A 50,439-nucleotide genomic window follows, 5' to 3' on the forward strand; every position below is an offset into this window, starting at 1 on the left:
GGTCGCCCAGGTGCTCAGCGAAGGCGGCGACTTCAACCATGGCTTCACCTACTCCGGGCACCCAGTGGCGGCTGCGGTGGGCCTGGAGAACCTGCGCATCCTGCGCGACGAGAAGATCATCGAGCAGGTCCATGCGAAGACCGCGCCGTACCTGCAGCAGCGTCTGCAGGAGCTGGCCGACCATCCGCTGGTGGGCCAGGTGCGCGGCCTGGGCATGCTGGGTGCGATCGAACTGGTGAAGGACAAGGCCACTCGCGCTCGCCATGAAGGCAAGGGAGTAGGCATGATCTGTCGCCAACACTGCTTCGACAACGGGCTGATCATGCGCGCCGTGGGCGACACCATGATCATCGCACCGCCGCTGGTGATCAGCACCGAGGAGATCGATGAATTGGTGGCCAAGGCGCGCAAGTGCCTGGACCTGACCTACGCGGCTGTCAGCTGAGGGCAGGGATCGCTAAGCCCGCTACCTACTCTGTGGGAGCGGGCTTGCCCCGCGAACACGGACGCAGCCCGTGCCAGGCCAGCCTCGCATCAGGCATTTTCCTTTGCGAAATGAATCCTGTACTTTTCAGGGCTCCAAATCCTCGTCCGATAGCCCCTCGATTCAACCATGAACCCGCACGAAGAAATCGAAGCCCTGGCAGTACTGATCCGCGACCTGCGCAAATTCAAGGGCCTGACCCTGGGCGAACTGGCCCAGCGCATCGGCCGTTCGGTGGGTTTTCTTTCCCAGGTCGAACGCGGCGTCTCGCGCCCGACCGTGGCCGACCTCACGGCCATCAGCGAGGAACTTGGCGTTTCCACCGCCTACTTCTACAAGCTCGACAAGCCCCGCGAACTCGACTGGGTCACCCGCCCGCATGAGCGCCGCACGCTGCACCTGGCCGGTGGCATCACCGATGTGCTGGCGTCGCCCGCCATCACCGGTGCGTTCTCCATGCTCGACAGCCACCTGGAACCTGGCGCCAGCAGTGGCGAGGAGTACCTGGACGACAGCTCGGAGCAGGGCTGCTTCGTGCTCGAAGGCGAGCTGACCGTCTGGCTGGGCGACGGTGAGCCGGTCACGCTGCGTGCCAGCGACAGCTTCCAACTGCAACCCCACGCCCGGTTTCGTTACGCCAACCTGACCGACAAGCCCACCCGCGTGCTCTGGGTGTTCAGCTGAGGGCGGGCGAAGGCTCGCCAGATGTGCTTTACTGCCCCGCCGCGTCATTTAAGGAAGAGTGATAGTGATCATTGGTATCGACCTGGGCACCACCAACAGCCTCGTGGCTGTCTGGGAAGGGGACAATGCCCGCATACTCCCCAACGCCTTGGGCGAGCTGCTTACCCCTAGCGTCGTCGGCCTCGACGACCAGGGTCAACTGGTGGTCGGGGATATCGCCCGTGAGCGCTTGCATACTCACCCGCACCTCACCGCCTCGCTGTTCAAACGCTACATGGGCAGCGCCCGCGAAACCCAGCTCGGCAACCGCGCTTACCGCGCCGAGGAGCTGTCGGCGATGCTGCTGCGCAGCCTCAAGGCCGACGCCGAGCGGGCCCTGGGCGAGCCGGTGCACGAAGCGGTGATCAGCGTGCCGGCATACTTCAGTGATGCCCAGCGCAAGGCGACGCGCATCGCTGGTGAACTGGCCGGGTTGAAGGTCGAGAAACTGGTCAACGAACCCACCGCTGCCGCCCTGGCCTATGGCTTGCAACAGCGCAACGAAGCGAACTTTCTGGTGTTCGACCTCGGCGGGGGCACGTTCGACGTGTCCATCCTCGAGCTGTTCGAAGGCGTCATGGAAATCCGCGCCAGCGCTGGCGACAACTTCCTCGGCGGTGAAGACTTCGACGACCTGCTCGTCGCCCATTTCATCGCCAAGGTCGGTGCCGCCGACCTGCCGGACACCACCCAGCCGAGCATCGCCCAGCGCCTGCGTCGCGAGGCACAGCGGGTACGGCATGCCCTGGGCCAGGCGCCGGTAGAGCGTTTCGTGCTGCGCGAGCAGACCCGAGAGTGGAGCGTCGAGCTGACCCAGGGCGAACTGGCCGACATCGTCCGCCCCTTGCTCGACCGCCTGCGCGCGCCGATCGAACGCGCCATGCGCGATGCCCGGATCAAGGTCGCCGACCTCGACGAAATCCTCCTGGTCGGCGGCACCACGCGCATGCCGCTGGTGCGCAAGCTGGTGGCGTCGCTGTTCGGGCGCATTCCGTCGATGCAGCTCAACCCCGACCAGGTGGTTGCCCAGGGCGCGGCCATCCAGGCGGCGCTGCAGGCCCGCCATGCCTCGCTCGAAGAAGTGGTGCTCACCGATGTCTGCCCGTACACCTTGGGCATCGAGACCAGCGTGCAGCAGGGTAATGGCTTCCAGAGCGGGCACTACTTGCCGATCATCGAGCGCAACACGGTGGTGCCGGTCAGCCGGTCGCGTACCGTTTCAACGCTCCACGACAACCAGAAGCTGGTGAAGCTGGAGATCTACCAGGGCGAAAGCCGCCTGGTGAGCAACAACATCTTCCTCGGCGAGCTGGAGATCCCGGTGCCGCCGCTCAAGGCCGGCGAGGTGTCCCTGGATGTGCGCTTCACCTACGACAACAACGGCCTGCTCGAAGCCCAGGTGCACCTGCCGGTCAATGGCGAAACCCGCCGGTTGGTGATCGAGAACAACCCGGGTGTGCTGCAACCAGAAGAAATCGCCCAACGCCTGGCCGCCCTCGAAGCGCTGAAAGTGCACCCCCGCGACCAGCAGGTCAACACGCTGCTGCTGGCCCGGCTGGACCGTTTGTACCAGGAAAGCCTCGGCGACGGCCGCGACCATGTCGCAGCGCTGGCCAACTACTTCCAGCAGATGCTCGACACCCAGGACGAACACCAGATCCGCAAGGCCCGCAGCGATATCAACGAGCGCCTGGCGCAGTTCGAAGGCGAGGTCTGAGCCCTCATGAGTCATTGGCAACTGCTCGAACTCGACCCGGACGCTGACGAACGCAGCATCAAGCGCGCCTATGCGCGGCTGCTGAAGCACCATCGTCCCGACGAAGACCCCGATGCCTTCCAGCGCCTGCGCGAAGCCTACGAGGCCTCGCTGGAGGAAGCGCGCTGGCGTGCGCAGCTGGATGAGGACGATGATGAGGCGTGTATCGATCCGCCGCTGGGCTCGAGCGAACCGCCTCCGGAGTACGCCCCACAGGCCACCCACGCGGAGCCTGTCGACATCGCGCCTGCTGTTCGACCGCCAGAGCCGTCCCTGGAGCAGATGCAGGATTGGCTCGCCGAGGGCAAGGAGCGTCAGGTGGTGGATGCGTTGCGCGATTGGCTGGCCAGCGACTGGCTGTTGCCCTTCGAGCGCCGCGAGCAGTTCGAGCAAAACCTGCTCGACCTGCTCGACGTGGCGCCGCACTGGTCGCCGGCATTCTTCGAGGGCGTCTGCCAAGCCATGGGCTGGGACGAAGCCCAGGCCAATCTGCCGTGCGAGTACTGGCGCTGGGACCGCTTCATCCGTCGCTGTGAACTGCAGGCCATGGAAGACGCCGTGCGCAACGATCTGGTCAGGAACGACGACGACAAGGCCCTCGGCCAGCCCGCCGCCTTGCTGCTCAAGCCCTTGAGCGACCGCCGGCGGCGGGCCATGGCCGACGGCTTCAGCGGCCATGACTGGCAACGCTTTACCCAGATCGCCGAGACCATCGAGTACCACCACCCGGACATGCCGGAGCGGTTGGGGCTTACCCCACTCGACAACTGGCGCGACTGGCTGCCGGCCGCGAGCTTTCGACCGTTGTTGGTGTTCCTGTGGCTGGCATTGTCGGTGGTGATCCTGCCGTCGGTTATCAGCTACTCGAAATCCAAGGGCGATCCGGCCTTCGTGCTGGTGATCCCACTGTACGTGGCGGGCGTGATCTTCATTGGGTTGAAGGCCTACCGGTTGTGGTCGAAGCTGGCGGTGCCGCTGGGGGGGCTGGATGCGTCGCTGAGCCGCTGGCTGCTACCCCGGCGCCTGTATCGGCAAGGTGCCGGGCTGCTGATGCTACGGCACATCGTTCCAGCGTTGGCGCCTGCCGCATTGGCGCATGCATGGGCCGGCAATTCGCCGTGGCTGCGCTGGGTCGGCCCGCTAGTGGTGTTCCTTGGCACGTTGTATTTCACCAACGGAGTGATCCGTGGCGGCAAGATCGCGACCTGGGATCGCGCCATACGGGCGGTCAAGGCCAGGTTCGAGCGCCTGCCGTGGCACTGGATGCGGCGCGAGGGCGTGCTGATCGGGTTGGCGGTGATTGCGATGGGGGTCTGGGTGTATACGCGGCGGTGACCCAGCTCATCTTGCCGGGGCAATTCAACCCGTGGCCTGTCGGCACCTCCCTCTACCATCAGAACCGCATCTACAACAAAGGCAGCACCTACATCATCGAGCAGGATGGCTACACCCTGGTCGACTTCATGCTCGATTTCAAGCCAACCGAGCACATCGACGCCTGCCTGAACCTTGATAGCCATTTTTCCTGGGCGGTACGGTAGGGCTCAGCGGTTTCAAGGCGTGCGTTGCGCGCCTGACGCTGGCGCCCACATCCGCGTCCAGACCCGCCCAAGGGTTTATCAGTTTGCACTTCAATGTTTTTTTATCTATAAAAAAACATTTACATTCCAGCTGAACGCTGTGAAGATGTCTGCGCAATCCAAAAAAAACAAGATCGCTTCCGGCGCTGATCCCAGTCAGGCCCTAACAAGAACGATACGATCAGAACCTCGAGACCGGGCCTGCCTCTACCGGTCCTTCAGCGAAGGAGAACCTCTCCCGTGCATCGCTTCCGTAATCCCCCCATGAGCCGCACCTTGCAGGCGCTTGGCCTTGCGACCCTTGCCACCCTCGCGCCCTACGCGCTGGCCGACACCACGCTGCGCGTCGGCCTGGGGGCCGACATCCGCAGTACCGAGCCGGGCGTCAACCGCGACGAAAACACCGATACCGTGATCCTCCATGTGGTCGAAGGGCTGGTGGCCCATCGCGAAGATGCTTCGGTCGGGCCGCTGCTGGCGCAAGCGGTGAAGGTTTCCGACGACGGGCTCACCTACACCTTCACCTTGCGTGACGGTGTGCATTTCCATAACGGTGCAACCCTCGGTTCGGCCGACGTCAAATGGACCTGGCAACGCTACCTCGACCCGAAGACCCAGTGGCGCTGCCTGCCGGAGTTCGACGGCCGGGGCGGGGCGAAAATCGTCGATATCGCCACGCCCGACGCGCGCACCGTGGTCTTCACCCTCGACCAGCCCAACGGCTTGTTCCTGGCGTCCATGGCGCGCCCCGATTGTGGCGGTGCCGGTATCCTGCATCCGGACTCCCTGGCCGCCGATGGCAGTTGGAAAGCCCCGGTGGGCACCGGGCCGTTTACCTTCAGCGAGTGGAAACCGGGCCAGTACGTGCTGCTCAAGCGTTTCCAGGACTACAGTGCGCGCAACGAGGCCGGCCCCGATGGCTTCACCGGCAACAAGCAGGCGCTGGTCGACAGCGTTCGCTTCATGATCATCCCCGACCCGTCGTCGGCCAAGGCCGCGCTGCTGTCGCGCAACGTCGACCTGCTGCCCGACGTCACCGCCAGTGACGCCCAGGAGCTCAAGGCACTGCCGGGCATAGAGGTATCGGCCAGCCCGATCATGGCCATCTGCGGCTTGCTGTTCCAGACCAACGACCCGTTGCTCAAGGACCGGCGTATCCGCCAGGCCATCGCCCATTCTCTGGACTACCCGCAAATCGTCAATGCCTTGTCCAACGGCCTCTCGCAACCCAACAACTCGGCGATCCCGAGCTCCAGCGCGTTCCACGACAAGGCCGCCGAGCTGGGCTACCGCTACGACCCTGCCGAGGCCCAGCGCCTGCTCAAGGAAGCCGGCTACAAAGGCCAGCCGATCACGATGCTGGTAAACAAACGCTACCAGCAGATGTTCGACATGGGCGTGCTGGCCCAGGCCATGGCCCAGGCCAGCGGGCTGAACATCCAGATGGAAACCCTGGAGTGGGGCACCCAGCTGGAGCGCTACCAGAGCGGCAACTACCAGATGATGTCGTTCTCCTATTCGTCGCGGCTGGACCCGGCGCTGGGCTTCGACTCGCTGATGGGCGACAAGGCCAAGGAGCCACGCAAGGTCTGGGACAACCCGCAAGCCCAGGTGCTGTTGCGCCAGGCCACGCGTGAAAGCGACACGGCCAAGCGCCAGGCGTTGTTCGACCAGCTGCACGGGATGATGATCCACGACACGCCGATGGTGATCATCTACAACGGCACGGTGACCGGTGCATTGCGCGACAGCGTGCGCGGCTACCACTCCTGGCCGGTGGCCAAGCCACGCTTGTGGGGCGTCAGCCTCGCGGCGAAGTAGGGTAGGGGTCTGAACGATGTTGCGCTTTATCCTGCAAAAGCTCGGCATGGCCGTGCCAACCCTGCTGCTCATCTCGCTGATGGTGTTCGCGCTGATCCGCCTGATTCCCGGCGACCCGGCACTGCTGATGCTCGGCGACATGGCCGACCCGCAAAGCCTGGCCGACATGCGCCAGGCCCTAGGGCTCGATCACTCGCTGGTGACGCAGTTCCTGATCTGGTTCAAGGCGGTGCTCAGTGGTGACCTGGGCTTCTCCATCAGCACCCGCGAGGCGGTGTTGCCGCTGATTTTCGAGCGCTTTGCGGTCAGTGCCAGCATCGTTCTGGTCGCCGTGCTGCTGGCTACCTTGATCGCCGTGCCCCTGGGCCTGCTGGCTGCCTGGAAGCAGAACAGCGCGCTGGACCTGGGGCTGGTGATGAGCGCCACGCTGCTGCTGTCGATCCCCAGCTTCTGGCTCGGCCTGCTGTTGCTCTATGCCTTCGGCATCAAGCTCGGCTGGTTGCCGGTGGTGGGCTATGTCAGCTTCGGCCAGGCGCCTTGGCAGGCACTCACCTACCTGGTGCTGCCGATCGTCACCCTGACCCTGGTGGAGGTCGGCGCCATCGCCCGCATGGCCCGGGCCAGCACCATCGAGGTGCTGCGCCTGGAGTACATCGCCCATGCCCGGGCCAAGGGTCTGTCGGAGCGTGCCGTGCTGTGGCGCCATGCCCTGCGCAATGCCTTCGCGCCGACCTGGACGCTGGTCGGGCTGATCCTCGGCAACCTGCTCGGCGGCATCGCCGTGCTCGAAACCGTGTTCACCCTGCCGGGCATCGGGCGGCTGATGGTCGAGGCGATCTTTGCCCGCGACTACCCGGTGCTGCAGGGCTGCCTGCTGCTGATCACCTTCGTCTACGTGCTGGTCAACCTGTTCGTCGATCTGCTCTACCCACTGTTCGATCCAAGGGTGAAGTTATGAGTTCGAAACCCTCCTGCGCGCCACTGGCAACGCTGGACTTGCCCGTGCGCAAGGCGCCGCGGGCCTGGCCGTCGGCCAACGCCCTGATTGGCGCATCGCTGTTGCTGACGTTGCTGCTGCTGGCCCTGCTCGGCGTGCTGTGGACACCCTACGACCCGCTGCGCATCGACCTGCTGGCGCGCTTCCAGGCGCCATCGGCCGCGCACTGGCTGGGTACCGACGAGTTCGGCCGCGATGTGTTCAGCCGCTTGCTGATCGGCGCTCGCACCAGCCTGTGGATCAGCCTGTTGTCGGTCAGCTTCGCGGTCGTCGCCGGCACCCTGATCGGCATGTTGGCGGGCTACCTGCGGGGCTGGACCGACCGCGTGCTGATGATGTTCAACGACGCGTTGCTGGCGTTCCCGGGCATTCTCATGGCCCTTGGCATCATGGCGATCATCGGCGCCAGCCAGTACGGCATCGTCCTCGCCCTGGGTATCGCCTACACGCCGTCGGTGGTTCGCGTGGTGCGCGGCAGCGTGCTGTCGCTGCGCGAGCTGGAGTTCATCGAGGCATCGCGGGTGATCGGTAATTCCGAGCTGTACACCATGCTGCGGCACATCGCGCCCAACTGCCTGGCCCCGCTGTGCGTGCTGGCCACCAGCATGTTCGGCTGGGCGTTGCTGTCGGAAAGCGCCCTGAGCTTCCTTGGCCTGGGCGTTCCGCCGCCGGCGGCCACCTGGGGCAACATGCTCGCCAGCAGCCGCCCGTACATCGCTTCGGCGAGCTGGCTCGGCATCTTCCCAGGCTTGTTCATCTGCCTGGCGCTGCTGGCCATCAACCTGTTCGGCGACGCCCTGCGCGATCGCCTCGACCCGCGGATGAGGAAGTGATCATGTCCCAGTCAAATTCGCTACTGCGGGTACGTGACCTGCAGATCCGCGTGGGCGAGCACGGCGCGCTGGCGGTCGATGGCCTGAGCTTCGACATGGCACCGGGCGAGATCGTCGCCCTGGTAGGCGAGTCGGGCAGCGGCAAGACCATGGCCGCGCGTGCCGCCATCGGCTTGCTGCCCCTGCCGATGCAGGTGTGTGGCGGCAGCCTGGAGTTTCGTGGCAGCGACCTCACGCAGCTGGGCACCCAGGCCCTGCGCGCCATCCGCGGCGCGCAGATCGGCATGGTGTTCCAGGAGCCGATGGTCTCGCTCAACCCGGCCCTGAGCATCGGCCGGCAGATGGCCGAGGCGTTGCAATTGCACACCGACCTGGGCCCCCAGCAGATCCACGCGCGCTGCGTGCAGATGCTCCAACGCATCGGCATCGGCGATGCCGAACGTTGCCTGAAGGCCTATCCGCATCAGTTCTCCGGCGGCATGCGCCAACGCATCATGCTCGCCTCGGTGATGCTGCTGCGGCCCAAGCTGCTGATTGCCGACGAGCCGACCACGGCGCTGGACTGCCTGGCGCAGTTGGATGTGATCGAGCTGATGCTCGAGCTCACCCGCGAGCAAGGCACTGCCGTGCTGTTCATCAGCCACGACCTGTCGCTGGTGGCGCGCTATGCCCACAAGGTCGTGGTGATGCGCCACGGCAAGGCGGTGGAGCAGGGGGCGATTGCCGATATCCTCCTGGCGCCAAAGGCCGAGTACACCCGCCAGTTGCTGGAGGCATTGCCGCGTCGCGGTGAGCTGCCAGCCCTGCCGGTGAGCGATGGGCCATTGGTGCAGGTCGATCAGGTATGCATCGAGCATCCCGGGCCTGCGAACTTCTGGGGCAAGCGTCACTACAAGCGGGTGGTGCATTCCGCCAGCTTGAGCATCGCGCCTGGCGAGACCCTGGCGCTGGTGGGTGGCAGTGGCTCGGGCAAGACCACCCTTGGGCGCTCGCTGGTCGGGCTGGTCAAGCCGTGCGCGGGCACCATCCGCTTCAAGGGCGTGGATATCCTCAAGGCCGCCAACCGCACCCACCGGCTGCAATGCCAGATGATCTTCCAGGACCCGTTTTCGTCACTCAACCCGCGCATGCGTATCGGCGAGATCCTCATCGAGCCGCTGCGTCATGAGCCGGGCCTGAATGCCGGCGAGCGGCGTGAGCGGGTGCTGCAGACCATGCGCGACATCGGCCTGCCAGAGGCATTCGCCGAGCGCTTCCCGCACCAGCTGTCCGGTGGCCAGCGCCAGCGCGTGGCGATCGGCCGGGCGCTGGTCCGGCACCCGCAATTGGTCATCGCCGACGAGCCGATCTCGGCCCTGGACATGACCATCCAGAAGCAGATCCTCGAACTGTTCGAGCGTCTGCAGGCGCAATACGGCTTCGCCTGCCTGTTCATCTCCCATGACCTGGCGGCGGTAGAGCGCATCGCTCACCGGGTGGCGGTGATGCACCAGGGGGAGGTGGTGGAGGTGGGCAGCCGCGAACAGGTCTTCGACCACCCGCAACACCCGTACACAAGGCAGCTGCTGGCCGCGGCCAGCCCGCTGGAAAAACTCGACGACGGTAGTTACCGAATACGTCGCACCGGTTGACCTGACCCCTTGACTGACGCCCACACGCCGGCTGCAAAACCGGCGTGACGGGGGAAGTCATGTCCGAAAACAACAAGAACAACATTCTCAAAACGACTGCCGGGAGCCAGAAACATGAAACACACCCACCTGAACGTGCTGTTGACTGGCGTTGGCCTGTTGAGCGCACAGGCCCATGCCGACTTCATCAAGGACAGCAAGGGAACGCTGGAACTGAAGAATTACTACTTCAACCGCGACTACCGGGAAGGCGCCGGGCAATCCAAGCGCGAGGAGTGGGCCCAGGGCTTCACTCTGAACCTGCAATCGGGCTTTACCGAAGGCGTGGTCGGTTTTGGCGTCGACGCGATCGGCATGCTGGGCTTGAAGCTCGACTCCAGCCCGGACCGCTCGGGCTCCGGCCTGCTGGCTCGGGACAACGAGGCCGAACCGGGTAAGCCAAGCTACGCCAAGCGGGCCCAGGACGAGTATGCCAAGCTCGGTGTCACCGGCAAGATGCGCTTTGCCAAGAGCGAACTGCGCAGCGGCCACCTGCTGCCGGACCTGCCGACGTTGCAGCCGAACACCAGCCGGATATTCCCGCAGACCTTCCGTGGCACGCAGGTCAGCTCTGGCGATATCCATGGCCTGGCGCTGATCGGCGGGCAGATCGACCGGGTCCGCCAGCGCGAGTCGACCGACTACGAGGAAATGGGCCTGACCAGCCAGAGTGGCGCCTACCGCAGCACGGCGAAAAGCGATCGCTTCCGTTTCATCGGGGGGGACTACAAGCTGACGCCGAGCCTGCAGCTGACCTACCACTACGCCCAGCTGGAAGACATCTACCAACAGCACTACGTGGGCCTGAAACACAGTTTCGCGCTGGGCGGCGGTGCGCTGAAAACCGACATCCGCTACTTCGACGCGGACAAGTCCGGCGCAGGGCTGGCGGGCCAGGTCGACAACCGCGCGCTCAGTACCCGCCTGGCCTACAGCCATGGCGGCCACACCTTCGGCGGCGGTTACCAGGAGCAGTTCGGCAGTACCCCGTTCACCTATGTAGACGGCACCAACACCTTCCTGTTCTCCGAATACCAGTTGAGCAACTTCTCCCAGACCAAAGAGCGCACCTGGCACGCGCGCTACGACTACAACTTTGCGGCGCTGGGCCTGCCGGGCCTGAGCTTCTCGACGCGCTGGGCCAAAGGTGACCAGGCACAGGTCAGGGGCTTCGATGGCGAAGCCCGCGAGTGGGAGCGCGATATCGACCTGGGCTATGTCGTCCAGGGCGGGCCGCTGAAGGGGGTGTCGCTGCGTTGGCGCAATGCGCTGACCAAGGCCAACTACCTGCGCGACATGAATGAAAACCGCGTGATCATCGGCTACACCGTGGCGCTCTGGTAATGGACCTACGCCTTGCTCCGCGCCACGCCCATTTTGCTCGCGACCTCCAGGTGGCGGTGGAGCAGGGTGGAAGCCCATTCGTTGTCGCCTTGCTCCAGCGCATCGAGGATCGCCAGGTGTTCACGGCACGACGCCTTGACCCGCTCGACGTTGTTCACCGAATGGAACTCGGTCAGCCGGCGCAGGCGGTTCTGCTGCTGCACCGCTTGCAGGATGTAGGCGTTGCCCGAAGCTGCGGCCAGCAACTCGTGGAACTGGGCGTTGCTCTCGAAGAAGTTCTTGCTGTCGGCGATGCCGTCGAGCAGGTCCAGCTGTTGCCTGCGGCAGCGCTGCAGCTGTTCCTGGTTGAGGCGGAAGGTCGGCTCCAGCAGGCCGGCCGGTTCGAGCAGCATGCGGAAGCGATAGCTCTCGAAGCGTGTCTGCTTGTCGCTGAGAGTCGGCGCGAATTGCCAGCCATGGCCGTGCTTGCGCTGCATCACACCTTCGTCGGACAGGCGCAGCAGGCAACGGCGCAACACGCTCTTGCCGACGTCGTAGCGGCGCAGCAGGTCGCTCTCGGAAATCTGGTCTGGCAGCGACTGGTTGAGGCGGTCGTCGATCAGGCGCGCGTACAGCGCGTCCTCCTCGTTCTGCAGTTCGCCTGCGTTCGTTGCCACCGGCTCCAGTGGCACGCGGAAGCCGTGGTTGGCCATCGGCTCGATCAGTTGCTGGTCGGCCAGGTACGCCAGCGCTCCGCGCACCGGCGAGCGCGACACACCAAGGCGTTCGGCCAGCTCCACTTCCTTCAGATGGTTGCCGGGCGCCAGCTCGCCGCTCTGGATGGCCGCAAGGATCTGGCCGGCAACCTTGGTCTGCAGCGAAGTGAGTTGAACCATGGACGACGTCGTTCCTGTGACAGGGGAGAAAAGCCTGCCTGGCAGGGAGCACAGGCAGCTCGAAGTACAGCGTTGCAACAATCTATTTACTCATCTTTGTTTTATCTTGCATATAAAAACATAGATGGTCGCCCGCGTTATTTTAAGGAACACCCGTGATGAGTTACAGCCCACTTCCCCGCGCTTTGCCCCAGGACAAAGGTGTCGATCCGCAGGCCATCGTCGATTTCATCGAGGCGGTCCAGGCCGAGGGCCTCGAACTGCACAGCTTCATGTTGTACCGCGACGGCGCCGTGGTCAGCGAGGCGTTCTGGCGGCCTTATGCGGCGCGGCGTGCGCATGTCCAGCACTCGGCGACCAAGAGCTGGACGGCCACCGCCATCGGCCTGTTGATCGACGACGGGCGCCTGGCACTGGACGACAAGGTGGTGGGTTTTTTCCCGCAGTTGTGCCCGCCGAGCATCAGCGACAACCTGGCGGCGATGACCGTCGAGGACCTGCTGACCATGCGCACCGGCCATCGCCGTGGCATTTCTGGTGGCGATTGGCGCAACGTTTCCACCAGCTGGGTGGCGGCGTTTCTCAACGAGCCGGTCGACGAGGCCCCGGGCAAGGCGTTCATCTACAGCAGTGCCAGCAGCTTCATGCTCTCGGCCATCGTCACCCAGGTCACCGGCAAGACCTTGCACCAGTTGCTCGACGAGCGCGTGCTGCGCCACATGGGCATGGATCCGTTGCATTGGGATCTGGCGCCAGGCGGCTATAACAGCGGTGGCAACGGCTTGAGCTGCACCAGCGAGGACTCGCTGAAGTTCGGCGTGCTGCACCTGCAGCGGGGGCAATGGCAAGGGCAGCAGCTATTGTCGGGCGAATGGGTCGATGCCGCTACCTGCAACCAGGTCGAGGATGTGTGGATGGGCGAGTTCGACGGCAAGCAGTACCTGCCGCGCGACGCCGCCAATGCCGCGAGCAATCGCCGCGAAGGCTACGGCTACCAGTGGTGGATGCTGCGCAATGGCGGCTATTACGCCTCTGGCGTGTTCGGCCAGCAGTGCATCGTGCTGCCGGCGCAGAACACCGTGATGGTGTTCACCAGCGGCCTGCGCCTGGGTGAAAAGCGCCTCCACGCGGCGCTCTGGGAGCACCTGTTCCCAGGCCTTGGGCGCACCGCGCAAGCGCCCGGCGCGGCCCAGGCCAAGCTCGATGCGTTGCTCGATGGGCTGCGCCTACCCGTGCTCGAAGGCGCCAGCGCGTCTGCGGCGGCTGCCGGGTTGGCCGGGCATTACCGCATGGAGCCGAACGAGGACCAGGTGCGCGAAATCGCCCTGGCCTTCGACGCCGAGGGCTGCGATTTCACCCTCGTCGATCACCGCGGTCGCCATCACGTTCGGGTCGGCTTGTACCAGCCGATCGAATCGCAGACCAGCATCACCGGCAACTACCTGCATCACCAGTATCAGCCCGAGCAGACGCCCGTGGTAGCCCATGGGCGTTGGGATGACGCGGGCGGCCTACACATGCTCTGGCGTTTCGTCGAGACCGCCTTCTCTGATCACGTCGACTGCCGCCTGGAGCAGGGCATGCTGGTGTTCGACCGCGGCGTGAACACCAACGCCGGCAGCCTGCAGCGCCCGACCCTGCGCGGTCACCGTATCTGAATGCTTTCTGGAAGGAACGACGCCATGACTCAGCCTTTGCACACCGGCCTGTGGGCCCCCTTCACCCCAATGCGCGATTTCGCCCGCCAGCCGATGCTGTTCGAGCGCGCCGAGGGCATGTACTACTTCACCCCCGAGGGGCGCCCAGTGTTGGACGCCATGGCCGGCCTCTGGTGTGTCAATGCCGGCCACGGCCAGCCGCGTATCGTCGAGGCGATTCGTGAAGCGGCGGGGCGCCTGGACTTTGTCTCGTCGTTCAAGATGAGCCACCCCGATGCCTTGCGCATGGCCGATGCGCTGGTCGAGCTGGCCCCGGATGGCCTGGACAAGGTGTTTTTCACCAACTCCGGCTCCGAGGCTGTGGACACCGCGTTGAAGATCGCCCGGGCCTACCACCAGGCCCGCGGTGACTGTCGTCGGACCAAGCTGGTTGGCCGCGCCAAGGGCTACCACGGCATGGGCTTCGGCGGGTTGTCGGTGTCGGGTATCGGGCGCCAGAAGCGCGATTTCGGCCCGCTGCTGGGCGACGTCGCGCACCTGCCATTGCCCTACGACGCCAGCATGCGCTTCAGTGCCGGGCAGCCGCAGCAGGGGGCCGACTACGCCGAGGCCTTGCTGCAACTGTTCGAAGTGCACGACCCGGCCACGGTCGCGGCGGTAATCGTCGAGCCGGTGACCGGCTCCGGTGGTGTGTACGCACCGCCCCTGGGCTACCTGCAACGGCTGCGCGAACTCTGCGACCGACATGGCGTGCTGCTGATCTTCGACGAAGTGATCACCGGCTTCGGGCGCTTGGGCGAGCCATTCGCTGCCCAGGCGTTCGGCGTGCTGCCAGACCTGCTGACCACCGCCAAGGGGCTGACCAATGGGGCAGTGCCCATGGGTGGCGTGCTGGTCAGTGGTGCGGTGTACGAGGCGTTCATGCATGGCCCAGCGGCGGCCATCGAGCTGATGCATGGCTACACCTATTCGGCCCACCCGTTGGCCTGTGCAGCCGGCCTTGCGACCTTGGCGGTTCACCAGGAACTGGCGATCAACGCCCATGTCCAGGCAGTGGCGCCGGCCTGGCAGGCTGCGGCGCTGGCTTTACGCGGTCACCCGCTGGTCCAGGACGTGCGGGCGATCGGCTTGCTATGCGCGGTGGAATTGCGCGGGGCTCCGGCTGCAGAAGTGGCGCGCCTGTGTTTCGAGGACGGCGTGCTGGTGCGCGCCTCCGGTGACAACATCGTGCTGTCGCCGCCCCTGATCGTCTCCAGCGAACAGATTGGCCTGATCTTCGACACCTTGCGCCGTGCGCTGGAGCGCGCGGCATGAACCCACTGGATTTCTACATCGATGGCCGCTGGGAAACGCCGCTTGGGCGGCCGACCCTGGCGTTGTTAGACCCCCACGACGAGCAGCCCTTCAGCCGCATCAGCCTGGGTAACAGTGGTGATGTCGACCGTGCCGTGGCGGCTGCCCAGCGCGCCTTTGTCCAGTATTCGCAATGGACCCGTGAGCAACGCCTGGCATTGCTGGCGGCGATCATCGAGGGCTATCGCCAACGCAGCGAGGAGCTGGCCCAGGTGGTGCACCAGGAGATGGGCGCGCCGCTGTCGCTGGCCCGCAGCGCCCATGTCCCTGCCGGGCTCGGCCATCTGCAGCGTGCCTATGAGGTGCTGCGCGACTACAGCTTCGACCGCCTGCACGGCACGACCTTGATCACCCGCGAACCGATCGGCGTCTGCGGGTTGATCACACCGTGGAACTGGCCGCTCAACCAGCTCACCTGCAAGGTCGCCCCGGCGTTGGCCGCCGGTTGCACCGTGGTGCTCAAGCCCAGTGAGCGGGCGCCGCTTTCGGCCATGCTATTGGCCGATATCCTCCATCAGGCTGGCGTTCCGGCCGGCGTGTTCAACCTGGTCAATGGCGATGGCATCACAGTGGGTGACCGGATTGCCCGGCATCCAGGGATCGACATGGTCTCGTTCACGGGGTCCAACGTGGCGGGTGTCGCGGTATCCAAGGCGGCGGCCGATACGGTGAAGCGGGTCTCGCTGGAACTGGGCGGCAAGTCGGCCAACCTGATCCTGGAAGATGCCGACTTCGAGGCGGCGGTGCGCCATGGCGTCAGTGCCTGCATGCGCAACAGCGGCCAGTCGTGCAATGCGCCAACGCGGTTGCTGGTGCCGCGTGAGCGTCAGCAACAGGCCATCGGGATCGCCCGCGAGGTTGCCGCCCAGGTATGTTTCGACGACAGCGATGCTGCCACCAGCATGGGGCCGCTGGCCAACGCTGCGCAGTACCTGCGGGTCCAGGGCATGATCGGGGCGGCCATCGAGCAGGGTGCCCGCCTGGTCTGTGGCGGCGTTGGCCGCCCGGGGAGTGCCGAGGTCGGCTACTTCGTCCAACCTACGGTGTTTGCGGATATCACTTCAAACATGACCATCGCCCGTGAGGAAGTGTTCGGCCCGGTGCTGGCGATCATGCCGTATGACACCGAAGAGCAAGCCATTGCGCTGGCCAATGACAGCACCTATGGGCTGTCTGGCTACGTGACCGCGGGCGACCCGCAACGAGCCCGCGTGGTGGCCCGCCGTTTGCGGACCGGCATGGTTCATCTCAACGGCAGCAAGGCCGACAACGGTGCGCCGTTTGGCGGGTACAAGCAGTCCGGCAATGGGCGGGAGTGGGGGGTGCATGGGTTCGAAGAGTATTTGGAGACGAAGTCGATCTTTGGTTATGGGGTGGGCTGAGGGCGCGCGTCAGCTTTGTCATAGCGACCACAGCGGGTCGTTGGCCATGCGCGTCGTCACCCAGTCGGTGAAGGCCCTGACCCTTGCCGAAAGGTGACGCGTGTAGGGGAACACGACGGACAGCGGCATGCTCGCCATCTGCCAGTCCGACAACACCTGAACCAGGGCGCCGCTGGTGAAGTGCGGCTTGGCTGCAGCTGCGGGCAGGAAGGCGACGCCAAGCCCGGCGACCGCCGCTGCGGCTGTGGCGCTGCCATTGTTGAAGTACATGCTTGGCGGCTGGTCGAGGGTGAAACGTTGCTCGCCCCGCGTCAGCACAGGGACGAAACGCCTGTCGGTGGCCGGAAACTTGAAGCCGAAGTGCTTGTGCCTGTGCAGATCCGCAGGCGACTGCAGGGGGCCAGCGCTCGCCAGGTAGGCAGGTGAGGCGCAGAAGCAAAAGCGCATCTGGCCGATGGGGCGGCACACCAGGTCCTGGTCGGCAATCACCCCACCCCGAATGGCGCAGTCGACCCCTTCCTGGACCAGGTCGACGACCCGCTCGCTGCAGCCGATGTCGAGGTGAATCTCGGGAAAGCGCGCCGTGAAATCACCCAGCGCCGGCACCACGAACCAGATCCCGACGGGCGAGGGCATCTCGATGCGTACGCGACCCCGCACCACATTGCGGCTCTGCGCAACCGAGGCCTCCAGCTCGTCGACGTCATCGATGACCGCGCGCGCCCGCTGGTAGTACGCGGCGCCTTCGGTGGTCGGCGAGACCTTGCGCGTGCTGCGATGCAGCAGCTTGATACCCAGTAGCGTTTCCAAAGCCTGCACCTGCCCGGAAATCGTGGTCTTGGCCACCCCCAGCGACTCGGCTGCCGCGCTGAAGCTGCCGACTTCGACGATCCGGCAGAAGGCGCGCATGGCTTCCAATCGATCCAATGCCATTGTGCGAGTTCTCGTACTGATAAACCGATTTGAACCAGTTTATCCGAGTTCCCGCTTCCCCTACAGTCGCCTCCAGCTCACAACCTTGTGGCACCACTGACGGAGAATTTCCCATGCGTAACACCCGTATCAACTACTACGACGCCGCCCCACAGGCGATGAAGGCGATGCTGGGCCTGGAAAAAGCCACCTCGCAATCGGTGCTTCCCGCACCGCTGCGCGAACTCGTGCGCATCCGCGCTTCACAGATCAACGGCTGCGCATACTGCATCGACCTGCACACGGCCGATGCACTGAAGGCGGGTGAGACGCCCCGGCGCCTGATGGCGTTGAGTGCCTGGAAGGAGACACCATTCTTCGATGCCCGTGAACGCGCGGCGTTGCTGTGGACCGAGACGCTGACCCTGGTGGCGCAGAAGCACGCGCCGGACGAAATCTACGAAGATGTCGCGGTGCACTTCAATGAGCAGGAGCTGTCCGAGCTGACCTTCGTCATCGCCGCGATCAACGCCTGGAACCGCTTCGGCGTCGGGTTTGCCATGCAGCCGAAGTGAAACGCAGTGTGCAAGGCGAAGCGATCTGAATGGCCGTGACCCTCGCACAGTTGACCGAACGGCCCAGTGCCGTACAATCGCGCCCCCAAAAATCAGCATGCATCGCGAGAAGGAGCCTCTCATGCAACGGGTGATGATCGTTGGCCAGCCAGGGTCCGGGAAGAGCACATTGGCGCGCAGGCTTGGCGAACGCACGGGCCTGCCGGTCGTGCATATCGACACGATTCACTGGCAGCCGGGGTGGGTCGAGCGCAGCCGGGATGAAAAGACACGCCTGTGCCACGAGGTCGAGGCCGGTGAGCGCTGGATATTCGAGGGTGGCCACTCCGCCACCTGGAACAACCGCATCGCTCGCGCGGATCTGCTGATCTGGATCGATCGCTCGACGCCGCTGCGGTTCTGGCGAGTGTTGCTCAGGACCCTGACGCAGCACGGCAGCACCCGACCAGACCTGCCTGAGAACTGCCCTGAGCGGCTGGACCACTTGCCGGAGTTCTTCCGCTTCATGTGGCGCACCAGAACGTCGTCTCGCGCTGCGATGCAACGCCTGGTCGCCAATGCGCCATCGGCCTGCCAGGTGGTCCAGCTGCGCTCCAATCGGCAAGCTCGGGCGTTTCTCGCGAGCATCGATGCGTCGTCCGACCTCAGGTCGTGAGGTCCGGCGATCTTTTCACAATCCGCTGTTGCCAGGGTTGTCACGGCCAAACAATAATAAGAGCAATTCCCATTTGAGATAAGCGCCATGTCGGCCGACTCGTCTGCCTCTACCTCCGTCGGCACGTTGTACGTCGAACACAGCCCGTGGTTGCTCGGCTGGTTGCGCAAGCGCATGGGCAACCACTGCGATGCCGCGGATCTGGTGCAGGACACCTTCGTCAAGGTGCTCAGGGCGCGTACGGCCGAGGAGATCCGTCAGCCGCGGCACTACCTGTCCAAGGTCGCCAAGGGCCTGATGATCGACCTGTTCCGCCGTCGCTCGCTGGAGCAGGCCTACCTTGAGGCCCTGGCCAGCCTGCCGCCGGAGCACGTGCCCAGTTGCGAAGCCCAGGCGATGATGTTCGAGACCCTGGTCGAACTCGACCGCATGCTCACCGGCCTTGGCGCCAAGGTGCGCGAGGTGTTCGTGCTGGCGCAGCTCGAAGGCCTGGCCTACGCGCGGATCGCCGAACGTCTGGGTATTTCGCTACGCACGGTGAACAACCACATGGCCAAGGCCATGGAGCATGTGTGCCTGATGCAGTGGGAGTCGCACGCGTGAGCCATGCGCCGAGCGCGCTGCAGCGCCAGGCCGTTCGCGAGGCGGCACGCTGGTATGCGCGATTGTCGATGCAGGCGGCCAGCGCCGAAGAACAGGCGCGCTGGCAGTGCTGGTACGACAGTGACCCGCTGCACCGTGAGGCCTGGCAGCGTATGCAGGCGGTCAGCGAGCGCTTTGCGGGCCTGCCCGGGCGCCTTGCCGCTTCGACCCTGCTCGGCGCCGGACAGACCCGCCGGCAGGTGTTGTATGGCTTGGCCGTGCTGCTGGGCGGTGGTGTGCTCGGCGGCCTTGGCTGGCGCAGCGATACCCGCCAGGCCTGGACTGCCGACTACCGCACGGGCGTCGGTGAACAGCGCGCCGTGCGGCTGGCCGATGGCAGCCAGATGCTGATGGACACGGACACTGCCGTGGATCAACGCTTCGATGGCCAGCAGCGGCGCCTGCTGCTGCGCCGTGGCCAGGTGTTGATCAGCACTGCCGGCGATGTCAGCGCACGGCCGTTCAGGGTGGAGACGCGCGATGGTCGCGTGCTCGCGCTGGGGACTCGCTTTCTGGTCAGTGTCAACGACCACGGCAGTGAGGTGGCGGTGCTGGAGAAGGCTGTCGAGGTCTCTGCCGGTGACATGCGCGCCGTGCGCCTGGAAGCAGGCCAGCGCGCCGCATTCGGGCCGCAAGGAGTCGGCCCGCTACGGGCCAACGACGCCAGCGTGGCGGCTTGGGCGCAAGGCAGCCTCGTGGCCATCGATACACCACTTGCCCAACTGCTGGAGCAACTGGCGCGATATCGTCCGGGGCTGCTGGGTTGCGACCCTGCAGTGGCGCGGATGAAGATCTCCGGCGCGTTCCCCATCACCGACACCGACCTGGCGCTGACCGCCTTGGAAAGTGCGTTCCCGCTCAAGGTGCAACGGCGCACGCGATACTGGGTGACGGTGGTGCCGAACCGCTGACCGCCACCTGCAGATGAAAAAAATCTTCGGCTCGTTGCACTTTGCTGGCGGCTCGTTCGGCTTTTCCTCCCAGATGTTCACTTGAATGTTCCTGGGGAGGGAAACATGAGCAGCACGCGACACTCGCATCCAGCATTGGCAATGGCGGTACACCTGGCCTTGGCCGCGATGTGCATGGGGGCAGGCAATGCCGTGGCCGCGCAGGCGCCATACGAGCAGACCCGCAGCTACGACATCGCGCCAGGTTCGTTGACCGAGAACCTCGGCCAGTTCGCCAGCGCTGCCGGCGTAGTGCTGTCGTTCGACGGCGCCAGCACCGAAGGGCGGCGATCCGCCGGGCTCAAGGGCAGCTACAGCGTCGACACTGGCTTTGCCACGCTGCTCGCCGGCAGCGACCTGCAGGCGGTGCGCCAGGCCAACGGCGTGTACCTGCTGGTTGCGGGCGGGCAGAGCGAGGGGGCGGTGGTGCTCGGGGCTACCAGCATTACCGGGCAGGTGCTGGGCGCCACCACCGAAGGGACGGGGTCATACACCACTGGCGCGGTGACCATCGGCAAGGGCGAGCACAAGCTCAAGGACATCCCGCAAAGTGTCACGGTCATGACCCGCAAGCGGCTGGACGACCAGAACATCAAGGACCTGCCCGACCTGTTCGCCAACGCCACCGGCATGACCTTCGCCAAGAGCCCCGGCACGGGTGGCTTCATCACCTCGCGCGGCTTCGAGATCGAAACCCTGCAGTACGACGGCGTGCCGATGACCCGTGGCATCTATGCCCTGGGCAGCTACCTCACCGAATCAACGGCGTTCTATGATCGTGTGGAGTTGCTGCGCGGCGGTGCCGCGTTGTTGCAGGGCGCCAACAGCCCGGGCGGCGCGGTCAACCTGGTGCGCAAGCGTGGCCAGGCCAGGCCCATCGTGACCCTGACCGCCCAGGCCGGCTCCTGGGATCATTACGCTACCCAGGCCGACATCGGTGGCCCGTTGAACGACGCCGGTACCGTGCGTGGCCGCTTCGTGGCCGACTACGATACGCGCAACTCGTTCATCGACCAGGTCGGCAGCTGGGAGCAGAAGGTGTATGGCGCGCTGGACTTCGACCTCTCGGACGACACCACCCTGGGTGTCGGCATCAGCGACCGCAAGACCCGCTTCACGCCCATGGTCGCCGGCCTGCCACGCTACAGTGATGGCCGCGACATCGGCCTGTCCCGCTCGACCTACACGGGTTCCGACTGGAACCGCGGCATGACCGAGCAGTTGGCCGTGTACGTGGACCTCGAGCACCGCATCAACGACCACTGGAAGTTCAAGACCGCCGCTGTGGGTATCAACGAGCGCAACGAGATGACCTACGCCTACATCGTCGCACCGACCGGCGTGGCGGACGACGGCAGCGGGGTGGCCAACTGGCGCTATGCAACCGACTTCAATTCGCACAGCCGCGGCCTCGACCTGTTCGTCGACGGTGATTTCAGCGGTTTCGGCTTCGACCAGGAAGTGGTGCTCGGGGCCAACTATTCGCGCTACACCAGCGACAACACCATGGCGGTGGTGCGCAGCAGCGGGGCGAACATATTCGACCTGGACAACCACCTGGCGTACGAGAACTACGACAGCATCGCGGCGCGCGGCACGCGTACCGACAGCCAGTACAAGATTGAGCAGAAGGGCATCTACGGTACCTGGCGCATCAAGCTGACCGATCCGCTCACGCTGATCCTCGGCGGGCGCACCAGCTGGTATCAGTACGACTACGAGGCCCAGGTCTACCAGAGCAACGTCTTCAGCTACGACTCCAGCAGCCCCAAGGCCAACAACGGCGTGGTCACGCCTTACGCCGGCCTGGTCTATGCGCTCACGCCGCAGTGGTCGGCCTACGCCAGCTATGCCGATGTGTTCATTCCGCAGAGCGCGATTGGCGTCGGCGGCTCGACCATCGAACCGATCACCGGCAGCAACTACGAAGTCGGGTTGAAGGGCGAGCTGAATGAGGGGCGCCTGAACACGTCGCTGGCGTTGTTCCGTTACGATCAGGAAAACCGTGCAGTACCGATCCTCAACACCGAATCGCTGTGCGGTGGTTCGAACTGCTCAGAGGCATCCGGCAAGGTCCGCAGCCAGGGCCTGGAGGCAGAGATCAGCGGTGAAGTGCTGCCGGGGCTGCAAGCGTCCGCGAGCTACGTCTACAACACCACCAAATTCCTCGAGGACAACACCTACGAAGGCAAGGTCTTCTCCACCTGGACGCCCAAGCACGCGGTGCGCGTGTGGACCGACTACACCCTGCCGGGTGACTTCAGCCGGGTCAGCGTGGGCGGTGGCTTCAACAGCCAGAGCAGCACCGTGGCCTACGACCGCAAGTTCGACACCCCAGGGTTCACCATCTGGAATGCGCGCATCGGCTACAAGCTCAACGAGGAAGTCGGCCTGGCGGTGAACTTCAACAACATCTTCGACAAGGTCTACTACGTGCCGTCCTATGCGGCGGTGAGCGCGAACAACTACTACGGCGATCCGCGCAACGTCATGTTCAGCGTGAGGTATACACCGCAGTTCTGAGCGGTATGAACAAACCCAGCAAGGCGTCGGCGCAGCCCCCGGCGGATTGGGATCCGCCACCTGGCAGCGACGATGGCCAGCCCGATGAGTGGGGCCGCTGGCTTTAGTCCATCCAGCGCCACATCGGCTCGTCCAGCAAGCCGACGCCGCGCAGTTGCGTTTGCCCCTGGTTTTTTTCCAGCTCCAGGACATTGCACTCACCACAGGCCGACAGCGCCTCGATCAAGTGCCTGCTGTGGGAAACCACCCAGACCTGGCTGCGTTGCGAGGCGCGGATGATCAACCGTGCCAGCGCCGGGAGCAGGTCGGCATGCAAGCTGGTTTCCGGTTCGTTGAGCACCATCAGCGATGGTGGTCGGGGTGTGAGTAAAGCGGCCATCAACAGCAGGTAACGCAAAGTGCCATCCGATAATTCGGCACCCCCCAGGGGCCGCAGTAGCCCCTGCTGGTGGAGACGCACGCTGAACATGCCGCCGGGCGGCGCATCGATGTCCAGCCGGCTGCCGGGGAAGGCGTCTTCGAGGGCTTCGGTGAGGTCTTCGACATCGCCGATCTCGATGATGGTCTGCAACGCCGAGGCGAGGTTGCGACCGTCGTGATGCAGCACCGGTGAACGGGTGCCCAGTTGCGGCTGGCGGCAGGGCGCCTCGCGGTCGATGCGGAAATGGTCGTAGAACCGCCAGCTGCCGATGTACGCGCGCAGTTCGCCGATCTCCGGGGCCTGGCGTGGGCGGCCGACGATGTTGAAGAAGCTCTCGCCGCTGTCGGCGTGTTGTTCGAGGATCGTCCAGCCTTGGTCATCCCTGGCACGCACCAGTGGCCCTTTGCGTTCCACCAGCAAAGAAGAAGGGCGATAGGCCCCCGCTCCCCAAATGGCTTCGCGTTTGATCTCGGGGTCGAGCATGAACGCGGTCGGGTAGGGTAACGGCAGCGGCAGGCCGAGAGAAATGGCGAAACCGAAATCCTCGGTGGCAAAGCCCAGGCGCAGGCGTTTGGCCTCGCTGGAGTGCTGCCCTTGGATCGGCACTTCACCGCGGCGCATGCGCTGGCTGGCCTCCGGGCCAGCCCACCAGGTCGAGTCCAGCCCACCTTCACGGGCCAGCGCCTCCACCACACCACCCTGCGCCGTTTCGGCGAGCAGGCGCAGGGCCTTGTACAAATTGGACTTACCGCTACCGTTGGCGCCGGTTACCAGGTTGAGTTGGCCAAGCGGCAGCACCAGGTGATTGATCGAGCGGTAGTTGCCGATGGCGAGTGTGGTGAGCATGCAAAACCCTTTCGGCGTGTGGAGGCGAGTGATTGTGGCCCAACGCGAAAAGCCTTGCCATTGCCCGCTTGTAAGGCTGTTCCGATGAGGATGTAGTCACAACTGAATCAGCCCGAAATCAGGCGCATGTATGACTTCGGGGCGCTGGAGGGCGCATTTGTCGGAGCACAATCGGGCTGGCTGCAGCCCCCCGCTATGGGTCAAGATACTTTGACTGCCTGCAAGGCACGCTCCTCGGTCAGCGGCTTGAGAATCTCGATCGAATCGCCGGTGCGCATGTACAGGAAGTAATGACCCCGATCATCGCGCAAGATGCGATAGACCTCGGCAGTGATGTCCGTGCTTGGCACGGTGACCTTGTCGACCAGCAATACATGGCTACCAATCTGTAGACCATCCAGGGCTTTCTGGAAGCGCTGTTCCATGCCGGCGCGCCAGCGGCTGCGGTAGTAGCGCATGGCATAGAACAACAACAGCAAGGGTGCGAGCGACAAAACAAACATGAAAGCGGATTTCACTGACAACTCCCTTTGATGAGCGAGCCACGATCATATCAAACCGCAAGCATGGACATCTGCCGCCAGGGATTCGACACTAGGTCCTTTTCGGCAACTGGACCAAGGTAGGTCATGAACCATCCAAAGCGCGCAAGATCCCTCCTGCTGTTGCTGGCCGTCGCCTCGCTCAGCGCCTGCATTCCCTGGAAGCGTGAACGGTCTGCCTATGCCGACCTGTGTGAAACCGAGCATGCCTTCACGGTGCCGGGGCCGAACGGCGAGCGCACGATCAACCTGGAAACCTATCTCTATGACTACGACTCACGCTGGAGCGACGAGCCGTTCCAGCAGGTTCTGCATGTCCAGTACCCGGGGGAGGAGTACCCCAGGCCGGAGTTCTACGTGCAACTGGTCGCCTACAACGAAGGCCGGCAGCGGCCGGCGTCCGGCTCGCGACGAGGCGAGGCGCCGGTGCCGATCCTGTATGACAGCCGTCAGGCCTACATCACCTTCGAGGATGGCTCGCGGTTGCAAGCCAGGCCCGAGCTGTACCTGGGGGGGCCGACATATGACTACCCGAACTTCAGACCCCAGTTCGCCCGGACCTCGCCCTACGATATCAATAGCGACGAGGTGCATCGGATCATTCCGAAGATCACCAACAACAAGCGCTACGGGTCGACGTATGTGATTTTCCAGACCGACAAGTTCGATGCGGACTCCAAGTGGACCATCAATCTGGGCGCGCTGGAGGTGGAGGGGCACAAGGTGCAGATTCCACCGTTGAAGCTCTGTTATCACCCGGTGAAGAAATGGATTGGCATCGAGCCCTTGATGAAGCCGTGACTGGGGCCGCATTCAGGCCATCTGGCTGAGGGTCCGGCGGAAGCGGCGCAGCGACACCACGAACAGCACCGTGCCGATCACCAGCAATGCCAGGAACGGCTGCCACACCGTCTCCAACCCCGCGCCGCGGAACAGGATCGCCTGCCCCAGGCTGACGAAGTGGGTGGTGGGCGCCGCCAGCATCAGGTTCTGCACCAGCTCCGGCATGTTCTCGCGCGGCGTCTGCCCACCCGAGAGCATGTTCATCGGCATCAGCGTGAGCATCAGCAACAAGCCGAACTGCGGCATGCTGCGCGCCAGCGTGGCCATGTAGATGCCCATCGAGGTCATCGCGAACAGGCATAGCGCCACCCCGCACAGGAACAACCCGATGGAGCCCTGAATCGGCACATGCAGTAGGCCGCGCACCACGATGTTCAGCGACAGCGCGGTGGCCACCAGCACCACCAGCCCCATCGCCAGCACCTTCGAGGCCATGATCTCCCCCGGCGTCACTGGCATCACCAGGATGTGCTCGATCGTGCCGTGCTCGCGCTCGCGAATCAGCGCCGCCCCGGTGAGGATGATCGACAGCATCGCTACCGAATTGATGATCTCGGCGATGCTGCCGAACCAGGCTTTTTCCAGCGTCGGGTTGAACCGCGCGCGCAGCGCCAGCTCCACCGGCAGCACGCTGTTGGCCCGATAGCGGCTGGCGAATTCGTTGACCTCGCCCATCACCACCTGCTGGATGTAGCCATTGCCGGTGAACGCCTGGCTCATGCGCGTGGCGTCGATGTTCAGCTGGATCTGCGGGTCGCGGCCGGCCAGCAGGTCGCGCTGGAAGTTGGGCGGGATGTTCAGCACGAAGGTGAACTGGCCGTTGTTCATGCCGGGGTCCACCTCATCGAGGCTGATCATCCGCGGCACGGTGAACTCCGGCGGGTAGAACGCCGAGACGATCCGCGCGGACAACGGCGAGTGGTCTTCGTCGACGATGGCGATAGGGGCGTTGTGCAGGGTTTCTGGTACGGCGGTGGCAGAGGTGTAGATCGACACGCTGAACACGTACACCACCAGAATCAGCATCACCGGGTCGCGCCACAGGCTCCACAGCTCCTTGCGGCTCAGGCGCAGTATGTTCTTCAGCTTGCGCATGTCATCGCTCCTGCTTCTTCAGCAAGGCCACCGCGGCCCCGAGGATCACCGGTACCGCCAGCAGCAGGTTGCCGATCGCGCCGCGCAGGTCGTCGAAGCCCAGGGCCTTGCTGAACACGCCGCGGCTGATGTTGAACATGTGCGTGGCCGGGTAGGCTTCACCCACCAAACGGCCCAAGCCTTCCATCGACGACACCGGGTTGAGCAGGCCGGCCAGCTGGGTAGCCGGCAGCATGGTGCCGATCATGGCGAAGAACATCGCCGCGATCTGGCTGTTGGTGACGGTGGAGGCGAGCAGGCCCATGCCGGTGGAGATGATGCAGAAGATGAACATCGCCAGCATCAGCGTCGGGTAGCTGCCGCTGACCGGCACGCCGAACACCGTGACCGCCAGCAGGCTCATGCAGAAGAAATTGACCATCGCCAGGAGGATGTAGGGCAACTGCTTGCCGATCAGGAACTCCGCGCGGGTGATGGGCGTGACGTAGAGGTTGAGGATCGAGCCCAGTTCCTTCTCGCGCACCACCGACAGCGCCGTGAGCATGGCCGGCAGCATCAGCAACAGCAGCGGGATGACCGCTGGCACCATGGCTGGCAGGCTGGCGATGTCGGGGTTGTAGCGGTAGCGGCTCTGGATGCTGGCCAGCTCCGAGGCGCCAGCGCCGCGCAGGTGGCGGGTCTGTTCCTGCAGCCAGTGCTGGTGGATGCCCTGTACGTAGCCCTGCACGGTTTCGGCGCGTTGCGGCATCGAGCCGTCGATCCAGGCGCCGATTTGTATGTTGCGCCCGGCCACCAGGTCGCGGCCGAAACCGGACGGGATCTCGATGGCCAGGGCGATCTCGCCACGGCGCATGCGTCGGTCGAGGTCGTCGTAGCTGGTCAGTGGTGGGCGTTCGACGAAGTAGCGCGAGCCCTCCAGGCTCAAGGTGTAGCTGTGGCTGAAGGTGGTCTGGTCGTGGTCGAGCACGGCGTAGGTGAGGTTCTCGACATCCATGTTGATGCCGAAGCCGATCACGAACATCAACAACAGCGAGCCGGCCAGGGCGAGGGTGGCGCGGATCGGGTCGCGCTTGAGCTCCAGGGTTTCCCGCCAGCTGTAGCTGAGCAGGCGCTGCAGGCTGAACCAACTGTGCTTGGCGGCCTGGGGCGTTGGCTCGGCGGGCACCTCGTCGGTGCCTGCTTCGGCGGGCGCGGCGGCCTCGCCGCTGGCCTCGATCAGATAACCGATGAAGGCCTCCTCGAGGCTGCTGGCGCCGCGTTTTTCCACCAGCCTGGCCGGCGCGTCGCTGTCGAGTACCTTGCCGGCGTGCATCATCGACATGCGGTCGCAGCGCTCGGCTTCGTTCATGAAGTGGGTGGAGATGAAGATGGTCACCTTGTCGCGCCGCGACAGCTCCACCAGCAAGGTCCAGAAATTGTCGCGGGCGACCGGGTCGACGCCGGAGGTCGGCTCGTCGAGGATCAGCAGTTCGGGCTTGTGCACCATCGCCACGGCCAGCGACAGGCGCTGGCGCATGCCCAGGGGAATGGCGTCCGGCAGGCGGTCGAGCACCTGGGCGAGGCCGAAGCGCTCGACCATTTCCTCCACCCGCTCCGCAACCTCTGCGTCCGCAACGTGGAACAGTTGGGCGTGCAGCACCAGGTTCTGGCGCACGGTCAGTTCGCCGTAGAGGGAGAACGCCTGGGACATGTAGCCGACCCGGCTGCGGGTGTCGATGTCCTTGGGGTCGATTTCCTTGCCGAACAACCAGGCCTGGCCTTCGCTCGCCGGCAGCAGGCCGGTGAGCATCTTCATGGTGGTGGATTTGCCGCAGCCATTGGAACCGAGGAAGCCGAAGATCTCGCCACGGCGAATGCGAAACGACACATGGTCGACGGCGGTGAAGTCGCCAAAGCGCATGGTCAGGCCCTGGGCCTCGATGGCGATGTCGTCTTCATCGGCTTGTAGCGGCGGAATCACCACCGGTTTGTGGCCGCGTTTCTTGTCCTCGGGCAGCAGTTGGATGAAAGCTTCTTCCAGCGACGGGCAGGCGGTGCGGGCGAGCAGTTCGCCGGGCGTGCCGGTGGCCAGGATACGGCCGTCGTCCATCGCCACCAGCCAGTCGAAGCGCTGGGCTTCGTCCATGTAGGCGGTGGCGACGATCACGCTCATGCCGGGGCGTTCGCCGCGGATGCGATCGATCAGTTCCCAGAATTGCGCACGGGCCAGGGGATCGACGCCGGTGGTGGGTTCGTCGAGCAGCAGGAAGTCGGGGTCGTGGATCAGCGCGCAGCACAGGCCGAGCTTCTGCTTCATTCCGCCCGAGAGCTTGCCGGCGGGGCGGGCGAGAAAGGCCTGCAGGCCGGTGCTGCGGGTCAGGTCGTCGATGCGCCTGCGGCGTTCGGCGGCGCCATGGCCGAACAGGCGGGCGAAGAACTGCAGGTTCTCCTCGACCGAGAGCGTGGGGTAGAGGTTCTTGCCCAGGCCCTGGGGCATGTAGGCGATGCGCGGGCATACGGCGTCGCGGTGGCGCTTGCTGGCCATGTCGCCTTGCAGCACCTCGATGTGGCCTTTCTGGATCACCCGGGCGCCGGCCAGCAGCGACAGCAGGCTGGACTTGCCGACGCCGTCCGGGCCGATCAGGCCGACCATGCGCCCGCTGGGCAGCTCCAGGCTCAGGTCATCCAGCGCCAGGGTGGCGCCGTAGCGCAGTTCGACATGCTCGACCCGCGCCACGTAGCGGGGGGGCGATGCGCTCATGGCTTACTCCGTAAGCGTCGAGGACAGCGACGCGGGCCACTCGGCGTCGGGGTCGAGCTTGACCCAGGCGACGCCCGGCAGGCCGGTCTTGACGTATTCCAGGTAGCGTTGCAGCAACGCCGGCGGGATCTGCGCCTTGACCCGGAACATCAGTTTCTGGCGCTCGGAGGCGGTTTCCACGGTCTTGGGCGTGAACTGCGCGGCGCTGGCGACGAACGACACGGTGGCGGGCACCGGAGTATTCGGCGCGGCGTCGAGGACGATGCGGACCTCGCTGCCGAGGGCGACCTGCCCGGCGACTTCGTTGGGCAGGAAGAAGGTCATGTACACATCGGACAGGTCGATCACGTTCAGCACCCGGCCACCGGCGCCTAGCACCTCCCCAGGCTGGGCCACGCGGAACTGCACGCGGCCGCTGCGAGGCGTCTTGAGCTGGCTATCGCGTATGTCGGCATCGATGCGCTGGACCGAGGCCTGGGCCGCGCCGACTGCCGATTCGGCGCCGATGCGCTGGGCTTCGGCAGCGTTTATCGCCGCCTTGGCGGCCCTGGCCTGGGCGCGGGCGGCGGCTACGGCAGCCTGAGCGCCGCGCACTGTGGCGCGGTCGTCATCCAGTTGCTGCTGCGAGGTGGCGCCTTCCTTGGCCAGCATTTGCGTACGGCCGAAGCGGCGCTGGGCGGCGTCCAGTTCAGCTTCGCGCTGGACCACCACGGCCTCGGCGGCAGCGGCATCGCTTTCACGCAGGGCCACCTGGGCTTGGGCGGCGGCGACGGCATGCTCGGCCTGGCGCAAGGAGGCTTCGGCCTCGTCACGCTGGGCCTGCAAGGTGTCGAGTTGCATGGTGGCCAGCACCTGGCCGGCCTTCACGAAATCGCCTTCGTTGACCAGGATGTCCTGGATACGCCCGGCCAGCTTGGTCGCGACGTCGATCTCGGTGGCCTCGATGCGCCCGTTGCCGCTGACGAGGCCGTCGCCGGGGCCGCTCACGGCCAACCGCTGCCAGCCCCACCAGGCCAGCGCTGCGGCGCCGACGGCGATGGCGGCGAGGAGGAGTTTGTTCCTGGGCAAAGCGGATAGCAGGGTCATGGGCGGCTCGACGCATGTGCGGGGTTGGGTGGAACGGGCGAGAGGAGCCAGGGGAGGGCGTAGGCGCAGAGGCCGGCAGCTGGGTGCGACGCTGGGGTGACCATGGCGAACCTCTCTTCCTTGAGTGTTGCTGGGGCGGATGGAGCCCGTCGGGGGCTGCATCAAAGGTAGCCCTGTATCTGGCAGAGTGACACTTTGCGCGGAGGGTATTTTTGATTTGGGGCAAGGCGTCGGTGGAATGGCCGATCCCGCAGATGCACCACAGCCTTGAATGCCTGTAGGAGCGGGCTTGCCCCGCGATCACGGGCACAGCCCGTGCCAGGCACCGAGGAGGGGTCTTCGCGGGCAAGCCCGCTCCCACAGATGACTACTCAGCCTTGAATCCAGGTTACGGAACGGAATACGCGTCTGCCATGCAGGCCGATCTTCATCGCTTGATGCCTGCTTCATCCTGCATGGCGATTTCGACAATCTTCTCAGGGGGCATATCTCTGTCATAGTCGTTATGGCCGAAATACTCGCCTGGCCAATAGATCAGATTGCTCACACGAGGCGAGAGGTTAGACTTTAGTTGCATCAACCAGAAATGGCACGATGCCTCGTCGCCATCGACCTCCATGACCCGTCTGGTTAGCTCTACCAGTTCATCATGAGTGATGTCTGGAATCCGACGTACATATGGGGCGGATAGCACCGCACGGATCCATGTTTCGTGGTCCTGGCCACCGTAAATTCCCTGAAATTCGATGAACTCGATAGCCGTTGAGGCACGTCGATTGAATTCGGCCAACTGCTCGACCGTTTGTTTTGGATCGCCACCGTCAAGAGCTTCGGCCAACTCGGTCAAGCGCGCGAGTAAGTGTTCATCGAACGTAGGCGGGATAAGCTCAGGGCGGAGATGCATTTTGGGAGTAGTATGGTCCATTTATCTAGGATCCTTGGAAGGCTGAGATAGGTGGAAAATAATGGGTGGGAGCTAAGTTTGCATTAGGTGGGGGAAATTTGCTTGTAGGAGACTTCCGGGGCTGTGGTAGTCGGCTGGTAATCTGTGTTGTGAGTAAGAGTCGATTGGTCTTTGGGGTTTTGGGACGCGGGGCTAGCCTCTAACTTGACGCATCAGGTTGAGTACGAGGTGAGTAGAACCCTGAAACTTCTTTTCAGGGCTCTAACGTTTTGCAGGTTAGGAGCTATTCAAGTTTGAAGCCAGGCTTGCCATGGGCTGCGCGCCAAGCTTTGACTTCCTCGATGATAGCCTGTGGCCCCTCCTTCCCAGGGGCTGGGAAGGAGAATAAGTCGGATCCTTTCGGGTGCTCGCTGATCCGCTCAAATTCAAATATTGCGTTGAGGTGCCCTCTGTCTGAACGATAGTCGACTGTGTAAATTTTTATCACAAACTCAAGGAACTCATTCTCAGTGAAATCGGTTATATTTTTGTTCATCGCTGTTTGATTTCCTTATGGACCTCGATAGGTTGTCGCGGCGTGGCGATGACAAGGCTGTCAGCAACGAAGGTTTACTTACTCGGATTTGAATCCGGGCTTGCCATTCGCTGCGCGCCAAGCTTTGACTTCATCTACGATCGCTCGCGGACCTTCCTTTCCAGGGTCGGGATAGCAGAGCAAATCGGATCTTTTAGGGTGTTCGGCGATGCGTACGAACTCAAAGATCGCGTTAAGGTGAGCTCTGTCCGATGGGTAGTCGACCTCATCGATCTTGATAACGAATTCAAGGAATTCCGTCTCGGTGAAATCAGCGATCGTCCTCTTCACTGTGGTTTTACTCTCTTGTGAATACTGATGTGTCGTTTCGGAGTGACAATAACGGGGGTGTCTGGATTGTAAACGTCCTCGTCATTTGAAATCGGTGTCTGATGATGAATTTGGTGGCAGATGCCTGAGAAGCAGGGAACTATTGCACGCTAAGTGCGAGGGGCGTGTATATTCTATGATCGTGGATTTGATTAATTAGGGCGCCGCTTTCGCCGCGGGCCGGCGCCCCGATAGATCCGCTCCTGAAGGGTCAGCGTTTAGCCTGTGGGAGTGGGCTCTCGCGAATGGGCCGGTTCAGTCAGCAAGACACTTTGTGCTCAGCCCCGAGGCTCCTGATAGATCCGGCTCAACAACCGCAACAACTGCCCGCGCTCTTCATCATCCAACGCCGAGGTCGCCTCGCGATCGCTGTCACTGGCGATCTGCTTCAGCTCCTTGAGCAAGGTTTCCCCCGCCTTGCTGAGGAAAATTCCATACGAACGCTTGTCCGGCTTGCAGCGCACCCGCACCGCCAGGGCCCGCTCTTCCAGCTTGTTGAGCATCGGCACCACCTGTGGGGGCTCGATCGCCAGCGCCCGCGCCAGGTCCGCCTGCATCAGCCCTGGGTTCTGCTCGATGATCGCCAGCGCCGAGAATTGCGCCGGGCGCAGGTCGTAGGCGGAGAGCCGGGCGATAAGGTTCTGGAACAGCTTCAATTGGGCGCGACGCAACGCATAGCCGATCAACTCTTCGAGGACGCCTTCCCCCACGGCGGCAGGGGTGGAAGCGGTGTCGGCAGTACGGGCAGGCCTGGCCATCAGGGTGCATGCTCCTCGGTCATGAATAAGAAAGTTACCCAGTTTGCCTGCCCTTGCCGCATCCGGCTAGAGGCGGTACGGCCAAAAAGGCGCTGAACCTGCCAGGCAAGAAAGATAATTTTCATAATAGTTAATTGACATAACTATTTTGCTCGATTAGCTTGAGCCCATCACCTCGAACAACAAGAGTGCAGAACCATGAGCAAATACGAAGGCCGCTGGACCACCGTCAAGGTCGAACTGGAGTCGGGCATCGCCTGGGTCACCCTCAACCGCCCGGAAAAGCGCAACGCCATGAGCCCGACCCTGAACCGGGAAATGGTCGACGTGCTGGAAACCCTGGAACAGGACGCTGACGCCGGCGTGCTGGTGCTGACCGGTGCTGGCGAGTCCTGGACTGCCGGCATGGACCTCAAGGAGTACTTCCGCGAGGTGGACGCCGGCCCGGAAATCCTCCAGGAAAAAATCCGCCGCGAAGCCTCGCAATGGCAATGGAAGCTGCTGCGTCTGTACGCCAAGCCGACCATCGCCATGGTCAACGGCTGGTGCTTCGGCGGTGGCTTCAGCCCACTGGTGGCATGCGACTTGGCCATCTGCGCCAACGAGGCCACCTTTGGCCTGTCGGAAATCAACTGGGGCATCCCACCGGGCAACCTGGTGAGCAAGGCCATGGCCGATACCGTTGGCCATCGACAGTCGCTGTACTACATCATGACCGGCAAGACCTTCGATGGCCGCAAGGCCGCCGAAATGGGCCTGGTGAACGATAGCGTGCCGTTGGCCGAACTGCGTGAAACCACCCGCGCGCTGGCGCTGAACCTGCTGGAAAAGAACCCGGTGGTGCTGCGCGCCGCGAAAAACGGCTTCAAGCGTTGCCGCGAGCTGACCTGGGAGCAGAACGAGGACTACCTCTACGCCAAGCTCGACCAATCGCGTCTGCTGGACACCACCGGCGGCCGTGAGCAGGGCATGAAGCAGTTCCTCGACGACAAGAGCATCAAGCCCGGTCTGCAAGCCTACAAACGCTGAATCCAGCGGTGGGCGCTGGCGACATCGGCCAGCGCCCGCAGGTATTTCTCTATAACGACAACAAGAGGAATGAGCATGTTGCAGGTGCCTTTGCTGATTGGCGGACAGTCGCTTCCTGCCAGCGATGGACGAACCTTCGAACGCCGCAACCCGGTCACCGACGAGGTGGTTTCGCAAGTGGCCGCTGCCACCCTGGCCGATGCCGATGCGGCAGTGGCCGCGGCGCAGGCGGCATTCCCGGCCTGGGCGGCGCTGGCGCCCGGTGAGCGGCGCAGCCGTCTGCTCGCCGGCGCCGACTTGTTGCAGGCACGGGCCGGCGAGTTCATCGCCGCTGCCGGCGAAACCGGGGCCATGGCCAACTGGTACGGCTTCAACGTCAAGCTGGCTGCCAACATGCTGCGTGAAGCTGCAGCCATGACCACGCAGATCACCGGCGAGGTGATTCCCTCCGACGTACCCGGCAGCTTCGCCATGGCCCTGCGCGCGCCTTGTGGCGTGGTGCTCGGCATCGCGCCCTGGAACGCCCCGGTGATCCTCGCCACCCGTGCCATCGCCATGCCGCTGGCCTGCGGCAACACCGTGGTGCTCAAGGCCTCGGAGCTGAGCCCGGCGGTGCACCGGTTGATTGGCCAGGTGCTGCACGACGCAGGCATTGGCGACGGCGTGGTCAACGTCATCAGCAATGCCCCGGAAGATGCCCCGGCCATCGTCGAGCGCCTGATCGCCAACCCTGCGGTACGCCGCGTCAACTTCACAGGCTCCACCCACGTCGGGCGTATCGTCGGCGAGCTGGCTGCCCGCCACCTCAAGCCGGCCCTGCTCGAACTGGGCGGCAAGGCGCCGTTGCTGGTGCTCGACGATGCCGACCTGGACGCCACGGTCGAGGCCGCGGCCTTCGGCGCCTACTTCAACCAGGGCCAGATCTGCATGTCTACCGAACGCCTGGTGGTGGACAGCCGTATCGCCGACGCCTTCGTCGACAAGCTGGCGGTGAAGGTCGCCGGGCTGCGTGCCGGCGACCCGCAGGCCAGCACTTCGGTGCTCGGTTCGCTGGTCAGCGCCGGGGCCGGCGAGCGCATCAAGGCGCTGATCGACGACGCCGTGGCCAAGGGCGCGCGCCTGGTGTGCGGCGGCCAACTGGACGGCAGCATCCTGCAACCGACCTTGCTCGACAACGTCGATGCCAGCATGCGGCTGTACCGCGAGGAGTCGTTCGGGCCGGTGGCGGTGGTGCTGCGCGCAGAAGGTGACGAGGCGCTGCTGGCGCTGGCCAACGACTCGGAGTTCGGCCTGTCCTCGGCCATCTTCAGCCGTGACACCAGCCGCGCCCTGGCCCTGGCGCAACGGGTCGAGTCGGGCATCTGCCATATCAACGGCCCGACCGTGCACGACGAGGCGCAGATGCCCTTCGGCGGGGTCAAGTCCAGCGGCTACGGCAGCTTCGGCAGCCGCACCGCCATCGACCAGTTCACCCAACTGCGCTGGGTCACCCTGCAGCAAGGCCCTCGGCACTACCCGATCTAGTCCAGCAACGCGCAACAACACCGCCGCCTGCACCGCCAGGCGGCGGCAGGATGTACAACAAGAACAAGGAGCAACCTGCGTGAATACCGAAGCCCGTTCACGGTCTACCGACCCTGGCCAACGTCCGCGCTACCGCCAGGTGGCCATCGGGCATCCCCAGGTACAGGTCAGCCAGGTCGACGGCGTGCTGCGCATGCAGCCCGTCGAACCTCTGGCGCCGCTGCCGGGGCGTCTGCTCGAGCGCCTGCTGCACTGGGCCGCCGTGCGCCCCGACACTACCTTCATCGCGGCGCGCCAGGCAGAGGGTGCCTGGCGCGCGATCAGCTACGCGCAGATGCTCGCCGACGTGCGCACCATCGCCGCCAACCTGCTGGGTTTCGGCCTCAGCGCCGAACGCCCGCTGGCGTTGTTTTCCGGTAACGACATCGAGCACCTGCAGATCGCCCTCGGCGCCATGTACGCGGGCATTCCGTATTGCCCGGTGTCGCCGGCCTACGCGCTGCTGTCGCAGGACTTCGCCAAGCTGCGGCATGTCTGCGAGGTGCTCACCCCTGGGCTGGTGTTCGGCAGCGACAGCCAGCCGTTCCAGCGCGCTTTCGATGCGGTGCTGGACGACTCGGTCGCGGTGATCAGCGTGCGCGGCCAGGCTGCCGGCCGTCGTCACCTGGCTTTCGACAGCCTGCTGCAACCTTGCGACCTGGCAGCGGCCGATGCGGCATTCGCCGCCACCGGGCCGGACACCATCGCCAAGTTTCTCTTCACCTCGGGCTCGACCAAGCTGCCCAAGGCGGTTATCACCACCCAGCGCATGCTCTGCGCCAACCAGCAGATGCTCCTGCAGACCTTCCCGGTGTTCGCCGAGGAGCCGCCGGTGCTGGTGGACTGGCTGCCGTGGAACCACACCTTCGGCGGCAGCCACAACCTCGGCATCGTGCTGTACAACGGCGGCAGTTTCTACCTCGATGCGGGTAAGCCGACGCCCCAGGGCTTTGCTGAAACCTTGCGCAACCTGCGCGAGATTTCCCCCACGGCCTACCTCACCGTGCCCAAGGGCTGGGAAGAGCTGGTCAAGGCGCTGGAGCAGGATGCCGCGTTGCGCGAGGTGTTCTTCGCCCGCATCAAGCTGTTCTTCTTCGCCGCCGCGGGCCTGTCGCAGAGCGTCTGGGACCGCCTCGACCGCATCGCCGAGCAGCATTGTGGCGAGCGTATCCGCATGATGGCCGGGCTGGGCATGACCGAGGCTTCGCCGTCGTGCACCTTCACCACTGGGCCGCTGTCGATGGCCGGCTATGTCGGCCTGCCGGCGCCGGGCTGCGAGGTGAAGCTGGTGCCCCAGGCCGGCAAGCTCGAGGCGCGGTTCCGCGGGCCGCACATCATGCCGGGTTACTGGCGCTCGCAGCAGCAGACCGCCGAAGCCTTCGACGAGGAGGGCTTCTACTGCTCGGGCGACGCCTTGAAGCTGGCCGATGCCGAACAGCCTGAACAAGGCCTGATGTTCGATGGCCGCATCGCCGAGGATTTCAAGCTGTCTTCCGGGGTGTTCGTCAGTGTCGGCCCGCTGCGCAACCGCGCGGTGCTCGAAGGCTCGCCCTATGTGCAGGACATCGTGGTGACTGCGCCGGACCGGGAATGCCTCGGCCTGCTGGTGTTCCCGCGCCTGCCCGAGTGCCGCCAACTGGCGGGTCTGGCCGAGGAGGCCAGCGATGCCGAGGTACTGGCCAGCGAGGCCGTGCGCCACTGGTTCGCCGGCTGGCTGGAGCGCCTGAACCGTGATGCCCAGGGTAATGCCAGCCGCATCGAATGGTTGTCGTTGCTCGCCGAGCCGCCGTCGATCGATGCCGGCGAGATCACCGACAAAGGTTCGATCAACCAGCGTGCGGTGTTGCAGCGACGTGCCGCGCAGGTCGAGGCGCTGTACCGCGGCGAAGACCCGGGCGCGCTGCATGCCCAGGTACAGTCATGATAGGTTCGGCCATGAGCCGCCACGGGTTGTGCACGGCGTTCGAGGACGCCGCCATCGTCGAGATGGCGCGCACGCCCTGGGTCGACCTGGGGGGTGCACTGGCTGGGGTATCCCCCATCGACCTGGGCATCCAGGCCGGGCGCGCGGTGCTGGCGCGGTCGGGTATCGCCCCGCAGACGGTGGACAGTGTGCTTGCCGGCAGCATGGCCCAGGCCAGCTTCGATGCCTACATGCTGCCACGCCATATCGGCCTGTACTGCGGCGTGCCGCAGGCGGTGCCAGCGCTGGCGGTGCAGCGTATCTGCGGCACCGGCCTGGAGCTGTTGCGCCAGGCCGGCGAGCAGCTGCGTAGTGGCGCGCGGCAGGTGCTGTGCGTGGGCGCTGAGTCGATGTCACGCAACCCGATCGCGGCCTATGAACACCGGGGAGGCTTTCGTCTTGGCGCGCCGGTCGGTTTCAAGGACTTTCTCTGGGAGGCCTTGTACGACCCGGCGGCTGGAGTGGACATGATCGGCACCGCCGAGAACCTGGCCCGCGAATACGGCCTGGATCGCGAGACGGTGGATGCCTGGGCCCTTCGCAGCCATCAGCGCGCCCTGCAGGCCCAGCAACAAGGCTGGTTCGACGAGGAGATCGTCAGCGTCATCCCCCAGGTATTCGAGGCCGACGGCTGCTTGCCGCGCGGCATCGCCCTGCCGCGTGGCGTGGCTGAGGTCAGCCAGGACAGCCACCCCCGACCGAGCGATGCGGCCGCGCTGGCGCGCTTGCGCGCGGTACACAGCGGTGGCGTGCAAACCGCCGGCAACAGCTGCGCGGTGGTCGATGGCGCGGCGGCGGCCTTGGTCACGCGCTTCTCCGATTGCGCTCAGTTACCGCTAGCGCGCTTGTTGGTGGCCACGGCCGTTGGCGTGCCGCCCAGAACCATGGGTATCGGGCCTGCGCCGGCCATCGCCCTGCTGCTCGAACGCAGTGGCCTGCGCCTGGAGCAGATCGACCGCTTCGAGATCAACGAGGCGCAAGCGGCCCAGGTGCTGGCGGTGGCCCAGGCGCTGCAGCTCGATGTCGACAAGCTCAACGTGCATGGCGGCGCCATCGCCCTCGGCCACCCGCTGGCCGCCACCGGCCTGCGCCTGGTGCACACCCTGGCGCGGCAGCTGCGCCAGGGCAACCTGCGCTATGGCATCGCTGCGGCCTGCATCGGCGGCGGCCAAGGCATGGCGCTGCTGATCGAAAACCCCCATTTCGTTGCCTGAACTCGAGGTATTCCATGGCCTGGAAGGCTCCCCTGTGCGACATGCAATTCGTCCTGCAACACTGGCTGCAGGCCGACCAGACCTGGGCACAGCTACCGGCGTATGCCGACATCGACCTGGACCTGGCATCCCAGGTGCTGGAACAGGCGGCCCGCTTCGGTGAGCAGGTGCTGGCGCCGTTGAACACATCGGGCGATCGCCAGGGCTGCCGGCTGGAGGCGGGCGAGGTGCGCACCCCGGACGGTTTTCCGGCGGCCTACCGCGCCTATGTCGAAGGCGGCTGGCCGGCGCTGGCATGCGACCCCGCTCTTGGCGGCCAGGGGCTTCCCCTGGTGCTGGATGCGGCGTTGCAGGAGATGCTGTTCGGCAGCAACCACGGCTGGGCGATGTACACCGGCATCGCTCATGGTGCCTACCTGTGCTTGAAAACCCATGCATCCGCCGAACTGCAGGCGCGTTACCTGCCGGGTATCGTCAGTGGCGCGGCCTTGCCCACCATGTGCTTGACCGAACCCCAGGCCGGCAGCGACCTCAGCCTCCTGCGCAGCCGCGCCGAGCCTCTGGGCGACGGCAGCTACGCGGTCAGCGGCAACAAGCTGTTCATCTCAGGGGGTGAGCACGACCTGACTCACGACATCCTCCACCTGGTGCTGGCCCGCTTGCCGGACGCGCCACCCGGCAGCCGCGGGCTGTCACTGCTGCTGGTGCCGAAGTGGCGCGAGGATGGCCAGCGCAATGCCGTGCACTGCGATGGCCTGGAACACAAGCTGGGCATCCGCGGCAGCGCCACTTGCGCGCTGCGCTTCGACGGTGCCCGCGGTTGGTTGGTCGGCCAGGCCCACGGCGGCCTGGCGGCGATGTTCGTGATGATGAACTCGGCCCGCCTGCATGTTGGCCTGCAAGGGTTGGGGCATGCCGAGGTGGCCTGGCAGCAGGCCCGCGACTATGCCTTGGAACGGCGGCAGATGGCTGCGCCGGGGCGGGCCAAGGGCGTGGATGGTGCCGACCTGATCCACCGGCACCCGGCCATGCGCCGCACCCTCCTGGAGCTGCGGGTGCGCACCGAGGGCATGCGTGCGCTGGGTTACTGGGCGGCGCAGTGGCTGGATGTCGCCGCAGCGGCCGCCGACCCTGGGCAGCGGGCCAAGGCCGCGACGCTGGCGGCGCTGTTGACGCCGATCATCAAGGCGGCCTTCACCGAGCAGGGCTTCAGCTTGGCCAGCAAGGCCCTGCAGGTGTTCGGCGGCTATGGCTACAGCCAGGAATTCGCCATCGAGCAGACCCTGCGCGACAGCCGCATCGCGATGATCTACGAAGGCACCAACGAGATCCAGGCCAACGATTTGCTGTTGCGCAAGGTGCTCGGCGATGGCGGTGAAGGCTTCGCCCTGTTGCTGGGCGAGTTGCGCACCGAGGCTGGGGCGTCGGCTGGCAAGGCCGCCAGCGAGCTGGGCAGGGTCTGTGACAGCTTGGCGACGGTGCTGGCCAAGGTATTGCTGATGGCCGCAGACGACCCCGAGTATCCGTATCGCGCCGCTGGCGACTTCCTGGCGCTGTGTGCCACGGCCTTGCAGACCTACGCCTGGGCCCGCTGCGCCCGCTGCATCGAGGCGCTGCCGGTGGAGTCGCTGTTACGCCGGGAGAAGCAGGAAAGCGTCGGGTTCTTCTTCAATTACCTGCTACCCGACCTCGATCGGCAGGTGGCGGCCATCGATGCGGCCGCCGCCCCTTTGCCCTTCATTGCCGAATCGTTCTGAAGCCCACGTGCGAGGTTGCCATGAACACGGGTTGCGGTTGGCGTGCCGAAGGCCGATAGCGCATGCAGCGGTCTGCCGAGCACAGGTGCGAGCCACCCTTGATCACCACCACCGGCACGCCCGGTTCGGCGGGATCGAAACTGTCATCCAGGGTCGGGCCCGGCGGGTCGAGCGCCGCATCGCGCTGGGCGTCGTGGCCCGGCCGGTAACCGCTGCGGGTCAATTCCCAGACATTGCCGCCGGCATCGAACAGGCCGAAGCCATTGGCCGGGAAGCAGCCCACCGGCGAAGTCCCGGTAAAACCATCTTTCGCCGCGTTATGGTAGGGGAACTGGCCTTGCCAGGTATTGGCCATGAGCTTGCCCTTGGGCTGCTCGCTGGCGCCCCAGCTGAAGTCGGCGTCGACCAAGCCCCCCCGCATGGCGTATTCCAACTGCGCCTCGCTGGGCAGTTCGCGGCCTGCCCAACGGGCGTAGGCCTGAGCATCTTCCAAGGCGATCTGCACCACCGGGTGGTTGTCCAGCCCGTCCAGGCTGCTGGCCGGTCCCTGTGGGTGCTGCCAGCTGGCGCCGGGCACGAACTGCCAGCCGGGGCGGAGCACCTCCGGCCCCTGCTGGAACACCATCGCCCCCGGTACCCGTAGGTGGTCGGGCAGGGTAGGGTCGTCCTCGAGGCTGATGCCGCGCTCGGCATGGGTGACATACCCGGTGGCTTTCACGAAACGCGCGAACTGGGCGTTGGTGACCGGGTGCACGTCGATCCAGAAGCCCGACACCCTGGCGGGATGGGGCGGGCCTTCCTCGTCGTAGAAACGGCTTGAGCCGAAGCTGAACTCGCCCCCCGGCACCTGCACCATGCCGTCACGCCAGGGGCCCTGGCGCTGCGCGGGCAGGCCGCTGTAGCTTGCGCACAGCAGCACCGGCGCCGGGGCTTGCGGCCACGCGGCGTAGGCGACGGCGAGTAGGCCGGCAGCGAGTGCTGCGCAGCCGGCCACTCGGGCGATCATTGCTGCTTGGCCAGGGCTGGCTTGGCCAGAGCCGGGCTGGCCGGGCGACCATCGGCAGCGATCGCGATGTTGCTGCGCTGGGCATAGGCCTTCCAGTCGCGCAGCATCAGCGCCACCTGCTCGGGGTGCGCGGCGGCGATGTCGTGGTGCTCGCCAGGGTCTTTGCGCAGGTCGTAAAGGTGCCAAGCCGGCTTGCCGTCGGTGGCATCCCACAACAGCTTCATCGGGCCCTTGCGCAGCGAGGCGCTGCCGTTGATTTCCCAGCCCAGGGCCTCGTCACTGGCGTGGATCTGGCTGTCTTGGCCTTGCAGGTAGTTCAGCGCCGAGGTGCCTTGCGGCGGCACGATGTCGCGGTCGCGGTACTTGATCCCGGGCATCGGCGCACCCGCCAGTTGCAGCAGGGTCGGCATGATGTCGCGGACGCTGGCCAGCTCTTCGCTGCGCCCCGCCTTGATGGTCGCAGGGTAGTAGACGAAGGCCGGTACGCGGATGCCGCCTTGGTAGGTGGTCATCTTGTAGCGGCGGCTGGGCAGGGCGCTGACCTGGGCCCAGGCCGAACCGATCATCAGGAACGAGTCGCGGCGGCCGTAGTTGTCCAGGCGGTTGTCGAAGTTCGCCTTGATCCACTCGGGGTCGACGCGGGTGGCGTTCTCCGGGCCGTTGTCAGACATGAACAGGATCAGCGTATTGTCCAGCTCGCCGGTCTTGCGCAGGTGCTCGACCAGGCGCCCGACCTCGGCGTCCAGGGCCGTGACCATGGCGGCGTACACCTCCATGGTGCGCGCCGACTGGCGTTTTTGCTCATCGCTCAGCGACGCCCAGCTGGGTACGCCTTCCAGTTGCGCGTCCAAGGGGAAATCGGTGGGCACCAGGCCGGCCTTGCGCTGGCGCTCCAGGCGCTGGTGGGCGATCGCTTCGTAGCCCTGATCGTAGCGGCCACGGTATTGCGCCAGGTACTGGTCCGGTGCCTGCAGCGGCCAGTGCGGTGCGGTGTAGGCGGCAAAGGCGAAGAACGGTTTGTTGCTGGCCTTGCCCTGGTCGATCGTCTCGATCAGGCGGTCGGTGTACCAGGTGGTGGAGTAGAAGTCTTCGGGCAGTTCGATAGGTTCGCCATTGTGGCGGTAGGTGGCGCTGTAGTTCGACTGCAGGTCCATGTTGGCTTGCTTGAAGTGCGCGGCGCCGCCTTCGAGCAGCACGTAGGCCTGGTCGAAGCCGCGGTTCTGCGGCTGCTGCGCCGGCTGCATGCCGAGGTGCCACTTGCCGGCGATGTAGGTGCGGTAGCCGGCGTCGTGCAGCAGTTCGGCCAGGGTCGCGACATTGGCGCCGAGCACGCCTTCGTAGCCGGGGCGAACCTCGGAACCTGCCGGCAGGCGCTTGCGCGCTTCGGACATCATGCCCAGGCCGGCCAGGTGCGGGTCGTTGCCGGACATCAGCATCGCGCGGGTCGGCGAGCAGCTGGGCGCGGCATGGAAGTCGAGCATCAGGCGGCCGTCGGCCAGCAGCTTGTCCAGGTTCGGCGTCTGGATTTCGCTGCCCAGGGCCGACAGGTCAGAGAAACCGAGGTCATCGGCGACGACCAACAGAATGTTTGGTTGTTTAACGGTTTGTGCGGCCAGGGCCTGGCTGGCGCCGAGCATGAGCACGCCGAGGGCGGCAAGGGGGCGGAGGCAATTCATTGAGGTGCTCTTGTTTTTGTAATGAATGAGTGTTTTTTGCACGACCGCAAGCTAGACGTCGCGCCATCGGAATTCTAGCGGCCGATGACGGGGTGTCGCAGCCATTGAGTGCAAAAGCGTGCGATAAACGAACGCTTGATGGCCATCGTTCCTTGCGGCTGCGTTCGCCCTATTGACGGCAGCATAGTTAACAAAAATAATCGTTAACAGAGTTATCCAGTTTGTAAGAACAAATATAAAAACAAGTAAAGGGAAATTCTGATGACCAGGCCGTTGAACGGGGCGTTGGTGCCCCTGCTGCTGCTTTCGTTCTGCCAGTCCGTGCATGCGGCCAGCCCGCTCGAAGAGAGTCGGCCCGGACGCCCCGGCGCACCGCGCTGGATCGAGGACTATCGCTTTCTCGACGACCCTGCCAAGGCCACCGACCCCTTCGATGGCCTGCGTTACCATCGGCTGTCCGAGTCGGCCTGGCTGCAAGTCGGCGCCGAGGCCCGTTACCGCGCTGACGCACTCGACAAGCCGTTCTTCGGCCTGCGCGGGTTGAAAGACGACTCCTACCTGCTGCAACGGCTGCAAGCCCATGCCGACCTGCACCTGTTCGACGATGCCGTGCGCACCTTCGTCCAGGTCGAGAACACCCGCGCCTTCGGCAAGGACCTGTACTCGCCCAACGACGAAGGCCGCAATGAAGTGCGTCAGGCCTTCGTCGACTTCAATTACGACTTCGCAGGCGGGCGCTACACCACCCGCGTGGGGCGCCAGGAGATGGCCTTCGGCGACCAGGTGTTCGTCACCTACCGCGACGTGCCGAACATTCGCCTTAGCTTCGACGGCGTGCGCGCCAGCCTCAACCTCAATGATGGGCGCAAGCTCGACGCCTTCGCCGTGCGCCCGCTCAAGACAGGCGAAGACAGCTGGGACGACGGCAGCAACAATAGCATCAAGTTCTACGGCCTCTACGGCACCCTGCCGCTGTCACGAATCTGGAACATGGACCTGTTCGCCTTCGGCCTGGAAACCGACGACCGCAGCCTGGCCGGCGAGTCCGGTGACGAGCAGCGCTACACCTTCGGCACACGCCTGTTCGGCCGCCACCAGGCGTTGGACTGGAGCTGGAACCTGGCCGGGCAGACCGGCCACCTGGGCAATGCCTCGATCCGCGCTTGGGCACTGTCGAGCGACAGTGGCTACACCTTCGCCCACCCGTGGCAGCCGCGTTTGGGCATGCGCATCGATGCCGCCAGTGGCGACAGCGACCTCGGGGACGGCAAGGTCGGCACCTTCGACCCGCTGTATCCGCGCAACGGGGTCTACGGCGAAGCCAGCCTGACCACCCTGAGCAACGTCATCGTGGTCGGGCCGACCTTCGGCTTCTCGCCCTGGCGCAGCCTGCGCTTCGAGCCGGGCATCCTCGAGGTATGGAAGCAGCGTGAAGAAGACGGCGTGTACATGCCCGGCATGAGCCTGCTGGCCAACACGCGCGGCACCGGCCGGCACGTAGGCACCATCTACCGCGCCAACACCCGCTGGCTGGCCACGCCCAACCTGACCCTGGACCTCGACCTCAAGTACTACGACGTCGGCTCGGCGATCAAGGATGCCGGCGGCGAAGACTCGTCGTTCGTCTCGCTACGGGCCACGTTCCGCCTTTGACTTGCCAACCGATAACAACAAGAGGGGCCACACATGCGACATTCATCCGCGTCATCCAGCAAGGCCGTGCTCACCATCGGCCTGTGTTTTCTCGTGGCGTTGCTCGAAGGGCTTGACCTGCAGGCCACCGGCATCGCCGCGCCACACATGGCCAAGGAATTCGCCCTGACCCCGGGCATGCTCGGCTGGGTGTTCAGTGCCGGGTTGCTGGGGTTGCTGCCAGGCGCGTTCGTCGGCGGCTGGCTGGCCGACCGGCTGGGGCGCAAGGCGATCCTGATCGTGGCGGTGTTGCTGTTCGGCGGGTTCTCGTTGGGCACCGCCCATGCTGAAAGCTACACGTCGTTGCTGATCGCACGGCTGATGACCGGCCTTGGCCTGGGGGCGGCGTTGCCGATCCTGATCGCCCTGGCCAGCGAGGCGGCACCGGAGCGCCTGCGCAGCACGGCGGTGAGCCTGACCTACTGCGGCGTGCCATTGGGTGGGGCGTTGGCCTCGGTGATCGGCATGGCCGGGGTGGGCGAGGGCTGGCGCACGGTGTTCTACGTCGGCGGCATCGCGCCGATCGCCGTCGCCCTGGTACTGATGGTCTGGCTCAAGGAGTCCCAGGCATTCCGTGCCCAGGGCGCAGTCAAGACCGGCAGTGACGGCCTGCTTGGCCAGCTGTTCGGGCCTGGGCAGATGAGCCGCACGCTGTTGTTGTGGGTGGCGTGCTTCTTCACCCTGACCGTGTTGTACATGCTGCTCAACTGGCTGCCTTCGCTGCTCATCGGTCAGGGCTTCAGCCGGCCGCAGGCAGGCGTGGTGCAGATCCTGTTCAACCTGGGTGGCGCGGCGGGCTCTTTCCTCACCGGGCGCATGATGGACCGTGGGTTTGCCGGGCGCGCGGTGTTCATCGCCTACGCCGGGATGCTGGCATCGTTGGCGGGTCTGGGGTTGTCGAGCAGTTTCGGCCTGATGCTGCTGGCCGGGTTCACCGCGGGCTACTGCGCGATTGGTGGGCAACTTGTGTTGTATGCATTGGCGCCGACCTTGTATCCGACCCAGGTCCGCGCCACTGGCGTAGGCGCCTCGGTGGCGGTTGGGCGCCTGGGTTCGATGGCCGGGCCATTGGCGGCGGGGCAGATCCTGGCGGCTGGGGCGGGCGTGGGCGGCCTGTTGTTGGCGGCATCGCCGGGGTTGGTGGTGGCGGCGTTGGCGGCACGGGCGTTGCTGGGACAGCGCAAGCAGCCGGCCGCGCAGAGCCGGGCTGAAGGGGTTGTCTGATAGCCTGATCGAGGGTGGCGATGCACTGCATTGTCTTCTTCGCGGTGGTTCAGGCGGCACCGATCTCAAGGATGAAACGTGCGCCCCAATGCATCCAGCCGGTCGGCTATCGGCGGCAAGCGCCGGCTGCTCGACTCCAGCTGCTCGACGTCTGTTCCCCCGTGTGTTCTGGAGTCATGCAATGCATTGAGCCGGCCCCAGCTGTTATTTCTTTCGATACTCGGGCCATTTCAGCGTTGCGGCGTTCACTGAGTACCCTTGTTTTATTATGCACCTGACATTTTTATCAGTAGCACGACAAGGAAAGGTCGCGTTAGGGTTGATCTGCGACTAACAAGGGAGGAACAGCTACGCAAGCGACTATGTGGGTACGCATCATTGGAATGAATCGATTGGGGCGTACGTTCGATGAGATTCCGGTTTTCTCATGGGCACGGATTGCTCTGGTTGTAATGGGCTGAGTTGGTGGGTGAGTAAACGCACTCGGCCTAACCATGGATTATGAGGGAAGCTATCATGGGTAAGTTGCGTGAAGAACCATTCAAGCTGTACTACGGTCTTTCTGATGAAGGGGGGGGAACGATTGTGCGCTTCACCAAGGATGGCTATCTAGGTATTCATATTAGCCCTGGGAAAACCGGCACCGATACTCTTGTACGCGCCTCACCAACGGGTCCTGAATACTTGGAGCTTACCTCGGGCATGGCTGCGACCTTATGGGTCGAGGTCGTTGATAGTTGGGCAAAAGATGGGAATTGGGGCGGGTATTTAAAAGTGGCCTGCGCACACCAGAAAGGGAAATACATTGACTCCGAGAGTGGATGGCTCCATGTGTATAGTTCCAAGTACGACAAGGTGACCTTTGTCGACAAGGGAGACTACTACGAGATTTGGCAAAGGGACTATGAAACTGGCAGACCGCTAGGCGTGGAGGATGGTATATTGAGGTTCATGGACGACAAATCAAAAGCGGGTAAATGGAACATCAAGGACTGAGCGTGGGCCTATTGCCTCACGATACAATGCCTGTCGCACCCCAATCGGGAGTCGCCTCAAACATTCCGCTGGCGTGCGCAGGCATCCCATGCATCATGTGATGCATTTCTCACGAACCCGTCAGCCCCCCCGCCGCACATGCCTGACCAGCACCTTCTCGAGCAACTCCCACATCGCCGGCTCAGTGCTGAACGCCACATTGAAGCGCATCCATCCGGTGGCCTTGGCATCGACCATGAACAATTGGCCGGGGCCGAGCATGATGCCTTTCTCCAGCGCGTCGTCGAGCAGCGCGGCGCTGTCGGGGATGGCCGGGTGGCGGGTCCAGATGTACATGCCTTCGTCCGACTCGATGAACAGCTCGAAGCCCAGCCGATGCAGGTGACGGCCCACTTCCTGGTGGGCGTCGGCCAAGCGCTGGCGCAGGCGCTTGAGGTGCTTGCGCCAGCGGCCATCGATGACGGCGGCGTAGACCACGCGCTCCATCACTTGCGAGGTGGTCAGGCCCGAGCGCATCTTCAGGTGCAGCAGCTTCTGCATCAGCTCGGGGTTGGCCAGCATGTAGCCGACCCGCACGTTGGGCGAGATGCTTTTGGAGTAGCTGCCCACGTACACCACCTGCTGCAGGTGGTCGAGGCTGGCCAGGCACGGTTGCGGCTCGGCCATCATGTCGGCGTACAGGTTGTTTTCCACCAGGCGGAACCCGTGCTGGTTGGCCAATTGCAGCAAACGGTGCAGCTGCGCCAGCGGCGTGCGCGAGCAGGTAGGGCTGTGCAGGTGCGGCTGGGTGAAGAACGCGGTGGGCTGGTGGTGGGCCAGCAGGCGTTCGAGCTGATCGAGGTCGTAGCCGGCCGGGGTACGGGGCACCCCTACCAGCGTCGCACCCTGGGTGCGCAGGATGCTCATCAGGTTGGGGTAGCCCGGGTCGTCGACCAGCACCACATCGCCTGGGCGCACCAGGGTGCGGGCGGCCAGGTCCAGGGCCTGGCTGGCGCCATGGGTGAGCATCAGCTGCGACGGGTTGGCGACGATCGACAGCTCCTGTTGCAGGTTCTGCGCGGTCAGCGCCCGCAGTTCGTGCAGGCCCATGGGGTCGCCGTAGCCCGACAACTCCAGCGGGCTGCCAGCCACCTGGCGCAGGCCGCGACGCAGGCCGTCCTCGTACATCCAATCGTTGGGCAGCCAGCCACAACCCGGCTTGTAGGGCAGTTGGCGGATCTCGAAGATCTGCTGGAGGTACCATTCGGAGTTGAACGATGGTCGACTGGCGTCGGCCTCGATGGTGTGAGTGTCCAGCAGTTCGGCGACCGCGCGGTTGACGAAGAATCCGGCGTTGCCACGGCTGACCAGCAGCCCCTGGGCCACCAGGCGGTCGTACGCCTCCACCACGGTGAAGGTACTCACCGAATAGGTGGAAGCGAAGGCGCGGATAGACGGCACCTTGGCCCCGGGCTTGAGTGTCTGGTTGTCGATCAGCTCGCGAAGCCCGTCGATGATCTGGGTGACCAGCGGCGTGGAGGAGTCTGGATAAAGTTCGAACATTGGGGTGCCTTCAGGGGTGCATGACGCCTGGCGCCTGCTGGGTATCGCGGGTGTATTGCATCGCCGGCCTGTACAGTGCAGTGCGTATTTCATGCCGCTGTGCATGGCTCTCTGTGCCCGACATTTTTACATTAGGTGCCAGATATCGCCACATAAAGCATTTCAGTACGCCCTGGAGGCAACCCCGGGGCGCGTCAGCAGGCCGCCATGGATGGCCTGCGTGTGTTCGTTCGTTCACACCATCCTGCCCGCAACAGCACTGATGTATAGGTGAGACCGATTGCCATCGGGGTTTCACGGTTTTCCTTGGATAAAAAGAAGCACGGGGTACACGACTGATGGACGCTACATCCACAACCACCAACGCGAAAGGCGAGCACGAGAGCAAGCTTAGTGCCTCGCTCAAGTCGCGCCACCTGACGATGATGTCGATCGCCGGGGTGATCGGCGGCGCCTTGTTCGTCGGTTCCGGCAGCGTGATCCACAGCGCCGGCCCGGCCGCGGTCCTGGCCTATCTGGCAGGCGGCATCCTGGTGGTGCTGATCATGCGCATGCTCGGTGAAATGGCGACGTCCTCGCCCGACACCGGCTCGTTCTCCACCTATGCCGACCGCGCCATTGGCCGCTGGGCCGGTTTCACCATCGGCTGGCTGTACTGGTGGTACTGGGTCATCCTCATGGCCTGGGAGGCCTATGTGGCGGGCAAGATCCTGCATGGTTTCTTCCCCGATGTGAGCGTCAACGTGTTCGTGCTGGCCACGACCCTGCTGCTGATCACCGTCAACTTCTTCAACGTCAAGCATTACGGCGAGTTCGAATTCTGGTTCGCGCTGATCAAGGTGGTGGCGATCGTCTGCTTCCTGGTGGTGTGTACCGCCGCCGTGATGAACATCTGGCAGTTCGGTGAAGTGCGTGGCATGACCCACCTGACCGCCGAAGGTTTCATGCCCAACGGCCTCACCACCGTGATCGGGGCGCTGCTCGGGGTGATGTTCGCCTTCCTTGGTGCCGAGATCGTCACCATCGCCGCGTCCGAGGCCAAGGACCCGGCCGCGCAGATCGTCAAGGCCACCAACTCGGTGGTATGGCGTGTGTGCCTGTTCTACGTCGGTTCGATCTTCCTGATCGTCTGCCTGGTGCCGTGGAACGACCCGCACCTGGGCGTCTCCGGCTATGGCGCCTACCGCCGTACCCTGGAGCTGCTGGGCGTGCCTTATGCCGAACTGCTGATGAACTTCGTGGTGCTGACCTCGGTGAGCAGCTGCCTGATCTCGGGCCACTACACCGCTTCGCGCATGCTGTTCTCCCTGGCCCAGCGTGGCGATGCCCCGGCGGCCTTCAAGATCACCCGCGCCGGCACCGGTGTACCGGTATACGCGATCATGGGTTCGTGCGCCGTGGCCGTGGTGTGTGCGCTGATCAACTTCAGCGAGACCTTGCGCCCGAAAGACGTGCTCGACACGCTGATGAACACCACTGGCATGATCGCGTTGCTGGTGTACCTGGTGATCGCCTTCTCGCAGCTGCGCATGCGCCGCAAGCTGATCGCCGAAGGCAAGGAAGTGCGCCTGAAGATGTGGCTGTTCCCTTGGCTGACCTACCTGGTGATCGCATTCATCGTGGCGGCCTTGGTGACCATGGCGTTCATGCCTGACTACCAGACCATCGTGATCTCCACCGGCATCGCGGCGGCCATCGTCGTGGTGATGGGCGTGGTGCATCAGATGCGTGGCGCCAAGCAACACTAAGCGCTCGTTGTTGTTGGAAACGGCCGGGTTCCCTGTTTTTGTGGGGGACCCGGCCGTTTTGCGTTGATGAGCCTGGGTTTTTTCCGGTTCTTCACGGGTTGTGGGAGGAAGGTTCGCCGGTCGTGATGGGGCGCCTATGAGATCGCGCGCCGCCCGC

Annotated in this window: 43 protein-coding genes; 28 read left to right on the forward strand and 15 right to left on the reverse strand. The window is 64.6% G+C overall.

The window, feature by feature from the left end; translation table 11 throughout:
- The 10 genes from IAE37_RS23430 to IAE37_RS23475 all read left to right on the forward strand — a co-directional run.
- Positions 1-445, forward strand: a 445-nt coding sequence (locus IAE37_RS23430) for an aminotransferase class III-fold pyridoxal phosphate-dependent enzyme (protein WP_201177391.1), incomplete at its 5' end; no start/stop codon positions are given.
- Positions 446-613: 168 nt separating this feature from the next.
- Entirely contained in the window at positions 614-1,168 is a 555-nt protein-coding gene (locus IAE37_RS23435) for a helix-turn-helix domain-containing protein (RefSeq protein ID WP_201177392.1), read from the forward strand.
- A 64-nt stretch (positions 1,169-1,232) separates the two neighbouring features.
- Positions 1,233-2,924: an Hsp70 family protein gene (locus tag IAE37_RS23440; RefSeq protein ID WP_201177395.1), complete on the forward strand. Its 1,692-nt coding sequence runs from the start codon at positions 1,233-1,235 to the stop codon at positions 2,922-2,924.
- 6 nt (positions 2,925-2,930) lie between these two features.
- Entirely contained in the window at positions 2,931-4,298 is a 1,368-nt protein-coding gene (locus tag IAE37_RS23445; RefSeq protein WP_201177397.1) for a J domain-containing protein, read from the forward strand.
- Positions 4,295-4,504: a hypothetical protein gene (locus IAE37_RS23450; RefSeq protein ID WP_201177452.1), complete on the forward strand. Its 210-nt coding sequence runs from the start codon at positions 4,295-4,297 to the stop codon at positions 4,502-4,504. Before IAE37_RS23445 ends, IAE37_RS23450 begins: the two co-directional genes overlap by 4 nt.
- 303 nt (positions 4,505-4,807) lie before the next feature.
- Positions 4,808-6,364, forward strand: coding sequence for an ABC transporter substrate-binding protein (locus IAE37_RS23455; RefSeq protein ID WP_201177449.1), 1,557 nt, complete (start codon positions 4,808-4,810; stop codon positions 6,362-6,364).
- Positions 6,365-6,380: 16 nt separating this feature from the next.
- Entirely contained in the window at positions 6,381-7,322 is a 942-nt protein-coding gene (locus tag IAE37_RS23460; RefSeq protein WP_201177399.1) for an ABC transporter permease, read from the forward strand.
- Positions 7,319-8,194 carry an ABC transporter permease gene (locus IAE37_RS23465; RefSeq protein WP_201177401.1) on the forward strand — a complete coding sequence of 292 codons (876 nt, stop codon included), beginning with the start codon at positions 7,319-7,321 and terminating at the stop codon, positions 8,192-8,194. Before IAE37_RS23460 ends, IAE37_RS23465 begins: the two co-directional genes overlap by 4 nt.
- A gap of 2 nt (positions 8,195-8,196) precedes the next feature.
- A complete protein-coding gene (locus IAE37_RS23470) occupies positions 8,197-9,825 on the forward strand; it encodes an ABC transporter ATP-binding protein (RefSeq protein ID WP_201177402.1) in 1,629 nt (542 codons plus the stop codon).
- Between the two features lie 114 nt (positions 9,826-9,939).
- Positions 9,940-11,208: an OprD family porin gene (locus IAE37_RS23475; protein WP_201177404.1), complete on the forward strand. Its 1,269-nt coding sequence runs from the start codon at positions 9,940-9,942 to the stop codon at positions 11,206-11,208.
- A 5-nt stretch (positions 11,209-11,213) separates the two neighbouring features.
- Here the strand turns inward: IAE37_RS23475 and IAE37_RS23480 are convergent, their stop codons facing one another.
- Complete coding sequence (locus IAE37_RS23480; protein ID WP_201177406.1) at positions 11,214-12,083, reverse strand: GntR family transcriptional regulator; 870 nt, start codon at positions 12,081-12,083, stop codon at positions 11,214-11,216.
- A gap of 158 nt (positions 12,084-12,241) precedes the next feature.
- Here IAE37_RS23480 and IAE37_RS23485 point away from each other — a divergent pair, with 158 nt between their 5' ends.
- The 3 genes from IAE37_RS23485 to IAE37_RS23495 are packed head-to-tail and all read left to right on the forward strand — an operon-like array spanning position 12,242 to position 16,476.
- Positions 12,242-13,741 carry a serine hydrolase domain-containing protein gene (locus IAE37_RS23485; protein ID WP_201177408.1) on the forward strand — a complete coding sequence of 500 codons (1,500 nt, stop codon included), beginning with the start codon at positions 12,242-12,244 and terminating at the stop codon, positions 13,739-13,741.
- A gap of 24 nt (positions 13,742-13,765) precedes the next feature.
- Complete coding sequence (locus IAE37_RS23490; RefSeq protein WP_201177410.1) at positions 13,766-15,055, forward strand: aminotransferase class III-fold pyridoxal phosphate-dependent enzyme; 1,290 nt, start codon at positions 13,766-13,768, stop codon at positions 15,053-15,055.
- Positions 15,052-16,476: an aldehyde dehydrogenase family protein gene (locus IAE37_RS23495; protein ID WP_201177412.1), complete on the forward strand. Its 1,425-nt coding sequence runs from the start codon at positions 15,052-15,054 to the stop codon at positions 16,474-16,476. Before IAE37_RS23490 ends, IAE37_RS23495 begins: the two co-directional genes overlap by 4 nt.
- 18 nt (positions 16,477-16,494) lie before the next feature.
- Here IAE37_RS23495 and IAE37_RS23500 read toward each other — a convergent pair whose 3' ends face one another.
- Positions 16,495-17,409: a LysR substrate-binding domain-containing protein gene (locus tag IAE37_RS23500; protein WP_201177414.1), complete on the reverse strand. Its 915-nt coding sequence runs from the start codon at positions 17,407-17,409 to the stop codon at positions 16,495-16,497.
- A 113-nt stretch (positions 17,410-17,522) separates the two neighbouring features.
- Here IAE37_RS23500 and IAE37_RS23505 point away from each other — a divergent pair, with 113 nt between their 5' ends.
- The 5 genes from IAE37_RS23505 (at position 17,523) to IAE37_RS23525 (ending at position 22,733) form a co-directional block, all read left to right on the forward strand.
- Positions 17,523-17,963, forward strand: coding sequence for a carboxymuconolactone decarboxylase family protein (locus IAE37_RS23505; protein WP_201177415.1), 441 nt, complete (start codon positions 17,523-17,525; stop codon positions 17,961-17,963).
- A gap of 121 nt (positions 17,964-18,084) precedes the next feature.
- Positions 18,085-18,618: an AAA family ATPase gene (locus IAE37_RS23510; RefSeq protein WP_201177416.1), complete on the forward strand. Its 534-nt coding sequence runs from the start codon at positions 18,085-18,087 to the stop codon at positions 18,616-18,618.
- 87 nt (positions 18,619-18,705) lie between these two features.
- Positions 18,706-19,221: a sigma-70 family RNA polymerase sigma factor gene (locus IAE37_RS23515; protein ID WP_201177417.1), complete on the forward strand. Its 516-nt coding sequence runs from the start codon at positions 18,706-18,708 to the stop codon at positions 19,219-19,221.
- Positions 19,218-20,171 carry a FecR domain-containing protein gene (locus tag IAE37_RS23520; RefSeq protein WP_201177418.1) on the forward strand — a complete coding sequence of 318 codons (954 nt, stop codon included), beginning with the start codon at positions 19,218-19,220 and terminating at the stop codon, positions 20,169-20,171. Before IAE37_RS23515 ends, IAE37_RS23520 begins: the two co-directional genes overlap by 4 nt.
- Before the next feature lie 105 nt (positions 20,172-20,276).
- Positions 20,277-22,733, forward strand: coding sequence for a TonB-dependent receptor (locus IAE37_RS23525; RefSeq protein ID WP_201177419.1), 2,457 nt, complete (start codon positions 20,277-20,279; stop codon positions 22,731-22,733).
- A 103-nt stretch (positions 22,734-22,836) separates the two neighbouring features.
- Here the strand turns inward: IAE37_RS23525 and IAE37_RS23530 are convergent, their stop codons facing one another.
- Both IAE37_RS23530 and IAE37_RS23535 read right to left on the reverse strand, forming a co-directional pair.
- A complete protein-coding gene (locus IAE37_RS23530; RefSeq protein ID WP_201177421.1) occupies positions 22,837-24,000 on the reverse strand; it encodes an AAA family ATPase in 1,164 nt (387 codons plus the stop codon).
- Between the two features lie 200 nt (positions 24,001-24,200).
- Complete coding sequence (locus tag IAE37_RS23535) at positions 24,201-24,503, reverse strand: hypothetical protein (RefSeq protein WP_201177423.1); 303 nt, start codon at positions 24,501-24,503, stop codon at positions 24,201-24,203.
- A 126-nt stretch (positions 24,504-24,629) separates the two neighbouring features.
- On the opposite strand from IAE37_RS23535, the gene IAE37_RS23540 reads away from it, so the two are divergent.
- Complete coding sequence (locus IAE37_RS23540; RefSeq protein ID WP_201177425.1) at positions 24,630-25,343, forward strand: hypothetical protein; 714 nt, start codon at positions 24,630-24,632, stop codon at positions 25,341-25,343.
- Positions 25,344-25,355: 12 nt separating this feature from the next.
- Here the strand turns inward: IAE37_RS23540 and IAE37_RS23545 are convergent, their stop codons facing one another.
- The 8 genes from IAE37_RS23545 to IAE37_RS23575 all read right to left on the reverse strand — a co-directional run bounded on the left by IAE37_RS23545 (position 25,356) and on the right by IAE37_RS23575 (position 32,872).
- Complete coding sequence (locus IAE37_RS23545; protein WP_201177427.1) at positions 25,356-26,480, reverse strand: ABC transporter permease; 1,125 nt, start codon at positions 26,478-26,480, stop codon at positions 25,356-25,358.
- Position 26,481: 1 nt separating this feature from the next.
- Entirely contained in the window at positions 26,482-29,220 is a 2,739-nt protein-coding gene (gene rbbA, locus IAE37_RS23550) for a ribosome-associated ATPase/putative transporter RbbA (RefSeq protein ID WP_201177429.1), read from the reverse strand.
- A gap of 3 nt (positions 29,221-29,223) precedes the next feature.
- Positions 29,224-30,306, reverse strand: coding sequence for an HlyD family secretion protein (locus tag IAE37_RS23555; protein ID WP_201177431.1), 1,083 nt, complete (start codon positions 30,304-30,306; stop codon positions 29,224-29,226).
- Positions 30,307-30,733: 427 nt separating this feature from the next.
- A complete protein-coding gene (locus tag IAE37_RS23560; protein ID WP_236410124.1) occupies positions 30,734-31,231 on the reverse strand; it encodes a hypothetical protein in 498 nt (165 codons plus the stop codon).
- Between the two features lie 262 nt (positions 31,232-31,493).
- On the reverse strand, positions 31,494-31,745 hold the full coding sequence (locus tag IAE37_RS23565; RefSeq protein WP_201177433.1) for a bacteriocin immunity protein: 252 nt from the start codon (positions 31,743-31,745) through the stop codon (positions 31,494-31,496).
- 78 nt (positions 31,746-31,823) lie between these two features.
- Positions 31,824-32,075, reverse strand: coding sequence for a bacteriocin immunity protein (locus IAE37_RS23570; protein ID WP_201177434.1), 252 nt, complete (start codon positions 32,073-32,075; stop codon positions 31,824-31,826).
- A complete protein-coding gene (locus IAE37_RS29300) occupies positions 32,072-32,218 on the reverse strand; it encodes a hypothetical protein (protein WP_442967861.1) in 147 nt (48 codons plus the stop codon). The genes IAE37_RS23570 and IAE37_RS29300 overlap by 4 nt, the downstream gene beginning before the upstream one ends.
- 174 nt (positions 32,219-32,392) lie before the next feature.
- Positions 32,393-32,872 (reverse strand): MarR family winged helix-turn-helix transcriptional regulator, encoded by a 480-nt coding sequence (locus IAE37_RS23575; protein ID WP_201177435.1) that lies wholly within the window; start codon positions 32,870-32,872, stop codon positions 32,393-32,395.
- A 198-nt stretch (positions 32,873-33,070) separates the two neighbouring features.
- On the opposite strand from IAE37_RS23575, the gene IAE37_RS23580 reads away from it, so the two are divergent.
- The 5 genes from IAE37_RS23580 (at position 33,071) to IAE37_RS23600 (ending at position 40,398) form a co-directional block, all read left to right on the forward strand.
- Positions 33,071-33,901 carry a p-hydroxycinnamoyl CoA hydratase/lyase gene (locus IAE37_RS23580; RefSeq protein ID WP_201177436.1) on the forward strand — a complete coding sequence of 277 codons (831 nt, stop codon included), beginning with the start codon at positions 33,071-33,073 and terminating at the stop codon, positions 33,899-33,901.
- Positions 33,902-33,976: 75 nt separating this feature from the next.
- On the forward strand, positions 33,977-35,425 hold the full coding sequence (locus IAE37_RS23585) for an aldehyde dehydrogenase (RefSeq protein WP_201177437.1): 1,449 nt from the start codon (positions 33,977-33,979) through the stop codon (positions 35,423-35,425).
- Positions 35,426-35,504: 79 nt separating this feature from the next.
- Positions 35,505-37,388, forward strand: coding sequence for a feruloyl-CoA synthase (locus tag IAE37_RS23590; protein ID WP_201177438.1), 1,884 nt, complete (start codon positions 35,505-35,507; stop codon positions 37,386-37,388).
- Between the two features lie 11 nt (positions 37,389-37,399).
- Positions 37,400-38,641 carry a thiolase family protein gene (locus IAE37_RS23595; protein WP_201177451.1) on the forward strand — a complete coding sequence of 414 codons (1,242 nt, stop codon included), beginning with the start codon at positions 37,400-37,402 and terminating at the stop codon, positions 38,639-38,641.
- A gap of 14 nt (positions 38,642-38,655) precedes the next feature.
- Positions 38,656-40,398 (forward strand): acyl-CoA dehydrogenase family protein, encoded by a 1,743-nt coding sequence (locus IAE37_RS23600; protein WP_201177439.1) that lies wholly within the window; start codon positions 38,656-38,658, stop codon positions 40,396-40,398.
- Here the strand turns inward: IAE37_RS23600 and IAE37_RS23605 are convergent.
- Together IAE37_RS23605 and IAE37_RS23610 are read right to left on the reverse strand one after the other, a co-directional pair.
- On the reverse strand, positions 40,379-41,404 hold the full coding sequence (locus IAE37_RS23605) for a formylglycine-generating enzyme family protein (protein ID WP_201177441.1): 1,026 nt from the start codon (positions 41,402-41,404) through the stop codon (positions 40,379-40,381). The two genes, IAE37_RS23600 and IAE37_RS23605, sit on opposite strands and share 20 nt — an antisense overlap.
- On the reverse strand, positions 41,401-43,080 hold the full coding sequence (locus IAE37_RS23610) for an arylsulfatase (protein WP_201177442.1): 1,680 nt from the start codon (positions 43,078-43,080) through the stop codon (positions 41,401-41,403). The genes IAE37_RS23605 and IAE37_RS23610 overlap by 4 nt, the downstream gene beginning before the upstream one ends.
- A 261-nt stretch (positions 43,081-43,341) precedes the next feature.
- On the opposite strand from IAE37_RS23610, the gene IAE37_RS23615 reads away from it, so the two are divergent.
- The 3 genes from IAE37_RS23615 to IAE37_RS23625 all read left to right on the forward strand — a co-directional run bounded on the left by IAE37_RS23615 (position 43,342) and on the right by IAE37_RS23625 (position 46,992).
- The gene (locus IAE37_RS23615) at positions 43,342-44,733 is read left to right on the forward strand and encodes an alginate export family protein (RefSeq protein ID WP_201177443.1); all 1,392 of its coding nucleotides are present in this window, start codon (positions 43,342-43,344) and stop codon (positions 44,731-44,733) included.
- A 33-nt stretch (positions 44,734-44,766) separates the two neighbouring features.
- A complete protein-coding gene (gene mhpT / locus IAE37_RS23620; protein ID WP_201177444.1) occupies positions 44,767-45,996 on the forward strand; it encodes a 3-(3-hydroxy-phenyl)propionate transporter MhpT in 1,230 nt (409 codons plus the stop codon).
- A gap of 516 nt (positions 45,997-46,512) precedes the next feature.
- On the forward strand, positions 46,513-46,992 hold the full coding sequence (locus IAE37_RS23625; RefSeq protein ID WP_201177445.1) for a hypothetical protein: 480 nt from the start codon (positions 46,513-46,515) through the stop codon (positions 46,990-46,992).
- Positions 46,993-47,112: 120 nt separating this feature from the next.
- On the opposite strand, the gene IAE37_RS23630 is transcribed toward IAE37_RS23625, so the two are convergent.
- Positions 47,113-48,534, reverse strand: a complete 1,422-nt coding sequence (locus IAE37_RS23630; protein WP_201177446.1) for an aminotransferase-like domain-containing protein — start codon at positions 48,532-48,534, stop codon at positions 47,113-47,115.
- A gap of 338 nt (positions 48,535-48,872) precedes the next feature.
- Here IAE37_RS23630 and IAE37_RS23635 point away from each other — a divergent pair, with 338 nt between their 5' ends.
- Complete coding sequence (locus IAE37_RS23635; RefSeq protein ID WP_201177448.1) at positions 48,873-50,282, forward strand: amino acid permease; 1,410 nt, start codon at positions 48,873-48,875, stop codon at positions 50,280-50,282.
- The last annotated feature ends 157 nt before the right edge of the window (positions 50,283-50,439 follow it).

It is taken from the genome of Pseudomonas sp. S31 (assembly GCF_016648105.1).
Taxonomy (GTDB): Bacteria; Pseudomonadota; Gammaproteobacteria; order Pseudomonadales; family Pseudomonadaceae; genus Aquipseudomonas.

Excerpts from the sequence above, each read along its gene's own strand:
- IAE37_RS23435 (WP_201177392.1), top strand. The coding sequence starts at position 614 with ATGAACCCGCACGAAGAAATCGAAGCCCTGGCAGTACTGATCCGCGAC.
- IAE37_RS23445 (WP_201177397.1), top strand. The coding sequence starts at position 2,931 with ATGAGTCATTGGCAACTGCTCGAACTCGACCCGGACGCTGACGAACGC.
- IAE37_RS23455 (WP_201177449.1), top strand. The coding sequence starts at position 4,808 with ATGAGCCGCACCTTGCAGGCGCTTGGCCTTGCGACCCTTGCCACCCTC.
- IAE37_RS23460 (WP_201177399.1), top strand. The coding sequence starts at position 6,381 with ATGTTGCGCTTTATCCTGCAAAAGCTCGGCATGGCCGTGCCAACCCTG.
- IAE37_RS23465 (WP_201177401.1), top strand. The coding sequence starts at position 7,319 with ATGAGTTCGAAACCCTCCTGCGCGCCACTGGCAACGCTGGACTTGCCC.
- IAE37_RS23470 (WP_201177402.1), top strand. The coding sequence starts at position 8,197 with ATGTCCCAGTCAAATTCGCTACTGCGGGTACGTGACCTGCAGATCCGC.
- IAE37_RS23475 (WP_201177404.1), top strand. The coding sequence starts at position 9,940 with ATGAAACACACCCACCTGAACGTGCTGTTGACTGGCGTTGGCCTGTTG.
- IAE37_RS23480 (WP_201177406.1), bottom strand. The coding sequence starts at position 12,083 with ATGGTTCAACTCACTTCGCTGCAGACCAAGGTTGCCGGCCAGATCCTT.
- IAE37_RS23485 (WP_201177408.1), top strand. The coding sequence starts at position 12,242 with ATGAGTTACAGCCCACTTCCCCGCGCTTTGCCCCAGGACAAAGGTGTC.
- IAE37_RS23490 (WP_201177410.1), top strand. The coding sequence starts at position 13,766 with ATGACTCAGCCTTTGCACACCGGCCTGTGGGCCCCCTTCACCCCAATG.
- IAE37_RS23495 (WP_201177412.1), top strand. The coding sequence starts at position 15,052 with ATGAACCCACTGGATTTCTACATCGATGGCCGCTGGGAAACGCCGCTT.
- IAE37_RS23500 (WP_201177414.1), bottom strand. The coding sequence starts at position 17,409 with ATGGCATTGGATCGATTGGAAGCCATGCGCGCCTTCTGCCGGATCGTC.
- IAE37_RS23505 (WP_201177415.1), top strand. The coding sequence starts at position 17,523 with ATGCGTAACACCCGTATCAACTACTACGACGCCGCCCCACAGGCGATG.
- IAE37_RS23510 (WP_201177416.1), top strand. The coding sequence starts at position 18,085 with ATGCAACGGGTGATGATCGTTGGCCAGCCAGGGTCCGGGAAGAGCACA.
- IAE37_RS23515 (WP_201177417.1), top strand. The coding sequence starts at position 18,706 with ATGTCGGCCGACTCGTCTGCCTCTACCTCCGTCGGCACGTTGTACGTC.
- IAE37_RS23525 (WP_201177419.1), top strand. The coding sequence starts at position 20,277 with ATGAGCAGCACGCGACACTCGCATCCAGCATTGGCAATGGCGGTACAC.
- IAE37_RS23530 (WP_201177421.1), bottom strand. The coding sequence starts at position 24,000 with ATGCTCACCACACTCGCCATCGGCAACTACCGCTCGATCAATCACCTG.
- IAE37_RS23535 (WP_201177423.1), bottom strand. The coding sequence starts at position 24,503 with ATGTTTGTTTTGTCGCTCGCACCCTTGCTGTTGTTGTTCTATGCCATG.
- IAE37_RS23540 (WP_201177425.1), top strand. The coding sequence starts at position 24,630 with ATGAACCATCCAAAGCGCGCAAGATCCCTCCTGCTGTTGCTGGCCGTC.
- IAE37_RS23545 (WP_201177427.1), bottom strand. The coding sequence starts at position 26,480 with ATGCGCAAGCTGAAGAACATACTGCGCCTGAGCCGCAAGGAGCTGTGG.
- rbbA (WP_201177429.1), bottom strand. The coding sequence starts at position 29,220 with ATGAGCGCATCGCCCCCCCGCTACGTGGCGCGGGTCGAGCATGTCGAA.
- IAE37_RS23555 (WP_201177431.1), bottom strand. The coding sequence starts at position 30,306 with ATGACCCTGCTATCCGCTTTGCCCAGGAACAAACTCCTCCTCGCCGCC.
- IAE37_RS23560 (WP_236410124.1), bottom strand. The coding sequence starts at position 31,231 with ATGGACCATACTACTCCCAAAATGCATCTCCGCCCTGAGCTTATCCCG.
- IAE37_RS23565 (WP_201177433.1), bottom strand. The coding sequence starts at position 31,745 with ATGAACAAAAATATAACCGATTTCACTGAGAATGAGTTCCTTGAGTTT.
- IAE37_RS23575 (WP_201177435.1), bottom strand. The coding sequence starts at position 32,872 with ATGGCCAGGCCTGCCCGTACTGCCGACACCGCTTCCACCCCTGCCGCC.
- IAE37_RS23580 (WP_201177436.1), top strand. The coding sequence starts at position 33,071 with ATGAGCAAATACGAAGGCCGCTGGACCACCGTCAAGGTCGAACTGGAG.
- IAE37_RS23585 (WP_201177437.1), top strand. The coding sequence starts at position 33,977 with ATGTTGCAGGTGCCTTTGCTGATTGGCGGACAGTCGCTTCCTGCCAGC.
- IAE37_RS23595 (WP_201177451.1), top strand. The coding sequence starts at position 37,400 with ATGAGCCGCCACGGGTTGTGCACGGCGTTCGAGGACGCCGCCATCGTC.
- IAE37_RS23600 (WP_201177439.1), top strand. The coding sequence starts at position 38,656 with ATGGCCTGGAAGGCTCCCCTGTGCGACATGCAATTCGTCCTGCAACAC.
- IAE37_RS23605 (WP_201177441.1), bottom strand. The coding sequence starts at position 41,404 with ATGATCGCCCGAGTGGCCGGCTGCGCAGCACTCGCTGCCGGCCTACTC.
- IAE37_RS23610 (WP_201177442.1), bottom strand. The coding sequence starts at position 43,080 with ATGAATTGCCTCCGCCCCCTTGCCGCCCTCGGCGTGCTCATGCTCGGC.
- IAE37_RS23615 (WP_201177443.1), top strand. The coding sequence starts at position 43,342 with ATGACCAGGCCGTTGAACGGGGCGTTGGTGCCCCTGCTGCTGCTTTCG.
- mhpT (WP_201177444.1), top strand. The coding sequence starts at position 44,767 with ATGCGACATTCATCCGCGTCATCCAGCAAGGCCGTGCTCACCATCGGC.
- IAE37_RS23625 (WP_201177445.1), top strand. The coding sequence starts at position 46,513 with ATGGGTAAGTTGCGTGAAGAACCATTCAAGCTGTACTACGGTCTTTCT.
- IAE37_RS23630 (WP_201177446.1), bottom strand. The coding sequence starts at position 48,534 with ATGTTCGAACTTTATCCAGACTCCTCCACGCCGCTGGTCACCCAGATC.
- IAE37_RS23635 (WP_201177448.1), top strand. The coding sequence starts at position 48,873 with ATGGACGCTACATCCACAACCACCAACGCGAAAGGCGAGCACGAGAGC.